The sequence below is a fragment of the Microbulbifer maximicatervae (SeqCode) genome (assembly GCF_052466985.1).
On the sequence record NZ_CP174298.1, the window covers coordinates 4,686,888 to 4,744,558 of the forward strand.

Annotated in this window: 48 protein-coding genes and 2 pseudogenes (1 of these 50 only partly in view); 17 read left to right on the top strand and 33 right to left on the bottom strand. The window is 51.4% G+C overall.

Annotation, left to right across the window (positions count from 1 at the left end):
- Positions 1 to 442: the 5' portion of a 1-acyl-sn-glycerol-3-phosphate acyltransferase gene (locus ACJJI3_RS20640; protein ID WP_413663277.1), read on the bottom strand. It extends 158 nt beyond the left edge of the window; 442 of the gene's 600 nt are visible here — the first part of the coding sequence; the start codon lies at positions 440 to 442; its stop codon lies off the left edge, out of view.
- 281 nt (positions 443 to 723) lie between these two features.
- Positions 724 to 2,391, bottom strand: coding sequence for a DNA repair protein RecN (gene recN, locus ACJJI3_RS20645; protein WP_444896132.1), 1,668 nt, complete (start codon positions 2,389 to 2,391; stop codon positions 724 to 726).
- Between the two features lie 228 nt (positions 2,392 to 2,619).
- Here recN and grpE point away from each other — a divergent pair, with 228 nt between their 5' ends.
- The 3 genes and pseudogenes from grpE (at position 2,620) to dnaJ (ending at position 6,663) form a co-directional block, all read left to right on the top strand.
- The gene (gene grpE / locus ACJJI3_RS20650; RefSeq protein WP_444940790.1) at positions 2,620 to 3,240 is read left to right on the top strand and encodes a nucleotide exchange factor GrpE; all 621 of its coding nucleotides are present in this window, start codon (positions 2,620 to 2,622) and stop codon (positions 3,238 to 3,240) included.
- A gap of 108 nt (positions 3,241 to 3,348) precedes the next feature.
- Positions 3,349 to 5,310: pseudogene (gene dnaK, locus ACJJI3_RS20655) on the top strand (molecular chaperone DnaK); the annotation flags it as partial.
- A 228-nt stretch (positions 5,311 to 5,538) separates the two neighbouring features.
- Positions 5,539 to 6,663 carry a molecular chaperone DnaJ gene (dnaJ, locus tag ACJJI3_RS20660; RefSeq protein ID WP_282931314.1) on the top strand — a complete coding sequence of 375 codons (1,125 nt, stop codon included), beginning with the start codon at positions 5,539 to 5,541 and terminating at the stop codon, positions 6,661 to 6,663.
- A gap of 125 nt (positions 6,664 to 6,788) precedes the next feature.
- Here dnaJ and ACJJI3_RS20665 read toward each other — a convergent pair whose 3' ends face one another.
- Positions 6,789 to 7,238, bottom strand: coding sequence for a hypothetical protein (locus ACJJI3_RS20665; protein WP_444940791.1), 450 nt, complete (start codon positions 7,236 to 7,238; stop codon positions 6,789 to 6,791).
- A gap of 232 nt (positions 7,239 to 7,470) precedes the next feature.
- Between ACJJI3_RS20665 and dapB the strand changes: the two genes are divergently transcribed.
- From dapB to greA, 7 genes and pseudogenes are all read left to right on the top strand, one after another.
- Complete coding sequence (dapB, locus tag ACJJI3_RS20670; RefSeq protein ID WP_444940792.1) at positions 7,471 to 8,286, top strand: 4-hydroxy-tetrahydrodipicolinate reductase; 816 nt, start codon at positions 7,471 to 7,473, stop codon at positions 8,284 to 8,286.
- Between the two features lie 224 nt (positions 8,287 to 8,510).
- Positions 8,511 to 8,795 (top strand): annotated as a pseudogene (locus ACJJI3_RS20675) (ATP-dependent zinc protease family protein); the annotation flags it as partial.
- Between the two features lie 129 nt (positions 8,796 to 8,924).
- Positions 8,925 to 9,833, top strand: a complete 909-nt coding sequence (gene rimK / locus ACJJI3_RS20680) for a 30S ribosomal protein S6--L-glutamate ligase (RefSeq protein WP_413665891.1) — start codon at positions 8,925 to 8,927, stop codon at positions 9,831 to 9,833.
- A 168-nt stretch (positions 9,834 to 10,001) separates the two neighbouring features.
- The gene (locus ACJJI3_RS20685; RefSeq protein WP_444940793.1) at positions 10,002 to 10,577 is read left to right on the top strand and encodes a YfiR family protein; all 576 of its coding nucleotides are present in this window, start codon (positions 10,002 to 10,004) and stop codon (positions 10,575 to 10,577) included.
- 330 nt (positions 10,578 to 10,907) lie between these two features.
- A complete protein-coding gene (carA, locus tag ACJJI3_RS20690) occupies positions 10,908 to 12,056 on the top strand; it encodes a glutamine-hydrolyzing carbamoyl-phosphate synthase small subunit (protein ID WP_282931318.1) in 1,149 nt (382 codons plus the stop codon).
- Positions 12,057 to 12,168: 112 nt separating this feature from the next.
- Positions 12,169 to 15,396 (top strand): carbamoyl-phosphate synthase large subunit, encoded by a 3,228-nt coding sequence (gene carB / locus ACJJI3_RS20695; RefSeq protein ID WP_444891977.1) that lies wholly within the window; start codon positions 12,169 to 12,171, stop codon positions 15,394 to 15,396.
- A gap of 87 nt (positions 15,397 to 15,483) precedes the next feature.
- The gene (gene greA, locus ACJJI3_RS20700; protein ID WP_413663270.1) at positions 15,484 to 15,960 is read left to right on the top strand and encodes a transcription elongation factor GreA; all 477 of its coding nucleotides are present in this window, start codon (positions 15,484 to 15,486) and stop codon (positions 15,958 to 15,960) included.
- Between the two features lie 57 nt (positions 15,961 to 16,017).
- Here the strand turns inward: greA and ACJJI3_RS20705 are convergent, their stop codons facing one another.
- The 13 genes from ACJJI3_RS20705 to ACJJI3_RS20765 form a co-directional block, all read right to left on the bottom strand.
- Positions 16,018 to 16,893: a hypothetical protein gene (locus tag ACJJI3_RS20705; protein ID WP_444911506.1), complete on the bottom strand. Its 876-nt coding sequence runs from the start codon at positions 16,891 to 16,893 to the stop codon at positions 16,018 to 16,020.
- Positions 16,894 to 17,433: 540 nt separating this feature from the next.
- Positions 17,434 to 18,309, bottom strand: a complete 876-nt coding sequence (locus ACJJI3_RS20710; RefSeq protein ID WP_413663268.1) for a hypothetical protein — start codon at positions 18,307 to 18,309, stop codon at positions 17,434 to 17,436.
- 447 nt (positions 18,310 to 18,756) lie between these two features.
- Positions 18,757 to 19,638: a hypothetical protein gene (locus ACJJI3_RS20715; RefSeq protein ID WP_444940794.1), complete on the bottom strand. Its 882-nt coding sequence runs from the start codon at positions 19,636 to 19,638 to the stop codon at positions 18,757 to 18,759.
- Positions 19,639 to 19,933: 295 nt separating this feature from the next.
- On the bottom strand, positions 19,934 to 20,824 hold the full coding sequence (locus tag ACJJI3_RS20720; RefSeq protein WP_444940795.1) for a hypothetical protein: 891 nt from the start codon (positions 20,822 to 20,824) through the stop codon (positions 19,934 to 19,936).
- 306 nt (positions 20,825 to 21,130) lie between these two features.
- Positions 21,131 to 22,015 carry a hypothetical protein gene (locus ACJJI3_RS20725; protein WP_444940796.1) on the bottom strand — a complete coding sequence of 295 codons (885 nt, stop codon included), beginning with the start codon at positions 22,013 to 22,015 and terminating at the stop codon, positions 21,131 to 21,133.
- Positions 22,016 to 22,426: 411 nt separating this feature from the next.
- Positions 22,427 to 23,308 (bottom strand): hypothetical protein, encoded by an 882-nt coding sequence (locus tag ACJJI3_RS20730; RefSeq protein ID WP_444940797.1) that lies wholly within the window; start codon positions 23,306 to 23,308, stop codon positions 22,427 to 22,429.
- A 243-nt stretch (positions 23,309 to 23,551) separates the two neighbouring features.
- Positions 23,552 to 24,571 (bottom strand): hypothetical protein, encoded by a 1,020-nt coding sequence (locus ACJJI3_RS20735; RefSeq protein WP_444925857.1) that lies wholly within the window; start codon positions 24,569 to 24,571, stop codon positions 23,552 to 23,554.
- 449 nt (positions 24,572 to 25,020) lie between these two features.
- A complete protein-coding gene (locus ACJJI3_RS20740) occupies positions 25,021 to 26,043 on the bottom strand; it encodes a hypothetical protein (RefSeq protein ID WP_444940798.1) in 1,023 nt (340 codons plus the stop codon).
- Between the two features lie 467 nt (positions 26,044 to 26,510).
- Positions 26,511 to 27,053, bottom strand: a complete 543-nt coding sequence (locus ACJJI3_RS20745) for a hypothetical protein (RefSeq protein ID WP_444940799.1) — start codon at positions 27,051 to 27,053, stop codon at positions 26,511 to 26,513.
- A gap of 59 nt (positions 27,054 to 27,112) precedes the next feature.
- Complete coding sequence (locus ACJJI3_RS20750; RefSeq protein ID WP_413663259.1) at positions 27,113 to 27,985, bottom strand: CsgG/HfaB family protein; 873 nt, start codon at positions 27,983 to 27,985, stop codon at positions 27,113 to 27,115.
- Positions 27,986 to 28,017: 32 nt separating this feature from the next.
- On the bottom strand, positions 28,018 to 28,437 hold the full coding sequence (locus ACJJI3_RS20755) for a curli assembly protein CsgF (protein ID WP_413663258.1): 420 nt from the start codon (positions 28,435 to 28,437) through the stop codon (positions 28,018 to 28,020).
- Complete coding sequence (locus ACJJI3_RS20760; RefSeq protein WP_413663257.1) at positions 28,437 to 28,865, bottom strand: CsgE family curli-type amyloid fiber assembly protein; 429 nt, start codon at positions 28,863 to 28,865, stop codon at positions 28,437 to 28,439. The genes ACJJI3_RS20755 and ACJJI3_RS20760 overlap by 1 nt, the downstream gene beginning before the upstream one ends.
- Entirely contained in the window at positions 28,862 to 29,293 is a 432-nt protein-coding gene (locus tag ACJJI3_RS20765; RefSeq protein WP_282931332.1) for a response regulator transcription factor, read from the bottom strand. Before ACJJI3_RS20765 ends, ACJJI3_RS20760 begins: the two co-directional genes overlap by 4 nt.
- A gap of 868 nt (positions 29,294 to 30,161) precedes the next feature.
- On the opposite strand from ACJJI3_RS20765, the gene ACJJI3_RS20770 reads away from it, so the two are divergent.
- The 3 genes from ACJJI3_RS20770 (at position 30,162) to ACJJI3_RS20780 (ending at position 33,512) form a co-directional block, all read left to right on the top strand.
- Positions 30,162 to 31,598 carry a hypothetical protein gene (locus ACJJI3_RS20770; protein ID WP_444940800.1) on the top strand — a complete coding sequence of 479 codons (1,437 nt, stop codon included), beginning with the start codon at positions 30,162 to 30,164 and terminating at the stop codon, positions 31,596 to 31,598.
- A gap of 162 nt (positions 31,599 to 31,760) precedes the next feature.
- Positions 31,761 to 32,552 carry a glycerophosphodiester phosphodiesterase family protein gene (locus ACJJI3_RS20775; protein ID WP_444940801.1) on the top strand — a complete coding sequence of 264 codons (792 nt, stop codon included), beginning with the start codon at positions 31,761 to 31,763 and terminating at the stop codon, positions 32,550 to 32,552.
- A 57-nt stretch (positions 32,553 to 32,609) separates the two neighbouring features.
- Positions 32,610 to 33,512 carry an MBL fold metallo-hydrolase gene (locus ACJJI3_RS20780; RefSeq protein WP_444907323.1) on the top strand — a complete coding sequence of 301 codons (903 nt, stop codon included), beginning with the start codon at positions 32,610 to 32,612 and terminating at the stop codon, positions 33,510 to 33,512.
- A gap of 64 nt (positions 33,513 to 33,576) precedes the next feature.
- Here the strand turns inward: ACJJI3_RS20780 and ACJJI3_RS20785 are convergent, their stop codons facing one another.
- Both ACJJI3_RS20785 and ACJJI3_RS20790 read right to left on the bottom strand, forming a co-directional pair.
- Positions 33,577 to 36,696, bottom strand: a complete 3,120-nt coding sequence (locus tag ACJJI3_RS20785) for an efflux RND transporter permease subunit (RefSeq protein WP_444940802.1) — start codon at positions 36,694 to 36,696, stop codon at positions 33,577 to 33,579.
- Between the two features lie 120 nt (positions 36,697 to 36,816).
- On the bottom strand, positions 36,817 to 37,935 hold the full coding sequence (locus ACJJI3_RS20790) for an efflux RND transporter periplasmic adaptor subunit (RefSeq protein ID WP_444940803.1): 1,119 nt from the start codon (positions 37,933 to 37,935) through the stop codon (positions 36,817 to 36,819).
- A 134-nt stretch (positions 37,936 to 38,069) separates the two neighbouring features.
- Between ACJJI3_RS20790 and ACJJI3_RS20795 the strand changes: the two genes are divergently transcribed.
- Positions 38,070 to 38,702 carry a TetR/AcrR family transcriptional regulator gene (locus ACJJI3_RS20795; RefSeq protein WP_444940804.1) on the top strand — a complete coding sequence of 211 codons (633 nt, stop codon included), beginning with the start codon at positions 38,070 to 38,072 and terminating at the stop codon, positions 38,700 to 38,702.
- Here ACJJI3_RS20795 and ACJJI3_RS20800 read toward each other — a convergent pair.
- The 5 genes from ACJJI3_RS20800 to ACJJI3_RS20820 all read right to left on the bottom strand — a co-directional run bounded on the left by ACJJI3_RS20800 (position 38,683) and on the right by ACJJI3_RS20820 (position 42,419).
- Positions 38,683 to 39,147 carry a GFA family protein gene (locus ACJJI3_RS20800; protein ID WP_444940805.1) on the bottom strand — a complete coding sequence of 155 codons (465 nt, stop codon included), beginning with the start codon at positions 39,145 to 39,147 and terminating at the stop codon, positions 38,683 to 38,685. The genes ACJJI3_RS20795 and ACJJI3_RS20800 overlap by 20 nt on opposite strands.
- Positions 39,148 to 39,205: 58 nt before the next feature.
- Positions 39,206 to 39,967 (bottom strand): ABC transporter permease, encoded by a 762-nt coding sequence (locus tag ACJJI3_RS20805; protein ID WP_413663248.1) that lies wholly within the window; start codon positions 39,965 to 39,967, stop codon positions 39,206 to 39,208.
- Complete coding sequence (locus tag ACJJI3_RS20810) at positions 39,964 to 40,929, bottom strand: ABC transporter ATP-binding protein (RefSeq protein WP_413663247.1); 966 nt, start codon at positions 40,927 to 40,929, stop codon at positions 39,964 to 39,966. Before ACJJI3_RS20810 ends, ACJJI3_RS20805 begins: the two co-directional genes overlap by 4 nt.
- Positions 40,930 to 41,021: 92 nt before the next feature.
- Entirely contained in the window at positions 41,022 to 42,245 is a 1,224-nt protein-coding gene (locus ACJJI3_RS20815) for an MFS transporter (RefSeq protein WP_444940806.1), read from the bottom strand.
- A gap of 18 nt (positions 42,246 to 42,263) precedes the next feature.
- Entirely contained in the window at positions 42,264 to 42,419 is a 156-nt protein-coding gene (locus ACJJI3_RS20820) for a hypothetical protein (RefSeq protein WP_444915586.1), read from the bottom strand.
- Between the two features lie 84 nt (positions 42,420 to 42,503).
- On the opposite strand from ACJJI3_RS20820, the gene soxR reads away from it, so the two are divergent.
- On the top strand, positions 42,504 to 42,992 hold the full coding sequence (gene soxR, locus ACJJI3_RS20825) for a redox-sensitive transcriptional activator SoxR (protein ID WP_444940807.1): 489 nt from the start codon (positions 42,504 to 42,506) through the stop codon (positions 42,990 to 42,992).
- A gap of 93 nt (positions 42,993 to 43,085) precedes the next feature.
- Here soxR and ACJJI3_RS20830 read toward each other — a convergent pair whose 3' ends face one another.
- The 3 genes from ACJJI3_RS20830 to ACJJI3_RS20840 form a co-directional block, all read right to left on the bottom strand.
- Positions 43,086 to 43,811 (bottom strand): dienelactone hydrolase family protein, encoded by a 726-nt coding sequence (locus tag ACJJI3_RS20830; protein WP_444940808.1) that lies wholly within the window; start codon positions 43,809 to 43,811, stop codon positions 43,086 to 43,088.
- Positions 43,812 to 43,891: 80 nt separating this feature from the next.
- The gene (locus ACJJI3_RS20835; protein WP_444940809.1) at positions 43,892 to 44,305 is read right to left on the bottom strand and encodes a VOC family protein; all 414 of its coding nucleotides are present in this window, start codon (positions 44,303 to 44,305) and stop codon (positions 43,892 to 43,894) included.
- 82 nt (positions 44,306 to 44,387) lie between these two features.
- The gene (locus ACJJI3_RS20840) at positions 44,388 to 44,990 is read right to left on the bottom strand and encodes a LysE family translocator (protein ID WP_444940810.1); all 603 of its coding nucleotides are present in this window, start codon (positions 44,988 to 44,990) and stop codon (positions 44,388 to 44,390) included.
- 402 nt (positions 44,991 to 45,392) lie between these two features.
- Here ACJJI3_RS20840 and ACJJI3_RS20845 point away from each other — a divergent pair, with 402 nt between their 5' ends.
- A complete protein-coding gene (locus tag ACJJI3_RS20845; protein ID WP_444942578.1) occupies positions 45,393 to 45,674 on the top strand; it encodes a helix-turn-helix domain-containing protein in 282 nt (93 codons plus the stop codon).
- Entirely contained in the window at positions 45,584 to 46,297 is a 714-nt protein-coding gene (locus ACJJI3_RS20850; RefSeq protein ID WP_444940811.1) for a substrate binding domain-containing protein, read from the top strand. Before ACJJI3_RS20845 ends, ACJJI3_RS20850 begins: the two co-directional genes overlap by 91 nt.
- 99 nt (positions 46,298 to 46,396) lie before the next feature.
- Here the strand turns inward: ACJJI3_RS20850 and ACJJI3_RS20855 are convergent, their stop codons facing one another.
- The 7 genes from ACJJI3_RS20855 to ACJJI3_RS20885 form a co-directional block, all read right to left on the bottom strand.
- Positions 46,397 to 49,159, bottom strand: coding sequence for a nitrate reductase (locus tag ACJJI3_RS20855; protein WP_444940812.1), 2,763 nt, complete (start codon positions 49,157 to 49,159; stop codon positions 46,397 to 46,399).
- The gene (gene nirD, locus ACJJI3_RS20860) at positions 49,159 to 49,605 is read right to left on the bottom strand and encodes a nitrite reductase small subunit NirD (RefSeq protein WP_444940813.1); all 447 of its coding nucleotides are present in this window, start codon (positions 49,603 to 49,605) and stop codon (positions 49,159 to 49,161) included. The genes ACJJI3_RS20855 and nirD overlap by 1 nt, the downstream gene beginning before the upstream one ends.
- 87 nt (positions 49,606 to 49,692) lie before the next feature.
- Positions 49,693 to 52,230, bottom strand: coding sequence for a nitrite reductase large subunit NirB (gene nirB / locus ACJJI3_RS20865; protein WP_444940814.1), 2,538 nt, complete (start codon positions 52,228 to 52,230; stop codon positions 49,693 to 49,695).
- A 271-nt stretch (positions 52,231 to 52,501) separates the two neighbouring features.
- Positions 52,502 to 54,283 carry a bifunctional protein-serine/threonine kinase/phosphatase gene (locus tag ACJJI3_RS20870; protein ID WP_444940815.1) on the bottom strand — a complete coding sequence of 594 codons (1,782 nt, stop codon included), beginning with the start codon at positions 54,281 to 54,283 and terminating at the stop codon, positions 52,502 to 52,504.
- Positions 54,273 to 55,736, bottom strand: a complete 1,464-nt coding sequence (locus ACJJI3_RS20875; protein ID WP_444940816.1) for a NarK family nitrate/nitrite MFS transporter — start codon at positions 55,734 to 55,736, stop codon at positions 54,273 to 54,275. The genes ACJJI3_RS20870 and ACJJI3_RS20875 overlap by 11 nt, the downstream gene beginning before the upstream one ends.
- 180 nt (positions 55,737 to 55,916) lie before the next feature.
- Positions 55,917 to 56,981, bottom strand: a complete 1,065-nt coding sequence (locus ACJJI3_RS20880) for a CmpA/NrtA family ABC transporter substrate-binding protein (RefSeq protein WP_444940817.1) — start codon at positions 56,979 to 56,981, stop codon at positions 55,917 to 55,919.
- A gap of 7 nt (positions 56,982 to 56,988) precedes the next feature.
- Entirely contained in the window at positions 56,989 to 57,576 is a 588-nt protein-coding gene (locus ACJJI3_RS20885; RefSeq protein ID WP_282931354.1) for an ANTAR domain-containing response regulator, read from the bottom strand.
- Positions 57,577 to 57,671 lie beyond the last annotated feature (95 nt).

Sequence of the window (57,671 nt, forward strand, 5' to 3'; positions counted from 1 at the left end):
CCACCGGAACCCTGGCGTTGCGGGCGATATGGTAAAAGCCGGTCTTCCAGCGTTCCGCCAAACCGCGAGTGCCCTCGGGGGGAATAGCGATAACCAGTTCTTTGCGCAGTTTGAACTGCCTGGCAGTGGCATCCACCAGGTTGTTGGCTTTGCTGCGGTCTACGGCGATACCGCCGAACCAGCGCATGGGGCCACCCAGGGGGAAGGTAAATAGCTTGTCTTTGCCCATCCACTGCGGGGTCATCTTCAGTTTGAGTGCGGCGAGAATAAAGTAATAGCCATCCCAGTTAGTGGTATGGGGGGCGCCGATCAATACGTACTGCTTTAGTTTGAGAGACTGCTCGTCAGCTTTGACACGCCAGCCGTGCAACTTCAGTAGCACCCGTGCAACCAAGCGGAGGATTGGGGTGACAATAGGGGTGTTGAAAATCGTTCTCTGCATAACCTCGGCCGGGACTACTCATACATCGAAAAATAAGCCGCCAAGTATATGGTGACTTTAGCCGCCGCTCCCAGTCATATTTGTGCGTTTGTCCTAAATCGGCACATATATCCGACGAAAGGGGTGGTATACCGGATTGTGTGGCGGTCATTTATTGATCTACGGTGTAAGATTGCTTACCAAAATGCACCATTTTTGCCCTATGGTGACATTTGGCGCCGGAATCGTATGAAGGAGGTAGGGCTGACTCCATAGCCAGCCCGAGAGAAGGGTTTGGGGGATTAAATTCTCTCCAGCATTTCCTCAGCATGAGCCAGGGATTGGGCGGTGGGGGCGCCGCCGAGCATGCGCGCCACTTCTTCGCGGCGCTCGCCGTTGGTGAGTTCGCGCAGTGCCACAAAAACACTTTCGCCATCGCTGTGCTTCTCCACCAGGTATTGGCGGTGGGCTCGCGCCGCTACCTGGGCCAAGTGGGTCACACAGATCACCTGGCCGCTGCGACCATTGCGGGTTTCTCCCAGTTGACGCAGCAGGCGGCCCACCACATCACCGGTGGCGCCGCCGATACCCACATCCACCTCGTCGAATACCAGGGTGGGGGTGCGGGAGGTTTGCGCAGTTACCACCTGGATTGCGAGGCTGACCCTGGAGAGTTCACCGCCGGAGGCAATCTTGCCCAGGGGGCGAGGCGGTTGGCCCGGGTTGGTGGAAATTAAAATTTCTGCTTCTTCAAGTCCCTGGCTATTGGGCGTATCCAGCTCTTGTAGTGATAGCTCTACTCGAGCGTGAGGCATGGCCAGGTCGGCCAGCTGGCCGTTCACGGCCTCCGCCAGCGAAGCTGCCGCTTTACTGCGCAGCTTGCTGAGTTTGCCGGCAACTTTTCTGTATTGCTTCTCCAGTTGTTCACAATCTGCGGCAAGGCGCTCCAGGGCATCTGGGCTGCCGATATCGTCCAGTTCTGCCTGTAACTGCTGCTGTAGTGCCGGCAGCTCCTGCGGTTGGACTCGGTGTTTACGCGCCGCCTGGTAGATGGCGCTGAGCCTGTCTTCAACTTCGGAGAGTCGCTCCGGGTCCATCTCGAAGCGGTCGATATGTCGGGAGAGGGTGGCTGCGGCCTCATCCACCTGGATGCGCGCACTGTCGAGCATCTGCGCCACTTCCACTAAGGCTGGAGCCTGCCCGGGCATGGAGGACAGCAGTTGCAGGGCGCGGTGCAGCTGTTCGGCGATATCGCCTTCACCGCCGGACAAGAAAGCGGCCAGCTGGTAGCTGCCACTGAGGATTTCTCCGGCATTGGCCAGCTGTTGCTGTTCGCTCTCGAGGGACTCTATTTCCCCTTCGCTCAAGCCAAGTTGATCCAGTTCCTTAAGCTGGTATTCCAGCAAGTGGCGGCGGGCTTCGGCTTCCTCGGCGCTGTCGGCCAGTGTGCGATAGCGGCGATAGTGATCCCGCCAGGTTTTGAAGCGGCTGCGGGTCTCTGCGGCGAGTTCCTGGGCCTGGGCGTATTCATCCAGCAGGCGCAGGTGTGTTTCTTTCTTCAGCAGGGATTGGTGTTCGTGCTGGCTGTGGATATCGATTAGCTGCTCGCCCAGGGCGCGTAGCTGCAACAGAGTGACCGGTTGGCCGTTGATATAGGCGCGGGAGCGGCCGTCGGCGCCGATAGTGCGGCGCAGAATGACCTCCTGCCCGGCGTCCAGCTCCTGGGACTCGAGCCAGCTGGCAGCGCTGGGGTGCTCGGCGATATCAAATGTGGCGCTGATATCGGCGCGATTGGCGCCGGTGCGCACAAGCTCAGCGCTGCCGCGACCGCCCAGCGCCAGGCCGAGGGCATCCAAGGTGATTGACTTACCCGCGCCGGTCTCGCCGGTCAGGGTACTGGTACCGGGACCAAACTCCAACTCCAGTTGGTCCACCAGGGTGAATTGGCTGATAGACAGATGCAGCAGCATAGAGATCGCTTGTGTCCTTGCTAATCGGCGGGCGCCCGGCCCAATTAGTGGTTATTTATACAGTATTCGTTCCCGGTTAGCTATAGGGGCGGGGCCACATTACTCTGAGGATGTGCGCTAGCGCGAAAAACCACTTGAACTGTGCGGGGATGTCCCCATATAGGCTCCAGTGCCCGAGAGACGGGCTCAACTCACATTACTGACAGAGTCGACGCGACGGAGAAAGCAGTGGCCAGAGAGCGCAGCGAAGAAGATCAGATTAAAGAGGGGGCGGAGCACGCACCAGCTACAGACGAGGGCGTTTCAGCAGAGATTGAAGACCCTTCCTCTATAGAAAGCGAACTTGCCGAGGAAGCCCTGCGGGAAGAGGCCGAAGGTGCCGATGCCCTGCACGAGGAAATTATCAAGTTGCAGGAGCAGCTGGCAGCGCACAAGGATATGGCCCTGCGCGCCCAGGCGGAAGAGCAGAATGCCCGCCGCCGCGCGCAACAGGATATCGAGCGCGCGCGCAAATTTGCGGTAGAGAAGTTGCTACAGGACTTGCTGCCTGTAGTGGACAACCTCGAGCGCGCACTGGCGACGATCGATACGGCCGACGAAGCCAACAAGGCCTTGGTAGAAGGTATCGAGCTGACCCACAAATCTTTCGTTGAAACCCTGACGAAAAATGCTGTGGAAGTTGTCGATCCGGCCGGTGAGCCCTTCGACCCAGAGCTGCACCAGGCTATGACCCAGGTGTCCAACGGCGAGGTGGAGCCGAACACGGTTCTGGACGTGTTTCAAAAAGGTTATCGCCTCAATGGCCGCCTGGTTCGCCCGGCCATGGTGGTGGTCAGCAAAGCGCCGTAAAGGCAGAAGTGTAAAGCGGCCTTGAAATTTAGCGGCCGGCACCAATATAGCTGACATCAAGAATTATTCGCGCGGTGTAAACAGAACAGAGCTGGCAGCGCGCATCAAAAGAGGATTTTACAGATGGGAAAAATTATCGGCATCGACCTGGGTACCACTAACAGCTGTGTAGCGGTACTGGATGGTGACAAAGCGCGTGTAATCGAAAACGCCGAAGGCGATCGCACTACACCTTCTATTGTTGCCTTCACTGACGACAACGAAATCCTGGTAGGTCAGTCTGCCAAGCGTCAGGCGGTGACCAATCCCCAAAATACTCTGTTTGCGGTTAAGCGTTTGATCGGCCGTAAATTCAAAGACGACGTTGTCCAGAAAGATATCAAGATGGTTCCTTACACCATCACTGAAGCTGACAACGGCGACGCTTGGGTAGAAGTGAAAGGCGATAAAAAAGCTCCGCCGCAGATCTCTGCCGAAGTCCTGAAGAAAATGAAAAAGACTGCGGAAGACTTCCTCGGCGAGAAAGTTGAAGCTGCAGTAATTACCGTACCGGCTTACTTCAACGACTCCCAGCGTCAGGCCACCAAAGACGCCGGCCGCATTGCGGGTCTGGACGTTAAGCGTATTATCAACGAGCCGACTGCCGCTGCACTGGCTTATGGCCTGGATAAGCAGGGCGGTGACCGCACTGTAGCGGTATACGACCTGGGTGGTGGTACCTTCGATATCTCCATCATCGAAATTGCCGACGTAGACGGCGAGAAGCAGTTCGAAGTACTGTCCACCAACGGTGACACTTTCCTCGGTGGTGAAGACTTCGACCTGCGCCTGATCGAATACCTCGCAGACGAGTTCAAGAAAGACCAGGGTATCGACCTGAAAGGTGACCCCCTGGCAATGCAGCGCCTGAAAGAAGCTGCAGAAAAAGCCAAGATCGAGCTGTCCTCCAGCCAGCAGACCGAAGTCAACCTGCCGTACATCACTGCAGACGCCACTGGTCCCAAGCACTTGGTGGTTAAACTGACCCGCGCCAAGCTGGAAAGCCTGGTAGAAGAGCTGGTTACCCGCTCCCTGGAGCCGGTAAAAATCGCTCTGCAAGATGCCGACCTGTCCGCTTCCGGTGTAGACGAAGTGATCCTGGTAGGCGGTCAGACCCGTATGCCAATGGTTCAGCAGAAAGTAACCGAATTCTTCGGCAAAGAGCCGCGCAAAGACGTTAACCCCGACGAAGCTGTTGCCATGGGTGCTGCTATCCAGGGTGCCGTACTGTCCGGTGACGTTAAAGACGTACTGCTGCTGGACGTAACTCCGCTGACCCTGGGTATCGAAACCATGGGTGGCGTTGCGACTCCGCTGATCGACAAGAACACCACTATCCCCACCAAGAAGTCCCAGGTTTTCTCCACTGCGGATGACAACCAGACTGCGGTAACCATTCACGTGGTTCAGGGTGAGCGCAAGCAGGCTGCACAGAACAAATCCCTGGGTCGTTTCGACCTGGCCGATATCCCACCGGCACCGCGCGGCATGCCACAGATCGAAGTAACCTTCGACATCGATGCCAACGGTATCCTGCACGTACACGCGAAGGACAAGGCCACTGGCAAAGAGCAGTCCATCGTGATTCAGGCTTCCTCCGGCCTGTCCGAGGACGAGATCGATAAGATGGTTCAGGACGCTGAGGCCAATGCCGAAGCGGACAAGCAGTTCGAAGAGCTGGTGCAGACTCGCAACACGCTCGACGGCCTGATTTCTGCGACCAAGAAAACTCTGGAAGAAGCTGGCGACAAAGCCACCGCTGAAGAGAAGGCAGCTATTGAAGCGGCTGTTACCGAAGCGGAAGAAGCCGTTAAAGGCAATGACAAGGCCGCTATGGAAGCTGCGACTACCAAGCTGACTGAAGCTTCCGGTCCAGTTGCCCAGAAGATGTACGCCGAGCAGGCTCAAGCCGCTGGTGCTGAAGGTGCCGCTGGCGCTGGTGCTCAGGGCGAGCAGCAGTCCTCCGCTGGCGACGACGCGGTAGACGCAGAGTTCGAAGAAGTTAAGGACGACAAAAAAGAAGGTAAGTAAGCGTTCGCTTGCAATTCCGGTGGCAGCTTTTAAAGTGGCCGCCGGAGAACTTCAGGGGCGCGGCGCCTTACTTTCAGAGGCCCGCGCCCTGTGTTGTTTCAGGTATCTGCCAATATTTGCCGAGTTTTCGCAGTTTTGGTGGTGCTCCGTTCGCGGGGCTTAGTTAGAAACCGAGAAGTAGAAAGAGAGTTTGGCCGTTCTTGATGCCGGACCAGAGAACATAGTTTTATGTCGAAACGCGATTATTACGAAGTCCTCGGCGTCGAGCGCGGCGCTTCGGATGCAGAGCTGAAAAAAGCTTACCGCCGGGTGGCAATGAAGTTTCACCCGGACCGTAACCCCGATGACAAGGAATCTGAGAACAAATTCAAGGAGGCCAATGAGGCCTACGAGGTTTTGTCGGATTCCGAGAAGCGCGCAGCTTATGACCAGTTTGGCCACGCCGGTGTGGAAGGCCAGATGGGCGGTGGCGGCGCCGGTGGATTCGGTGGCTTCTCCGATATTTTCGGCGATGTGTTCGGCGATATCTTCGGTGGTGGCGGCGGTGGCCGTCGCGGCGGCCCTGCTCGCGGTTCCGATCTGCGCTATGACCTGGAATTGGACCTGGAAGACGCGGTGCGCGGCACCACGGTCAAGATTCGCGTTCCGACTCTGGCAGCCTGTGGAACCTGTAGCGGTTCCGGTGCCAAGCCCGGTTCCTCTCCGCAAACCTGTGGCACCTGTGGTGGTGCTGGCCAGGTGCGTATGCAGCAGGGTTTCTTCTCTGTTCAGCAAACCTGCCCCAACTGCCGCGGTCGCGGTACCACTATCTCCGATCCCTGTGGCAGCTGTCACGGTCGCGGTCGTGTAGAGGAAACCAAAACCCTGTCCGTTAAGGTGCCGCCCGGTGTGGATACCGGCGATCGCATTCGTCTGTCCGGTGAAGGTGAAGCCGGGCCCGACGGCGGCCCCGCTGGTGACCTCTATGTTCAGGTAGTGGTGAAAGAGCACGATCTGTTCCAGCGCGATGGCAAGAACCTCTACTGCGAAGTGCCGATCAGCTTTGTTTCCGCTGCCCTCGGTGGCGAGCTGGAAGTGCCGACTCTCGACGGTAAAGTGAAGCTGAAGATTCCTGCGGAAAGCCAAACCGGCAAACTGTTCCGCCTGCGCGGTAAAGGTGTTTCCCCGGTTCGCGGTGGTGCAACCGGCGACCTGCTGTGTCGCGTTGTGGTAGAAACTCCAGTGAACCTGTCCGGCAAGCAAAAAGACTTGCTGCAAGAGTTCTCTAATACCCTCAGCGAAAAGAAAAATTCACCGCGTCAGACCGGTTGGTTTGAAGGGGTGAAAAACTTCTTTGGTGATATGAAGCTTTAATCGCTGTTAGCACCGGCAAAACCTTAAATTGTTTTGCGGGTTGCCTATTTGAAAAGGCTCGAGAGCATTAGCTTTCGAGCCTTTTTTATTTCCAGGCGAGTTTTATTCCTTCAATAGAACGCCTTCTATTGGGAAGTTTTGGTTCTCAAACGAGCTGCGAATTCACTCAGGAATTCCTGTTGGATTTTTTGCGCTTTGCGCAGTTGCTCCTTATTTAAAATACCTTCCAGTTCTTTGTGTGTTTCCAGGCTGATAGCTGCGAATTGAGCGCCAATTTCGCCGCGTTGCTTGGGGGTTAGGGCGACCTTTTCACCACTGAGTAATCCGTATTTTTCCAGCACCGCTTTTTTCTCTGCGAAGCTTTTTTGCATAATGGGTAATACGGTTTTTTCCTGTCCCGGGGTGAGCTGCAAACGCAGCGTCACCCAATCGGTAATATCATCATACTTCTCCCAAAAGTCTGGATTGGCATTTTGCTGCTGGGCAGATGCCGGCGTGCTGCCAAAAGCCAGGCTCAGAGAGATCACTACCGCCATGATGTGTGGTAGATGGTTGGACAGGATCATCAGTCGCATATTGGCGCTCCATTTACCCCTCACAGTAAAGCGTAGCAGTGGCCGCTGATATCGCGTTTTGCGCAAGTATCCTCTTGGCAATTTAAAAATATGTGGATATTTCTTTTTGTTTTACTTTTGCGGAGTGACTAGCGATTTTTAGACACGCTAATAGTGGCTTATTGGTATCTATGCGCTCTACCGGGTGCGTTGTAGAATCCAGAACCTTATTGATTTGGACTGGAGTGCTGTGATGGCGGTAAAAGTGGCGGTGACGGGATTTGGTGGTCGAATGGGGCGAGCGTTGGCGGAGGCTTTGTCCCTGTCTGATAAAGCCGAACTGTCAGCGGCTATAGTGCGGCCTGGCTCCAGCTTGGTCGGCGCTGATGCCGGCGAAGTTGCCGGTCTGGGCCGCAGCGGCCTCGCTATTGTGGACAGCCTCGATAAGGCAGACTTTGACGTACTTATTGATTTCACTGCCCCTAAAGCGACTGTGGAAAATACTGCCTATTGCGCGGAGAAAAATCTCCCTATTGTAATCGGCACCACGGGCTTTGATAGCGAGCAAAAAAATAAAGTATTGGCTTATGCGGATCAGGTGCCGCTGTGCCTCGCCAGTAATTTTTCCACCGGGGTAAACCTGTGCTTTAAATTGTTGGAAACTGCTGCGCGGGTAATGGCTGAAGAGGCCGATATTGAGATTGTCGAAGCCCATCATCGCCACAAAGTGGATGCACCTTCCGGCACGGCACTGAGTATGGGAGAAGTGATTGCGGAAACTCTGGGGCGCGACCTGGATAAAGTGGCAGTTTACGGCCGCGAAGGTCAAACCGGTGCCCGCGATCGGGACACTATCGGTTTTGCGACAGTGCGCGGTGGTGATGTGGTAGGTGAACACTCGGTGATGTTCCTGGCGGAAGGTGAGCGGGTCGAAATTAGCCACCGCGCCAGCAGCAGGCTCTCTTTTGCTCGCGGTGCTGTGCGCGCGGCACTGTGGATGATGGGAGGGGAGGGGAGTGCGCGGGCGCCGGGGCACTACGATATGCGCGATGTACTCGGCCTTAACTAATCTTACTTAGAGTAAATAAATTCAGCGCCTGCAGGGGCGCTGTGAAAGAAATTTCCGATTTTCATTTGCCCGCCATTTTTGCGGGTAAAACTAAAAGACCGACGACATTCGTTCGACCGGTCACCCTGTAACCTTCCTTTGAGGAATCTCGATTGGAAAGAAAGCTGATTGTCGGCAGCGAAGAGTGGTGCGGGCTTCCCGCACTCGGCGTCCCGGCGATTAAGGTGCGTGTGGACTCCGGGGCTAAAACTTCCTGTTTGCACGCTTACAACATCCATACCTTCAAGCGCGATGGCGAACCCTGGGTGAGTTTTGAGGCGCATCCACTGCAGCACCAGCGCCGCCCTTCAGTGCGTTGTGAGGCGCGGCTTTTGGATAAAAGGCTGGTGCGCAGCTCCTCCGGAGAAAGCGAAAAACGCCCGGTAATTCGTACCTCTATTTCCATTGGTGGCAGTGTCTGGGATATTGAACTGACCCTGACCAATCGGGACAGCATGGGCTATCGCATGTTGTTGGGGCGCGAAGCCATGATTGGGCGAATGCTAGTAGATCCGGCTGAGAGCTTCTGTATTGGCGATATCCCGAAAAGCCAGTTGGATGAATATTATCGGGATGAGCACCATATTGCCGGTACCGGCCTGCGCATCGGGCTGCTGGCATCGAACCCGGATCTCTATAGCAACCGGCGCATTATGGAAGCGGGGGCCGAGCGCGGACATCGCATGAGTTTTCTCGATATCCGCCAGTGCTATATGAAGCTCGACCCTGATGAGCCGGAAGTGCACTACCGGGATGGTCGCATACTCAATAGCCTGGATGCGGTGATTCCCCGCATTCGCCCCAGCCAGACTTTTTACGGTTGTGCGCTGACGCGGCACTTTGAGAGCCTGGATATTTTTGCCCTGAACGGCTCCGCCGCTATCAGCCAGTCGCGGGATAAATTATTTTCCCTGCAGTTGCTGCAACAAAGTGGATTAAATATCCCCACCTCCGGGTTTGCCAATTCCCCAGTGGATACCAATGAGCTGATCGAAATGGTGGGCGGTGCGCCACTGGTGGTGAAGTTGCTGGAGGGAACCCAGGGGCGCGGTGTCGTTCTGGCGGAAACCCGTAAGGCCGGGGAATCGGTGATTAATGCGTTTAAGTCCCTCAAGGCCAATCTTCTGGTGCAGGAGTTTATTCGCGAGGCGGAGGGAAAGGATCTTCGCCTGTTTGTTATCGACGGTCGTGTGGTGGCCTCGATCCAGCGCGAGGCGGCACCGGGGGAGTTTCGTGCCAATATTCACCAGGGCGGTACGGCTTCAGTAGTTAAGGTCACCGCAGAGGAGAAGCGCCTGGCGGTCAAGGCTGCCAAGGTGTTGGGGCTCAAGGTGGCGGGTGTGGATATTATTCGCTCCCGCAAGGGGCCGCTGTTATTGGAGGTCAATTCCTCGCCGGGACTTGAAGGCATCGAGAGCGCTACGCGCAAGGATGTGGCTGGAGCCATGATCATATCTATCGAAAAGGCGTTGAAGTGGCGCCCGATATTGCCGGGGGAGGATCTTTAGGCGCTGTAACTCTGGTCCCGGCGGGGGCCTTTGCGTTGGGCTAACCTGAGTAGGTGGCCGGGCTTTTCGCTGGCGCGCAAATAGAGCCGCAGCGAGCTTTGGCTGCTGCGGGTAACAGCCCACCGCAGCTTCCTTTCGGGAGATGCAAACCGCAGGGTTTGAGCTTCTATGACGATATCCAGCCCAGGTTCACTTCGCACTATTCCCGCCCTGATACTTTTCCTGACAGTACTTTTCAGCGGTGTGGGTGCCCAGGCTGCGGTGCAGCTCTCCGATACCCCTTTGGGGCGGCGGGTAATGGTGGATTACATAGTGCACTTCGCCTACCACCTACAGTGGCCGGTCAATGCCTTTGCCAATAGCAGTGCCCCGTTCAAGGTGTGCCTGATGGGTGGGGACTCTCTCGGTGAGCCACTGGCGGCCCGGTTCAAGAATCAGCGTATTGATGGGCGCGATGTGGAGCTTGAGAAGATCGAGGTCAAGGAGATGCTGCGGGCGCGCAAGTGCCAAATTGTGGTGCTGAGTACCCTGGATCGCCCCACACTGCTCAAGGCGCTGGTGGCACTGGAGTTTTTCCCGGTTCTGACGGTGAGCGATGCTGAGCGCTTTGCCGCCACTGGCGGTATGATCGAGTTTGCCGACAGCGGTCGGGAGGTGGCCCTGCGGATGAATAAGACCATGCTGGAGAAGGCGGAGCTGAAAATGGGCAGTAGTCTTTTCCGGTTGGGACGCAAGCCGGAGTGAGATTTTCAGGGAAAGTAGCCTGGCGTATTTTTGCACTAGCGTCCAGAGGTGAATTCGCGTAGAATCTGCGCCCGATTTGGGCCGGTGCCGCGAAGCTGAATCGCGCAGCGTGAGCCTACTAAAAAGCTGGCGGCAACCGTCGGCCACTTTGTGAGAATCACGCGTGAACAGATTTTTAAAGCGAGATGAAGCTGCGATGTTTCATCTCGCTTTTTTATGCGCGCACCAGTCAGGAGCCCGCGTGCTCCGAAGCCCGCAAACCCCGCCCGGAAGCAGTTCTGAAGATTGGAGTTCAATTTGACTAAAGCTGTCCCTACGTCGGAGGCTTTCATGCCCCACAACTTTATGCAGAGTACAACTCCCGCGCTGCTGGTGCTCGCAGATGGTAGTGTCTTTGAAGGACGCGCAATCGGTGCCCATGGCAGTTCTGTTGGCGAGGTCGTGTTCAACACATCCATGACCGGCTACCAGGAGATCCTCACCGATCCCTCCTACGCCCGCCAGATTGTGACTCTGACCTACCCGCACATCGGCAACACTGGCACCAACCAGGAAGACGAAGAGTGCGCTGATATCTGGGCCGCCGGCCTGGTAATCCGCGACCTGCCGCTGCTGGCCAGCAGCTTCCGCAACGAGCAGTCCCTGGAGGACTACCTGCGCGAGCGCAATATCGTTGGTATCGCCGATATCGACACTCGTCGCCTGACCCGCCTGCTGCGCGACAAGGGTGCACAGAGCGGTTGCATCGTTGCCGGTGACAATATCGACCGCGAAGAAGCCCTGGCCAAGGCCAAGGAATTTGCCGGTCTGAAAGGGATGGACCTGGCCAAGGTGGTGAGCACCAAGGAAGCCTACCCCTTTAGCGAAGGTACCTGGGAACTGGGCGAAGGCCATAAGGCCGCGCCGGAACAGCCCTTCAAAGTGGTAGCTTACGACTTCGGTGTGAAGCGCAATATCCTGCGCATGTTGGTGGATCGCGGCTGTGACATCACCGTAGTACCGGCGGAGACTCCGGCTTCCGAAGTACTGGCGATGAATCCCAACGGTGTATTCCTCTCCAATGGCCCCGGCGACCCCGAGCCCTGTGAATACGCGATCACCGCTATTCGCGAAATCCTGGACGCTGGCATCCCCACCTACGGCATCTGCCTGGGCCACCAGTTGTTGGGCCTGGCGGTGGGCGGTAAAACTGCCAAGATGAAGTTCGGTCACCACGGTGGTAACCACCCGGTACAAGACCTGAACAGCACCAAGGTGATGATCACCGCGCAGAACCACGGTTTCGAAGTGGACGCCGACAGCCTGCCGGACAATGTGGAAGTTACCCACAAGTCCCTGTTCGACGGTACCTTGCAGGGTATTCACCTGAAGGACAAGCCGGCTTTCAGCTTCCAGGGGCACCCGGAAGCGAGCCCGGGCCCACACGATGTGGCGCCGTTGTTCGACCACTTTATCGATTTGATGAAAGAGCGCGCCTAAGGGCGTAGCCGCCCAGGGTAGGGCAATTAACCGCCGCTTTTGCGGCGGTTTTAACAAGAAACGAATGAAATTTAGCGCAGCCGGCCTTTGCCGGTAGTAGAACGGAAGAAAGATGCCAAAACGCACAGATATCCAAAGCATTCTGATTATCGGCGCAGGCCCCATCGTGATCGGCCAGGCGTGCGAATTTGACTACTCCGGCGCCCAGGCCTGTAAGGCGCTGCGCGAAGAGGGTTACCGGGTGATCCTGGTGAACTCCAACCCGGCCACTATCATGACCGACCCGGCCATGGCCGATGCCACCTACATCGAGCCGGTGGAGTGGCGCACCGTTGCCAAGATTATTGAGCAGGAGCGCCCCGACGCTATCCTGCCCACCATGGGTGGCCAGACAGCACTGAACTGCGCCCTGGACCTGGATAAGCACGGTGTCCTGAAGGAGTTCAATGTCGAGCTGATCGGTGCGGACAAAGACGCTATCGAGAAAGCGGAAGACCGCGACCTGTTCGATAAGGCGATGAAGGCCATTGGCCTGGAAACTCCGCGCGCCAAGATCGTCCACTCCATGGAAGAGGCGAAGAAAGTACCGGAAGAGTTCGGCTTCCCGGTAATTATCCGCCCGTCCTTCACCATGGGTGGTTCCGGTGGTGGTGTGGCCTATAACTGGCCGGAGTTTGAAGAGATCTGTAAGCGCGGTCTCGACCTCTCCCCCACCAACGAATTGCTGATCGACGAATCCCTGCTCGGCTGGAAAGAGTACGAGATGGAAGTGGTTCGAGATAAGAACGACAACTGCATCATCGTATGTTCCATCGAGAACTTCGACCCGATGGGCGTACACACCGGTGACTCCATCACCGTTGCCCCGGCGCAGACGCTGACCGACAAGGAATACCAGCTGATGCGCAACGCCTCTATCGCGGTACTGCGCGAGATCGGCGTTGAGACCGGCGGCTCCAACGTACAGTTCGGCGTTTGCCCGAAGACTGGCCGCGTAGTTGTGATCGAGATGAACCCCCGCGTATCCCGCTCCTCCGCACTGGCCTCCAAGGCCACCGGTTTCCCGATCGCCAAGGTCGCGGCCAAGCTGGCAGTGGGTTACACCCTGGATGAGTTGCAAAACGATATCACCGGCGGTGCCACCCCGGCGTCCTTCGAGCCGTCCATCGATTACGTTGTCACCAAGATTCCGCGCTTCACCTTTGAGAAATTCGGTGAAGCCGATGCGCGCCTGACTACCCAGATGAAGTCTGTGGGTGAAGTGATGGCGATCGGCCGTACCTTCCAGGAGTCCATGCAGAAAGCCCTGCGCGGTCTGGAAGTGGGCAGCTTCGGCCTGGAAAGCAAGATTGACCCGAGCAAAGACGGCGCTGAGACCCGCCTGCGCAGCGAACTCTCCGTTCCGGGGGCCGAGCGCATCTGGTACGTGGGCGACGCCTTCCGTATGGGCATGAGCGTCGGCGAAGTTTACGACCTGTCCGGTATCGATCCCTGGTTCCTGGTACAGATCGAAGAGCTGATCAAAATCGAAGAGCCGCTCAAGTCACTGCCTACCTCGGCGCTGACCACTGAGCAAATGCGCTTCCTCAAGCGCAAAGGCTTCTCCGATCGCCGCCTGGCGGACCTGCTGGGGGTGAGCCAGAAGACTGTGCGCGAATTCCGTCACAAGCTGGGTGTATTCCCGTCTTACAAGCGCGTGGACACCTGTGCTGCTGAGTTCAGCACCTCTACTGCTTACATGTACTCCACCTACGATGAGGAGTGCGAAGCGCAGCCGTCCGACAAGAAGAAAATCATGGTACTCGGCGGTGGCCCCAACCGTATCGGCCAGGGCATCGAGTTCGACTACTGCTGTGTACACGCCGCACTGGCGATGCGCGAAGACGGTTACGAGACCATCATGGTCAACTGTAACCCGGAGACTGTTTCCACCGACTACGACACTTCCGACCGCCTCTACTTCGAGCCGGTAACCCTGGAAGACGTGCTGGAAATTGTTGCCAAAGAGAAGCCGGAAGGCGTGATCGTACAGTTCGGCGGCCAGACTCCGCTGAACCTGGCGCGCTACCTGGCCAACGAAGGTGTGCCGATTATCGGTACCACCCCAGAGCAGATCGACCGCGCCGAAGACCGCGAGCGCTTCCAGCAGATGATTATGCGTCTCGGCCTCAAGCAGCCGAAGAACGCCATCGTGCGCTCTGTCTCCGAAGCCATCCAGGCGGCGAAAGACGTGGGCTACCCGCTGGTTGTGCGCCCGTCTTACGTACTGGGCGGCCGCGCCATGGAGATCGTCTACAAAGAAGACGAACTGCTCACTTATATGAAAGAAGCGGTACAGGTTTCCGACGAAGCGCCGGTACTGCTGGACCACTTCCTCAACGCCGCTATTGAGGTGGATATCGATGCGGTGTCCGATGGCAAGGACGTTGTGATCGGCGCCATCATGCAGCACATTGAACAGTGTGGTGTTCACTCCGGTGACTCCGCCTGCTCCCTGCCGCCTTATAGCCTGCCGGCGGATGTGCAGGACCGTATGCGCGAAGAAGTGAAAGCCATGGCTCGCGAGCTGGGCGTAGTCGGCCTGATGAACACCCAGCTGGCCTACCAGGACGGCGAGATCTACGTGATCGAGGTGAACCCGCGCGCTTCCCGAACTGTACCTTTCGTCTCCAAGTGCATCGGCACTTCACTGGCGAAAGTGGCTGCGCGCTGTCAGGCGGGTATCAGCCTGCAGGAGCAGGGCTTTACCGAAGAGATCGTACCGGACTACTACTCCGTTAAAGAGTCTGTATTCCCGTTCAACAAGTTCCCGAAAGTGGACCCGATTCTCGGCCCCGAGATGAAATCCACCGGCGAAGTAATGGGCGTAGGCGCTACCTTCGCAGAAGCCTTCGACAAGGGCCTGGTTGCCGCTGGCGACCGCCTGCCGGAGTCCGGACGCGCATTTATCTCTGTGCGTGACTTCGACAAGGCCGACGCAGTGGGCGTAGCTCGCGATCTGGTGGAGCTTGGCTTCGAAGTAATTGCCAGCCGCGGCACCGCCAAGGTCTTGCAAGAAAACAATATTCCCGTTACAACCGTCAACAAGATGAGTGAAGGTCGCCCGCATATCGTCGATATGATTAAGAACGACGAGATTGCACTGGTAGTGAACACTACCGAAGGGCGTCAGGCGATCCGCGACTCTGCGGATATCCGTCGCAGTGCCGAGAACCACCAGGTGTGTTACACCACCACCCTGGCAGCGGCCCAGGCCATGGCGATGGCCATGCGTCAGGAGCAGCCGCTACAGGTTCGCCGCCTGCAAGACCTTCACCAGCGAGTCGTAAAGCTGTCTTAATAGCTTTAAAACCAACTTGTGAAATCCAACCGGGCCCCGTGATCTCACTGGGCCCGGTTTCGTCGTAACAATAATGGAGGTCCCACATTGAACCGGGTACCAATGACCGTTGAAGGCGCAGAAGCGCTGCGCTCAGAGCTGGACAATCTGAAAAAAGTTGAACGCCCTACCGTTGTACAGGCGATTGCTGAAGCGCGCGAACACGGTGATTTGAAGGAAAATGCCGAATACCACGCGGCGCGGGAAAAGCAGGGCTTTATCGAAGGCCGTATCCAGGAAATCGAAAGCAAGCTTTCCCACTCTCTGGTCATTGATGTGAAAAGCATCGAGCCCAGTGACAAGGTAATTTTCGGTACTACGGTAACGATTATTCACCTGGATGACGATAAGGAAGTCACATACAAAATTGTGGGTGACGACGAGGCCGATGTTAAAAAGCACAAGATCTCGGTGAACTCTCCGATTGCCCGCGCGCTGATTGGAAAGGAAGTGGGTGATGTGGTGGTAGTCCAAACACCTTCCGGTGCGGTGGAGTACGAAATCGATGCGGTTGAGCACCTGTAAATTACAGGTGATAAAAAAAGGGCGGCCATGGGCCGCCCTTTTTTGTTGTTGCCAGCTCTACTGAGAAATGTAGCTCTGGTTAGCATGGCCAGATTGCATTACTGTAGCAGTTTCATATTGGCCGAACTGACTTACAAGACTGTTGTTATTGTGTCCGGATTGGCGTGCCATAGCCACATGCCCTTCACCAATCTGCCCCAGGTACACATCATTGTGGTGGCCTCTTTGTCTGGATCTTGCGTTATTGCCGAATCCAGCCTGAGAGATATCTGCCTCGTGATTGTGGCCCCGCTGGCGCATACGGGCATAGTGGCCTTCACCAATCTGGCGGATATCACCGTCGTTAGATTCTCCAGATTGGCGCATACCGGCATCGTGGCTGGCACCGGTTTGGAATGTGTCTCCATTGTTTAGCTCACCCCGCTGCCTTAATGCCGACTGGGAACCAAAGCTTAAAACCTGAGTGACAGTTGCGGTGTTGTGGCTGTCGTGCTGGGTAATCTCAGCCATATTACCTGCCCCTTCCAGCTGAAAGGTCAGGGCAAAGTGATTGCTGCCGGACTGCTGATGCATGGAATAGCTGCCGGTCTGCGAGACCTGAATAGTCTCTGAAACATTGTAGGTTCCCGACTGCAGGCTGAATGCCTCGTTCTCAAGTCCACCAGTTTGCAGTATTTCGGCTGTGTGGTGATCACCTTCCTGGTACTGGCTCGCATAGCTACTTTGTTCACCAGAATGAACTATATCTGCGCTGTTGTGGTCCCCATTCTGCTCCTGCATGGCTGAGTTGTGTGAGGTGTTTGGACCTACCTGGGTGATAGTTCCGAGGTTGTGGCCTCCATCCTGATCTTGGGTGGCGGTGTTAAAGTCGGCATAAGCGGTTCCGCTTACAGCCAAAGTTAAGGCTATGGCGATTGGTGTCAAGGTTTTCATGAATGTCTCCATTACTGCAAACTTCAATGCGCATTACATGGTGGAATAGCAGCCAAAAAGGCTGAAGAATCTGGCAAGTGATCCTGTGCCAAGGGTTTTACAGCAGGTATACCTCACTGGAGGAAAAGGTATCTCTGTAAATAGGTAGGACAGCGCTGCTACATAGGCATGGTCGCCAGTGCAAGAGCAGAGGAAGAGAGTAGGGATGATGCATTTTGGTGGCTTCCCTGATACTGCTTAGGAGTCCAAAATTTTGTTCCGCCTTCATCAGTTTTGCTGAAATCGGAGTGAGTCGCTATAGGAAAGAAGTTGTAAATTCCTGAGAAGAAAGTTCTATTTTCTGATCTTGCCCCCCCTTTTCTTAGTATTGCTTTTAACTCTCTAATCCTGGAAGAGAGGAGAACTCATGTTGGGCAGAAATGCATAAAAAATCCGGAATCCTTGCTAGGAGTTCCGGATTTTTCTAGCTTAATCAGAAAGCAGAAGTGCTTAATTGACTAGCGCTGAGCTATTGGTTGCCCTTTTTAATTGCAGCCAGGGCTACTGCCAAACGTAACTTTGGTTAGCGTGGCCAGACTGCATTACCGTAGCAGTTTCATAGAGGCCGAACTGTCCCACCAGGCTATTGTTGTTGTGCCCTGATTGGCGTGCCGAAGCGGTGTGTCCGGAACCAATCTGCCCCAGGTACACATCATTGTGGTGGCCTCTCTGGCGTGCGCGTGCGCTGTGGTCATACCCAGCCTGAGAAATATCCGCTTCCTGGTTGTGGCCACGCTGACGCATACGGGCGTAGTGATCACCACCTACCTGACGAATATCACCATCATTGGATTCACCGGACTGGCGCATGCTGGCATCGTGACCAAAGCCGCTCTGGAAGGTATCTGCGTTGTGCAGTTCTCCTCTCTGACGGATAACGGTTTCAGAACCAACGCTCAGAACCTGGGTGGCGGTTGCGGTGTTGTGACTGTCCATCTGGCTAATCATCACCATGTTGCCAGCACCTGCAAATTGATAGGTGAGAGCGTAGTGGTTATCGCCAGATTGCTGATGGGCGGAGTAGCTGCCCAGCTGTCCAATCTGGTAGGTCTCAGACACGTTGGTGCTGCCGGACTGGAAGCTGAATGACTCGTTGCCGGCACCGCCGCTTTGAAGCAACTCTGCCGAGTGGTGATCACCTTCCTGGTACTGATAGCCATAGCTGCCGAGTTCAATGCTATGAGTGATCTCTGCATCATTGCTATGGCCATGCTGTTCCTGCATAGCGTTGTTATCCCAGGTCAGCGGCCCGGTCTGATCGATAGTGGCATTGTTGTGGCCGCCATTCTGGTCCTGAGTGGCAGTGTTGCCGCCCGCATAAGCGGTTCCACTGATGGCCAGGGTTAGGGCTACAGCGATAGGGGTCAAAGTCTTCATGAGTGTCTCCATTACTACAAACTTCAATGAGCATCACATGGTGAAATACCAGCCTAAATGGCTGAAAGGGGGTGGCACGTCATCCTGCGCCGAGGGTTTTACAGTAGGTGCACCTAGCCTGGGGGGTAGGTATCACTGTAAAGAGGGGGAGCAGCGTTGCCGCAAAGGCATTGCCGCCAGTCAAACAGGTAAGTGGGAGAGTAGGACTGATACATTTTGATGGCTTCCCTGATACTGCTTAGGAGTCCAAAATTTCGTTCCGTCCTCAATATTCTTGCTGGGAATTGAGGCAGTCGCTATAGGAGAGAAGTTGTAAATCCTTGAGAAGAAAGTTCTATTGCAGAGTTCTAATTTCACTTTTCTCTCTCTATAGCTTTTGCCTGTTGCTATGAATAGTGCGGGGATTTAAGTCGGATTTTTTGATTGGCAATTTTGCTGCGAGCCTATTTACTGGGAAATATGGCTGCTGTTGGAAATGCCGATCTGTAGGGTGTTGCTGGATGCTCCCGCTCTTATCTGGCTGGCTTGGACTTGGTTAAATAGGCCAATCTGGGTGCTACTGGCCATTTGATTCAGACCTAGTTGAGAAAATGAAACGTTATTTTCCAGCCCAATTTGGTTTGATTGGTTGGTATTGCCAATACCAGCTTGCAAAGAATTTGCTGAATTTAACAACCCTTCCTGTGAAGCTGACGATGAATTCCCCGTACCCAGCTGCTCCATTTCGGAAAAGTTAAGTGCGCCAGTCTGGGTAATTGAAGATTCATTAGCGATGCCGGTTTGCTCACTGACACCTAAATTAAGTAAACCCGCCTGTGAGATTGAGGCATTACCGGTAAAATTGAATACTTGTGCCACGGCGGCGACATTGGCTCTATCTGTCTGCTCAATATTGACGCTGTTATTGGCCCCGGAAATTTGTACCGTAGTGGCAACCTGTCCCTGGCCATCCTGAGTATGCAGGGAGAAACCGTTTATTTGGTTAACTTGCCGGGTGAGTGATCTGCTATTAGAGCCAATCTGTACGCTCTGTCCCGCATTGTCGCTCCCTGAAGATTGGGAGACTCTGGAAAAATGATTACGGCCAGTTTGAAATTGGGAAACTGTGCTGTTGATTTCTATGGATTGAATGCCGGTGGCGTCATTAAAAAAGCCAATTTGCTCTTGCAGGATTAAGTTGCCCTCATTAAGTGGAAACCTCTGGTTGGCAACGGCATTGTTGCCAATACCAATTTGTATCTGCTCTACGGTTTGGTCATTTCCAAAAGCGGAATTGGCAGAAAGAAATGCGATAAATGTGACTACCGGCGAATAAATAACTTTTTTCACGAATACCTCCACGACTACATAACAAGGAGCATGAAAATTACGGCTTTTAAGTGCGGTGTCGGCAGGCAAATATAGGGAAATTACTACAGGAAATTAAATTCCAGACAGTAATTATTAAGAGCGCTAAAAGCGAATTGACCCAACTACCGCTATTTTCATTGTTGATGGCAGTATAGTAAGTTTCTATAGGGCTTTATTCTCAATTTAATGAGAAATAAGTATCAAGAAATGAGTGCTTTTACCTCAGGAATCCAGTCGGAATAAGTTGACCTTACTCCGACTGGTAATAACTCCGTTACTGTAAAACCACTGCCGTATTACCGTTACCGGTTTGGGTAATATTGGCGGATTGGGAGAAACCACTTTGAATCACAGTTGCGTCATTCATACTGCCAGATTGATTGACGATCACCATATGGCCACCGCCTAGTCCACCGTTACCGGATTGCATAATGTTGGCGGAATTCAAGAAACCATCTTGAGTGACAAAGGCACTGTTATACCAGGATACTTGCACGATGGTGGCCATGTTGCCCTCGCCATCCTGATAGAGGTCCAGTTCGTTGTACATGTCGGACTGGGCAACATCTGCGCTGTTGGCGGCGCCGATCTGTTGGATACTGGCATAGTGCCCGGTGCCTTCCTGGCTGATTATGGCTTCATGACTTGAACCTTGCTGGAAAATCATCGCATCGGAATTAAAGCTTGCATATTGTCCAATTAATGCGCCGTGGAGTTCGCCCATTTGCTCAATAACAGAGACATTATCGCTACCGAGGTGTTGTTGGATCTCTGCCTCGTTACCGGACCCCACTTGGCGTATTGTCGATTGCCCATGCTGTGTGGCTAATTGATAGCTACTGGCACGATTATTAGAGCCCGACTGGAATATTTCTACGCTATTTGCGATCCCATCCATTTGCAGGCTATAGGCGTCGTTGAGACTGCCTTCTTGTATTTGGATAATTGAGCTTTCAATTTCGTTTTGCTGTATGGCCTCTGCAATATGAGCAGAACCGTCCTGACTGATCTCCAGGTGATTATCGATAGCGCTTGGATCAGTTTGATCCGCTACAGCTGAGTTACTGGAGCCACTTTGGGTGATTAATGTAGTATTTTCTGCAGCATAACCCAAGCTGGTGGCAGATATCGCCAATACCAGTGGAATTACGGTAATCTTCTGCACGGCTAACTCCTGTGTATTACCGTCTATTGGTAAATCCGGTCGTTAAAACTTTTGCCTGTGTTACCTGTGAAGTGAGTAACGTCAAAATTTGAGAAATCGTTTACATGGAAAACTGTAGACGAAGAATTTTGAAACCACTGCTAAGTAAGAAAATATTGATGCAGTATTTTTATCAGGTAAGGAAAGAATGCCATTCTTTGGGTAGCTCTGTGAGTGACTCATAAATTAAAGCCGGCATTGAAAAGTGCATTCTTTCCTCTATCTATATTGAGAATATAACAACCTTCAGCTGGAACGAATATGCCGCTACTGTATGATAAATCCTTGGTTTAACACACCATTCTGAATGCCAACGGCCGTTTGATTGTCGACGCTTTGCGTAATAGTGTGAAGGTTAGTTGTGCCGATCTGGGTACTGCTTGCAGATTGCATTGCTCCAATTTGATCCACGATGGACATATTGCCAGTACCATTTTGTAGCGTAGAAACCAACAAAATATCTCCTGTTTGGGTCTGGGTACTAATGTTACCATCTCCTATCTGGGTACTTGTTGCTACTAGATTGTCACCCGTTTGTATAGAAAAGTAAGTATTCAGGTTGCCCGTTTGTGAGGAGGTCAACAGATTATCAAACCCTGTTTGTTCGGCATCTGCGCTATTTTGATCACCCGTTTGAGACACATTTAGGCTGTTAAACGTGGTGGTAGTTTGAGTCACTAACATCTGGTTATCAAAGCCAGACTGAAAGAGATTGACTGTATCGAAACTACTGTCCGTTTGGGAAAAAATGATGTCATTTGCATTGTCGAACTGAGAAATGTCAACAAGGCTGGAAGAAGTACTGTCTTGTAAAGTAGAGGCGAAATTTCCAGCGCCCTCCTGATAAATATTTACCTCTGCATCATCTGAGAAATTAGTTTGAGTCGAGTCAGCTTCATTCCCCAATGTTACTTGCTCATGTCTGATAATACTCAGGTTGGTTGAAGTGTCTTGCAGGCTATTGCTAACCTGTGCTTCATCTGCCTGAATAACCTCAATAAGGTTGTTTGTTGCTGTTGGGTCTACTTGGTTTGCCGTCACCTGGTGATTGTTACCCGTTTGTTCCACGGTAGTTGTATTTCCATCCGCATAAGCAATTGACCCGACAAGGCACAGACTGATGCCCACGGAAATTGGTGTCTGGATTCGCATCGATATCTCCGATTGAAGGTAAGGTGGATTTTTCTTATCCCCATGATTTCAGTTGCGGTGAAGCATCAAGCCTAGGAAGGACAAAAGACTCCATAGATAGGGTGTGGCATTTATTGCGCAAGGAGTTTGGCACACCTTGTTTTATTGCTATCCCTAATAGGTGTTATCACTGGAGTACCTGATAATACCCTGATGCTGGTTTGAGTTTTATCGTAAGCCTCAAATATTGCTATGGGAAGTTAGTGCCTAAAAAATAGGAAAAACTTCTTTGTTGTTGTTTTCCGCGTTAACTGGATATGCTTGTAAAGGGATACGATAAACGGATTTAAGCGAAAGGTTTGTAGAGTTATAGAGAGGTTCAGATTGGGCTACCTGTTAGAGTAGCCCGTTAATAAATAACTAAACGTGATGTTATTGAAAAATAAAGCCCATATTATTGCTGCCATTTTGAGTGGTATTGGCTGTTTGGCTGATGCCATTCTGGCCGGTCTGGTGCGTGTTGTTTGTTCCTATTTGCAAGGTGGTTGCCAAGTTATTACTACCGCCTTGATTCATATTAATCATATTCATAGAGCCTATCTGAGTCGATGATCCGGTTGCAAATGTCCCGAACTGTCCATGAAAAGAGGTGTTATTATCACCATCCTGCATGATGGTGATTGAGCCCTGCTGACTACTTTGTACAGCACTGATTGTATTGGAGGTACCAATCTGAGTGGCATCAATCAAGTGGGCCAGACCTGTCTGCGTATATCCAGCACCATTTGAATCTCCAGATTGTGAGGATATGGTGGTACTTGAGTCGCTATTTGCTTGGGTAACTGTAGCTAGGTTTTGAGTGCCAAATTGCTCAAAGTCGGCATTGTCAGAAACGCTATTGACCTGGCTGATAGTGGCAGACTGAAGGGTTCCGAATTGCTCAACACTACCGCTGCTGGTTGTTGTATTAGTCTGGCTTGTAGTTACGCTGTGACTAACGCCGTCCTGGTAGACAGTCGCTGTTGTATTAGTAGCTGCCGTTTGAGTTGAAAAAATGGAGTTGCTGTCTCCGAGTTGTTCCTGATCAATTTCATTAGAGGTGCTGTTTGTTATCTGCGTAGCATTAGCAGTATTTAGATTCCCGGTCTGAATTTGAGTAACTAAATTTCCAATAGCAGTAGGATCACCCTGATCCACAGTGGCGCTATTGGTTAATCCGCTTTGTAAAACCGTAGCGGTATTATTGGATGCGACAGCATTGTAGCTTGGGATACACAGGAAGAGTCCGATGGCTAACGTTTGGTAACGTATCATTTTATCTCCGTGGAATTTTAATTTTGAATATAAAATATTTTGAACAGTTTGAATTAAACGAAGAAGCTGATTATCTGGTAGATATAGTGATTTTTACTTCTTAAACACTATATATGCAGAACTATTGTAGAGTGTTCTCTTATGGTGGCTATGAGAACTTAGTATGGATAAATTGAGATTAAAGTTTGTGAGATAATTTTTTCGTTAAAAAAGGCCGACTTTAACAGTCGGCCTTTATCTTGATTACTGAATAATTACTGCCACATTGCCATCGCCCACTTGGGCGGGTGCGGCTGCGTTGAAGTCACCTACTTGGGTCACAGTTATGGTGTTGAAGTTGCCAACTTGTGATGATGTAGCGCTATTGAAATCGCCAGGTTGTGTCACGGTCAGGTTATTGAAAGTACCATCCTGAGCCGCCTGGGAGAAGTTATCGAAGCCACTTTGGGTAACGACAGCAACATTAGTGAGTCCCACTTGTTCTGTGTATGCCCAGTGGTCACCGCCACTTTGATTGTGGACCAAAGTCTGGGTAGTACCGTCTTGGAAACCTTCACTGTAGTTTCCGTCATCAGTCTGGCTGAAGAAGATGGTGTTGAAAGAACCATCCTGGAAGGAGAAGGTTGAGCTGTTGCTCGCAGATATTTGCTGGTGAGCGACAGTGTTAGTATCACCCGCCTGGATCATATTCATGGTGTTCTGCGTGCTATTACTTTGCGTTGCAGAAGCGGTACCATTGGTGCCGGTTTGAGTAATAATTGCGCTATTCAATGAGGTCAGGGTTTGAATGGCAACTGCCACATTACCGTCACCGGATTGATTAACTACAGCGGTATCATTTGCGCTGGTAGTCTGGGCAATAGTTGCATCTTGTGGGCCACCGCTTTGATTTATCACGGCAACACTGGTATCTACAAAGCTCTGAGTAGTCGATGCAAACTGGCCGTCATTTATCTGGGTGATAGTAGCGACTGGCACATTGGAATCGTTCTGGAATGATTCCGCGTAATTCATATCTCCTACTTGAGTTTGAGTAATTACTCCCGAATCGTTATTGCTGGATTGCTCAGCATAAACTTCATTCGTATCACCAGTTTGAGTCTGGGTGATAACATTGTTGGTTACCGTTGGATCACTCTGATCAGCGGTTGCCATGTTACCAGTACCGTTCTGATTGAGAATGGCGGTATTGTTCGTGGCGAGGGCTCCGGTGCTGGCGATCGCCAGAAGAACACTGGCGGCAATAGGTGTGTACTTGGTCATCTGTAACTCCATATAGATGTCAAATATCGCTGTACAGCTTTTACAAACAAAAGGAAAACAGCATCATTTGATATTGGAAGAGTCTCATCCTCAGGCATATTACAACTGTGTCTGAAGTATGTGAGGAAACTGGGATGAACCCGACTGCTTAATAACCTTCACATTCCTTGTGAAAACCTAGCAATATCATTTAAACAGCAACTTGATGCTGATTAGAGTTTTGTCGTCTTCTGGGGTTACAGCCATAGGACGGAAGTGCCGAAACCTTAGGAATAAAGTTCTTTTTTGAACTAGCTATGGCAAATAATGTCAGCTGATTTGGAGGGTGGCATTAAATACATGAAATGGTTGTTTCATGAGAATTTAGGGCTAGTAATAATAATTGAAGCTTGCACTTAGCCCACCAAGTTGAAAATAGGCCGGCATGTTAAGCCGGCCTATTCCCTTAATTACTGAATAATAATTGCATTGTTGAAATCACCTACTTGAGTAGGTGTGGCCGTATTGAGATCGGTTGATTGGGTTACGGCAATAACGTTGTTATTACCGGTCTGTGAGGCGACAGTGGTATTGAAATCTCCAGGCTGGGTAACGGTCAAGCTATTGAATGTCCCAACCTGGTAGCCTTCAGAATAGTTATCAAAGCCTGTCTGGGAGATCACGCCAATATTGGTGGTGCCCACTTGCTCAGTATAAGCCCAGTGATCATCTCCAACTTGAATGTGGGTCAAGCCCTGAGTAGTACCATTTTGGAAGCCCTCGCTGTAGTTCCCATCACCTGCTGTCTGTGATGTAGTGAACGTGTTGGAAGTGCCATCCTGGAAGGAAACAGAGGTACTGTTGGTGGCCAGAGTTTGAATGTGTATTACAGAGTTTGTGGTACCTGCCTGGATAGCGTTAACAGTGCTCGAGGTACTGGAAGTTTGAGTAGAAGTTGCAGTATTGGTGGTTCCTGTTTGGGTTAAGATTGCGGTGTTAAATGAACCGTTAGTTTGGATAACATTACCTACGTTGCCGTCGCCGGACTGAGTCACTACAGCATTATCATTTGTACTGGAAACTTGGGTTACTGCTGCTACTTGCGGACTACCACTTTGGGTGACAGTTGCAACGCTGGTATCTACAAAACTTTGAGTAGTTGTTGCAAAGTGACCGTCGTTGATTTGGGTGATAGTAACAATCGCAGTGCTGGAATCATTCTGGAAGGACTCTGCGTCATTCATATCCCCGACTTGAGTCTGGGTAATTACACCGGAATCATTAAAACTGGTTTGCTCTGCATAAACTACGTTGTTGTCACCGGTTTGGGTTTGTGTGATCAGGTTGTTGGATACAGTGGCATCACTCTGATCAGCCGTGGCCATGTTGCCAGTGCCATTTTGGTTGAGAATGGCAGTGTTGTTGGTAGCTAAGGCTCCGGTACTGGCGATCGCCAGAAGAACACTGGCGGCAATAGGTGTGTACTTAGTCATCAGTAACTCCATAGGGATGTCAAATATAGCTGTACAGCTTTTTACAAATAAAAAGAATTCAGCACCATTAGATATTGGGAGTGTTTTGTCTCAGGACACGATACGGCTGTGCCAGGCGTATGTGAGTTATCTGGAGTGAAACCGACTGCTTCTAACCTTCACATTCCTTGTGAAACATCTAGCAATATCATTTTTAACAGCAGCTTGATGCTGAATAGAGTTTTGTCGTCTTTGGGTGTTGTGGCTATAGGGCAGAAGTCTCGAAACTTTAGGAAGAAAGTTCTTTTTTTAGGTGGGATGATAAAGCTTGTCAGAAAATTCTTTTATACGGCGCGAGGTACAAACAATCACATTTCTGATGAATTTTCTAAGTTGCTGTAATCATTATTGTCACTTAATAAGCTTACATGAATTGAAATAAAGAAGTCTAATCAGATGAAGGGAAATCAGAGAAGTATTATTAGTTATTAGTCATATTGGCTAATATACGTTGTTGTAGCGGTTCCGGTGACAGTGACCGAGGTGTGAAGGCCATTTCCACTTTGGTAAATATTGACGTTATGAAAACTGCCAATCTCTTCCACATGGGCACTATTTTGTATTCCAAATTGGGATATGCCCGCGGTATTGCCAACTCCATACTGGTCGATATCTATAAAATTCTCAAAACCTATTTGTATCAATATTGAATAGTTGTAATCCCCGACCTGGCTCGATGTGACAATATTGTCTTCACCAGATTGGGTGACGGATAAACTGTTTCTATTGCCGTCCTGGTGAGCAGAAGTGTAGTTGTTACTGCCTGATTGGCGGGTACGTACGTTATTGTTTCCACCTTCCTGGTTGATTACGGTTAAATTTGTGACGGAGTAAAGATTGGCTGCGCTTAATTCGCTCGCAACAGCCAATTCACTGCTGGAATCCAAGTCTGAGCAATGACCTAAACCCGGAAGATTAACAACAACCATTGCTAGGGTGGCAGAAAAAATAGTTCTGAATTTATGGTACATCTTTCCAAGTATCCCAATTTTAAGCCGGGCTTAAAAATATAATTTGTCAGTCATTGATTCTACATAATGACAGTGCTGTCATTGAGGTAGTACTGCAATATCGGATTTTCGATCTCATCCGGATTGGCAAGTGCCCAGGAATTGTGCACGATGCCTTCACTGATCAAATGAATCACAGCGGATTCCATCGCTGAAAGCATAGCAAGCTGTGCGGGTTCGTTATAAGTAGTACCAGCTTCCAATTCCAACAGGCGCCGATATTTTACGTAGCGAAATACATCGGCACTGATTGCCTTGGAGTAGACGGTTTTAGATGTCAATACAGAGTGGAGTACCCGCCCGGAACGAATGTCTATTGCCCGCAAGTTTACTGTTACCTGATCCACGCGATACTGCTCGTCTGCGCCAATACCAAAATAGCGAGCACCTGCGCCACCGGTTTGAATATTTTGGTCGTAGGCAACAATGCCGCCTTCTAATAGGACATTCGCAGCTACGAGTGTGGGAAGTGGCACGCTGTTATTGACGGGAATGTCCGGCTTGGTTAATCCTGCACGGATAATCTTCCGCTCTGTCAGCAGATTTTGCAGCCCTTCACGTTCCAACGGGATAAACCAGCCGGACTCATTGAGTACGTCCATGAGCATGGCCGCGCCACCTTGGGTGACTGCGGTAGAGAAACTGCTGTTTGGTGCGGGCTTGTACTGGCCGGTTTGATCGCGGAAACCGTATACCGCCACCAATATTTTACCCTTCGGTTGCGGAAGGTTGATCAGGTCCCGATAGGTGTTTTTCCTCGGGGTGAGCATTGCATCTGTGATGCCCGGACCAAAAAGTGCATCGCCCACATCTTTGACAGCAGAACAACTACTTAGCGTCATTAATGTCGCTACGATGGGCAAAGCTATCACTTTTTTTATTGCATTACGCATTGCCAAAGAATCCTTTGAAATTTAAACGTTCGTTAGTTTGTCGGGTTTAGCCCGCTTACAACGATTTCGCTTTTATCTCCGGTACTGCGGTCGGTGATAAGTACTGTCAGGACACCATCGTTATCAACGATTTGTACGATAAAGTCGTCTGTAATCAGTTCTCCACTATTTCCATCACCAACATCGGTTAGAAGTTGGTTTAGCAGGCGGGTTTCCAGCGAGTCGCTGAACCTATCCAGAGCACTGGGTTGTTCATAGAGGCTGTCTGGTTTATCCGGATCTTCGTGAGTGTCTTGTGACTGCGCATTTTGCAGAAGGTAAGTACCATTGAGTGGGTTGCCACCAAAATTGGGGTTTACCGGTTCATAGATTAATTCGGTGGCCGAGACGTGATGATATGAGAACGCCGCCAGAGAAAAAAAAGCGGTACCCAGTAATGATTTGATCTTCATTAGAATTCATCCTTACCCAAATCAAAGGTGTCTGTGAGTGAGCTGCGAACACGCGCTTGCAGTACTTCCTGGTGAATATATTGCGCGGCCTCATCGGCCAAGCGATGAATATTATTGGTGCTTGGACTGATAAAACGCCTGAAAACAATTTTGTCGTTATAGGTAACCCAGATGAGATTTCCCCAGCGTGCTGAGGGTCTTTCGTAAATAGTTAAGTTGTAAGTGGCATCTGGATAATTAAGGTTTCTGTATTCACTCATGTAGCGGGCAAAATCGTGCCCGGTACGGGTTATTGTTCGATCAATATTGAATCCACTGATTTCGTCTTCGAGTTTTCCAGAATCGGTATCTGCTGGAGGGACCTCTGTGTCATCCTGGCCAAAGGCCAGGGATGCACACAGTGTCAACATCAACAGGGTTAATCTCATATCCTCTCTTCCTGGAGATTGAGCTTGGCCCAATTACTGGCCTGCAGCCGGTTTTTAACTCCAATTTTTCGGAAAATGTTATACATGTGATTTTTCACAGTGTGTTCGCTAAGGTGCAATTTTGTTGCGATCACACTGTTGGGTTCACCGGTAGTGAGTTGTCCGAGTATTTCCTGTTCCCTGCGGGTAAGAGGGAGGGAGTTTTGTGGGCTGATATGTTGTCGCCCCTCGGCACTGTGAATCGCGGTATCCAATTTATGAATAAGGTTTTCCTGACTGGTATTGCTGTCACAAAGTAGGTGAAAACCTTTCTGACGTAACTTTTCCGATATATGAATGGGTAGGTTGGCTGGGAGATTAATCAGTAAAGCTTTTGCATGACTAATCTTCTTTAGATCTGAAAGAAACTGCTTTGAGTCAGAGCTCACACCAATTTGCCAGCAATCTATCACGATAGCCTGATAATGCTGCAGGCAGTTTTTTTGTTTTCCAATGCTAGATTTTTCCCAGGGTATGGGAATAGCTTGTGAAAACAGTGAAAATAATAGATCGCCTTGAAGGCCGGAGTTGCTAAAAAAAAGAACCGGCATATACCTCGTACCTCTCCTTGATACAGATAGATCTCTCTTAAAATAAGAGTTTGACCTTCCATCGACTCCTGTCGTTTAGGTTCCCAAAATTACCCCACGTTATCTACCATGACGACGTGGGAGTCAGCGTAAAATTGTTTCTGCCGTGTTAGGGAAAAACACTCACTCAATGAGAATTTAGTTTGGAGTGTAGACGTAGGAGGGGTAAGGCTTAGGAAAAAATGTGCCTTATTTATGGGGTTTGAATATTTTTGGTTTGGTTTGGTTGTGGTTTTTAAGTTTGGAAATGTATTGTTTTTCTCAGTCAAAGTTTTGAAAGGTATGCGTGCAATTTATTTTTTTGGCATTTTGTGTCTCGCAAATGGTGCTGTTTTTTTTCTTTGGCAACTATTGTGCTTTATTGTTGATTTTCTCTACTCGATGTAGACGTTTATTTTTTTAAATTCTAACGGGATAAACTTAAATTGATGTAAAAGAACAACTGTTTTTAGGTAACTTAATGATGTCACCTGTATGGTTCCGTATTGTTGGGTCGCCTTAACGGCCCTGCGTCTATATCAGCTTTCCCTGTGTTTCCCATATTAGGGCCTGATCCCAGTGGCAAAGCTGTCGTCATACTCCTGTACAAATTGTGAACTTTTGGGCGAATGTGCTGTCCCCAGCTGTTAGGATAGAGGCCAATTGGGCTGATAGTGAGGGGGAAGAAATGAGTCAACTAATGCAAAGTTTACCACTTTGGCTTTGGGGCATCCTGGGATTGATTGTTTTGTTCCTGGCCCGTGAGCCTGTGCATCGCGCCGTATATGCAATAGCGCGTCTGGGCCATCGGGCGTTGCGCTTTGTGGCGAGTAATATTGATTCCGCAGAACAAAGACTGGTAGAGCGCAATCGAGAGGTACTTTTTGCCGAAGGCCGGGACACGGCAGAGCGCCAGATTGAAAGAGAATTTGAACGTATTGAGCAAACCGTACAGCGGGATTTGGCACTGTATCCAACCTTACATAGAAAGCTCTGTGAACAACTCAGCAGCTTGGATGAAGACTATGTACGCAGTGCTGAAATAGCACCGGAACCGTCAAACTGGGCCAGGGCTATTCGAGCTGTTTCGGAAATTCCTGGCAAAGAGGACCCTGTGGTAGCAGATGTTCTCGATACTATTAATCAGTCTATGCGCAAGGCCGAGTCCAAAGCTCTGGAGTCCTATCGTGAGTCCACCCGGGAGAGGCATCAATTACTAAAACGTATGCTGCCCAGTTGGCGTGCAATGCTTTCGACATTGGGACGTATTAACAAAAATGTAGAATCGGTTATTCGGCGGGCCAAAGCGCTGGATGGCCATATGGAGCGCTACGAAGAGATTTTGCAGGAAACGGATAAAAGTCTTCACTTGCTGTCTTCATCCTCTTTCAGCCGCTTTCTGACAGCTTCTCTGGTATTAGTGGTTGCTTTAGCTGGCGCTATGGTGAATTTCCAGTTACTGGCACAGCCTATGGCGGCAGTACTGGGCGCTGAAGCTTCACTTGGCAGTTATAGCCTCGCCAGTATTTCAGCCGCAGTGGTTATCTTTTTGCAGATTACTGTCGGATTGTTGATTATGGAATGCTTGCAGGTTACTCGAATGTTTCCTGCGGTAGGTTCCCTCGGTGAGAGTACGCGCAGGTTATTGCTGGGAGTGGCTTTGGCACTCTTATTGGTTTTGGCTGTAGTCGGTGGAAACCTGGCTTTCTCCCGTGAGTTGATTCTGCAACAGCAGTTATTAGGTTCTGAGCAGCTTTGGCCAATTCCTCTGGCACAGATGGGACTTGGGTTTGTGCTTCCCTTGATTCTGGCTTTTCTGGCAATTCCTTTGGAGCAGTTTATCCGTTCAGCGCGAACAGTGATTGGTATTGGGGTGGGCTTATCCCTGCGGGGAATGACCTTAATACTGCGATTTTTGGCGATGGCTTCACTGCACTTAGGTGTTTTGGTTAATCGTTTTTACGACATCGTTATTTTTGCTCCCCTCTGGTTACAGGCTTTATATGTGCGTCAGAAACAAGGAACTGACAGTGAGGCTAAAGAACCTGCGGGGAAAGGAGAGTCCAAAAAGAATACCGTGCTTGCTGACACTGATTCTGTTGCCAAATTAGTGGAAGAGGCGTAATCGAAGCTAACACTATCCAGCTTGAAAACTGACAAAATAATAAGTGTGGTGAGCATGTTTTGGTTGTCGTTCTTTTTAATTGCCCTAGTCGTCCTTTTTCTTTATGCCCGGTCTGCACCGGGCAAACCTTGCCCCCTGTGGTTTCCTCAGGGGGAGGGGCCGATGGTGATCGCACATGGTAATGACTGCGGCAACGGCCTCTACCCAGGAAACACGGCGATTTACCTTGAAAAAATGGTGCAACTGGGCGTGGATGCTATTGAAGTGGATCTGTGGCTCACTGCCGATGGCCATTTAGTGTTGATTCACGACAGGGAGCTGGAAATGTTCTCTGATGGTGCGGGGTTTGTAGAGGATAAAACCTTAGAGCAGCTGCGTCAGTTAAATGTTGCCTATCTCTGGACTCGGGATGGAGAGCATTACCCCTTTAGAGAAAAGCCCCTGCGAGTGTTGACTCTGGAAGAGGCGCTGGCAATGGTGGGGGATATGCTAATGATACTGGAGATCAAAAGCCGTCAGTATCGCGCTGCAAAAGTGTTGAAGGATGTGCTGGCAAAGTGTGGAAAAGGCGAGCAGGTCGTTGTTTCCTCTTTTCACCAAGGGGTGATTAATGAGTTTCGTCGACTCTGTCCGCAAGTGGCGACGGGCACGCCTACCGTAGAGGCGGTAGTATTTTATATTGCACAGTTACTCCGAGCAGAGAAACTGCTGCGTCCAAGCTATAGCGCGATGCAGCTACCGATGGAACAAAAAGGTATTCCCGTAGTTACTGAAAGTATGGTGCGCGCTGCTAATAAAAAGAAAGTCCACTTGGCGGTATGGACCGTGAATGGCACGGAAAACTACCGGCGCTATATTGATCTGGGCGTACACGGCATTGTGACTGACCGACCGGATCTGCTGTTGGAGATGTTGGCGCAGCAGCGAGAAACTTTAGTGAAGCAGGCAGCCTGAGCTAAATAATCAGTTGCCGAAGATATTGGAAAGAAATAATAACAACTGGGAGTTTTTATGAAGAACGTAGTAGGTTCCGTCGCCCTGGCGGTTTCTGTATTGGCTGCATCTTTTACCTCTGCGCAGGATCGGTTTGCCAATGTGGAAATTAGTAGTGAAGCTGTGTCTGGCAATGTTTATATGCTCAAAGGGGCTGGGGGCAATATTGCGGTACTGGTGGGAGAGGACGGCACCTTTATGGTGGATGACCAATACGCGCCTTTGACCGCAAAAATTCAACAGGCAGTAGCTGAGTTAGCCAAGCAACCTTTGCGTTTTGTCATTAATACCCACTGGCATGGAGATCATACCGGCGGTAATGAAAACCTGGGTAAAAGCGGCGCCCTGATTGTGGCTCACGAGAATGTGCGCAAACGGGTAAGTACCGAGCAGTTTATTGAGGCGTTTAAGCGCAAGGTTGAGCCGTCTCCTCCAGAAGCATTACCGGTGATTACCTTTACCGATGCCACTACCTTTTACTGGAATGGCGATAGGGTAAAGGTCCAGCATGTGGGGCCCGCCCACACGGATGGTGACTCCATCGTGCATTTTGCCGAAGCCGATGTGATTCATATGGGGGATATTTATTTTAACGGCAACTATCCCTTTATCGATCTCTCTTCCGGCGGCTCGGTGGATGGCATGATCGCAGCTATGGACACCGCTTTGGCGATGGCGGGGGAAGATACCAAAATTATTCCCGGTCACGGTCCTCTCAGTAATCGGGCAGAACTGCAACAGCAGCGCAATATACTGGCAGGGCTTAGGGACAAAGTAAAAGCGATGGTGGATGAGGGTAAAACCCGGCAGGAAGTGATTTCTGCAAAACCGACTGCGGAATTTGATGCGCAGTATGGCCAGGGTTTTATGACACCGGATATTTGGACCGGGATTGTTTACGACTCCCTGACACAATCTTAGGAAATAAAAAAAGGCGGCGCAGTGAAAGCCTGCGCCGCCTTTTTTGTTGGATTACCCGGTGATTTTAATCTGTAGTGGCATTTGGGGTCATGGGCCCGCCAATTTCAGGGCTATTTTCCACCGCCTCTTCATTGTGTTCTTCCCGCACTCGGAACCAAGCGGCATAGAGTGCTGGCAGGAACAGTAGGGTGAGTCCGGTTGCGACAATCAATCCGCCCATAATGGCGACCGCCATAGGGCCAAAGAAGTCACTGCGGGACAGTGGAATCATCGCCAATACCGCAGTCAGCGCTGTCAAAACAATCGGCCTGAAGCGTCTTACCGTCGACTCGACAATTGCATCCCAGGGGCTGAGGCCCTGGCTGATATCCTGCTGTATCTGGTCCACCAAAATCACCGAGTTACGCATAATCATTCCCGCCAGGGCGATGGTGCCCAGCATGGCGACAAAACCAAAGGGCTTGCCAAACAACAGCAGGAACAGGGTAACGCCGATCAGGCCCAGGGGAGCCGTGAGGAATACCATGGTGGATAGGGACATACTGCGCAATTGCAGCATTAGTAGGGTAAAGACCACCAGCACAAATAGCGGCATACCGGCATTGACCGATTTTTGCCCCCGTGCAGATTCTTCCACGGTACCACCCACTTCCAGCAAGTAGCCCGGCGGTAATTTATCGCGAATGGATTGAAGCTGAGGCCACACGGCATTGACGACGGTCGCCGGTAACTCTTCCCCATAAATATCAGCGCGCACGGTAACGGTGGGTAGGCGGTCCCGGTGCCAGATAATACCTTCCTCAAAACCGTATTCCAGGGTGGCAATCTGGTTCAACGGTACACTGCGGCCGCTGTCGGTTTGTACCGCGAGGTTACCCAACTGGCGCAGGGCATAGCGATCGTCTTCATTACCGCGCACACGCACGTCGATCAGCTCGTTATCCTCCCGGTATTGGCTCACAGTGATACCCGTTAAGGAGCTTTGCAGAGCCTGGGACAAGGTTGCACTGTTGACGCCCATAGCGCGAGCGCGGTCCTGGTCGATATTGAGGTTGATAGATTTACTGGGTTCTTCCCAATCCAGGTGCACGTTGGTCACTTGTGGATTGTCCCGCAGGCGCTCGGCCACTTCCCGGGCCAATCCGCGCACTTCGCGAATATGTTCGCCGGACAAGCGGAATTGCACCGGGTAACCCACGGGCGGGCCGTTCTCGAGGCGGGACACACGGCTGCGCAGGGTGGGGAACTCCTCATTCATCGTATTGATCAACCAGCTGCGCACTTGCTCGCGTTCTTCGACACTGCGGGTCATCACAACAAACTGGGCGAAACTGGCAGCGGGCAGCTGCTGGTCCAAAGGCAGGTAGAAGCGCGGGGAGCCGGTGCCCACATAGGCCACGTAATTTTCTACCTGATCGTTTTGCGCCAGCAGGGTTTCCAACCTTTTGGCCTGGTGCTCGGTGGATTTCAGCGAGGCACCTTCGGCCAGCTTCAGGTCCACCATCAATTCGAGGCGTCCGGAAGAGGGGAAGAACTGTTGCGGAACCAGTTTGAACAGAGCGAGCGAGCCGACAAAAATTGCCAGGGTGGCCGCGATCACTGTTTTGCGATTGCGCAGGCACCAGGTAATAAAGCGGCGGAAGCGCTGGTAAAAGGGTTTCTGGTAGGGGTCTTTGACTTCACCGCCGTGGCCGTGTCGCGCCAGGTTTGGCAGCAGGTAGTGGCCCAGATAGGGTACAAAGACCACGGCGGCAATCCAGGAAACGATTAGCGACAGGGTGACCACCTGGAAAATAGATCGGGTGTATTCACCGGTACCGGACTGGGCGGTGGCAATCGGTAAAAAACCGGCGGCGGTAATCAATGTACCGGTGAGCATGGGAAAGGCGGTGCTGGTCCAGGCGAAGCCGGCGGCTTTTAGCCGGCTGAGCCCCTGCTCCATTTTTATCGCCATCATCTCCACCGCGATAATGGCGTCGTCCACCATCAAGCCCAGGGCGAGTACCAGTGCCCCCAGCGAGATTTTGTGCAGGCCGATATTGAAGTAGTGCATCAGCGCGAAGGTCATCGCCAATACCAATGGGATCGACAGCGCCACAATTAATCCCGGGCGGCTGCCGAGGGAGAAAAAACTCACCAGCAGTACGATACCCAGAGCTTCAGCCAGCACTTGCAGGAATTCGCCAACGCCGCGTTTTACTGCTGCCGGTTGGTCGGAGACCTTGCGCAGTTCCATACCTATGGGCAGATCTTCCTGTAGTCGGGCAAAGGTTTCGTCGAGGGCTTTACCCAACTTTAAAATATCTCCCCCTTCCTTCATGGACACGGCGAGGCCGATGGCATCCTCTCCCATAAAGCGCATGCGGGGCTGGGCCGGATCGCTAAAGCCGCGGTGGACCTGGGCGATATCTCCCAGGCGCTGGGTGCGGCCATCTGCGGTAATAGGAAACTGGCGTATTTCATTGACGGAGGTGAACTGTCCGCTCACACGAATGCGCACCCGGTCGCTGACGGTATCCACAAAGCCGCCATCGGTGACCTGGTTTTGCGCTTGCAGGGCGTTTTGAACCGCAGACAGTGGAATGCCCATGGAAGCTAATTTGGTATTGGATATCTCCACCCAAATTTTTTCGTCCTGCAATCCCAGTAACTCGACCTTGCCTACATCCTTAACTCGCTGAAGGGCCAGTTGCAGTCGCTCAGCGTAGTCCTTCATCAGTGCGTAATCGAAGCCACTGCCGGTGAGGGCATAAATATTGCCGAAGGTGGTGCCAAACTCGTCGTTAAAAAATGGGCCCTGGATATCCGGCGGCAGGGTGTGGCGAATATCCCCCACCTTTTTGCGCACTTCATACCAGAGATCGGGAATGTCACGGGAGTGCATATCGTCCCGGGCAACAAACAATACTTGGGATTGCCCCGGACGCGAAAAAGAGGAGATACGCTGGTAATCGCCGGTCTCCAGTAATTTCTTTTCTACCCGTTCGGTAATCTGGCGGGACACATCTTCGGCACTGGCGCCGGGCCAGACGGTGTTGATCACCATCACCTTAAAGGTAAAGGGTGGATCTTCACTTTGCCCCAATTGGGTATAGGAAAAGGTTCCCAGCAGTCCCAGGACGATCATTGCGTAAAGCACCAGCGGGCGGTTTTTTAAGGCCCACTCGGAGAGGTTAAAACCCATGGCAGTTTCTCTGTTTCAAGGGCGGCTCTGCTTTTCGCGGCCGCACTTTGGAAATTGTTATCGAGGCTTTATTGGGAATTAATTTTCGCGGGCAGGCGTTATTGTTCCCGCGTCTTTAATTTATTCCTGATGGGCGAGAGACGGCCCCTGTTCGATGGGGCGGTTCATACGGTCCACAGGGCGCACCACCATACCTTCCTGCAACAAATGGGTACCTGCGGCCACGACCCAGTCATTGCGTTCCAACCCGGAAAATACCGCGACAAATTCCTCACCGTAGGGGCCCAGGCTGACCGGGGTTTTATGTAGTGTTTTTGTCTCTGGATTTAATACCCATACAAATGCGGCGCCATCGTCGGCACTGACTGCTGACATCGGAACTTGCAGTACATCAGTTTTTTCCGCCCTGGGGACAAATGCCCGTGCACTCTGGCCGATTTCTACACCGCTCACTTTATTTTCGAAAGCGACCCTGGCTTCAAAGGTGCGGGATATGGGATCGGCTGCCGGCGATAGTTCGCGGATGCGTGCGGGGAAAGATTGGCCCGGTTGGGACCAGAGTTCGACAGTTAGCAGTTGGCCCACTTTAAAGCGGCTGATGGATTGTTCCGGCAGGTCGATACGCACTTCCCGTTCACCATCGGCTGCCAGCTCAAAAATGCCTTGTCCTGCGGCAACGACCTGGCCGGCCTCGGCCATGCGGCGGGCGATCACGCCACTTTCCGGCGCCTTGAGTACGGCGTAGGCAGCCTGGTTGCGGGCAACATCCAGCTGTGCCTTGGCCTGCTGTAGTCGCGCTTCGCTGGCTTCGAATTGGGTTTCTACGGTATCGAATTGGGAGAGGCTCACCAGCTGCTTTTCCAATAGCTTGCGGTGGCGCGAGAGTTCACTGCTAGCCAGGCGCTGGTCTGCCTCGGCGGAAGTATGGCTGGCGCGGGCTGAATCCAGTTGTAGCAGCAGGTCTTCAGTATCCAGTTCCGCCAGGGGCTGGCCCTGTTCCACACGGTCGCCGACATTTACCAGGCGCCGCTGGATTTTCCCGCCGATACGGAAGGCCAGAGCCGGCTCGAAGCGGGCTCTTACCTCACCGGGATAAACATCGGTTTGGGCGCTGGCCAGGGTGGGGCGCACCATAACGGCGGGGCGCGGTTTGGTTTCTTGTTCCTGGGATTCAGAGGGGGCACAAGCGCTCAACAAAAGGCTGAGTGAGAGCGCAGCGAGGATTAGCATTCGGTACATATTGGCTTCCTTCCCCGGCGCTGGCGCGTCGAGGCAGATCCGTGACTGGGTCAAGCATGGCCGGGCGGCCATCAATGTTATACTGGCGAGTATAGTATATTTAATGAACTAACGAGTCTAGTATATGGAGAGCTATGTCTGAGCAGACCCAGACGGCCGCCCAGCGCGGTCGCCCCAAGGATCCGGTGAAACGCCAAGCCATTCTGGATGCAGCTAAGGACCTGTTTTTATCCCACGGTTTTGCAGCCACTAGCGTGGATGCGGTGGCCTCGGCTGCGGGAGTATCCAAACTTACGGTCTACAGCCACTTCTCCGATAAGGAGACGCTCTTTAGCGCCGCTATTGCCTCTCGCTGCGAAATGATGATGCCCCTGCCCATCTTTGCTTTAGAAGAGGGGGAATCGGTAGAGCAGGTCCTGGAGCGTATTGGCGACGCTTTTATGGGGATGGTGGAGAGCGAGGATAGCGTGCGTCTGTTACGCCTTTTGTGTGCTCTGGCATCCCAGGAGTCGGAAATGGCCCAGCTATTTTTTGACGCAGGTCCTCAGCGGATTTTGGGGGAGATAGAGCAGCTATTGCGCAGAGCCAATCAGTTACAGATGTTGAAGGTGGATAATCCCGCCGTAGCGGCGGAAGATTTTATCGGCTTGTTGCTGGGTTGCCACCATATGCAGGTCTTAATCGGCTGCCGACAAATGTCGACACAGGAAGAGCGCCGTGAGCGCGTACAAAAAGCGGTGAGAACCTTTATGTGTGCCCACCACTAGCGCCGGAATTATTGCCTGTATTCTTGGGCTGCTCCGCCATCGAGGGGCATAGGATAATATCACTGGCTATCTGGAGCCACTCCGGTTTGTTGCGGCTGTAAACATAGCGCTCGGGATAAATAAATTCCGGCGCATCAAAGGCGCCGCCGCCAAAGCCCCGATATTCGGGCAGGAACTCCAGTGTCCAGGTGAGCGTGCTGCCGCAATCCGGGCAGAACTGGCTCTTTATCCAGCGACCGGCATCGGAGTAAAGAGTGTGGGTTTGCAAATGGCCCTGAAGAAAGGCTATTTGTTTCTTTTTGAAGTAGACCGATAAGCCGATGGGACTACCGCTGCGCTTTCTACACCACTGACAAGAGCACAGGCTGACCCGGCGAGGGGAGCCGAGGGCGCGAAAGCGCAGTTGCCCGCAAACGCAGCCCCCTTCGTGATATTCCTCCACCATGCTAAGTCCACCGCTGTACCGCCTTTACTAAGGTTGGCACAGCGGCGTGGGGGAGGAATCAGGTTTTGATGCGGTATCCGGTGCGGAAAATCCACCAGACGGTGGTGAGACACAGCACCAGAAAGAGCAAAGTCATGCCGATACTCAGCCCCAGGTTAACATCGGCTACGCCGTAAAAAGCCCAGCGGAAGCCGCTGATCAAATAAACTACTGGGTTGAACAAGGTAATTTTTTGCCACATTTCCGGCAGCATACTGATCGAATAAAATGCACCGCCGAGAAAAGTGAGCGGCGTAATAATCATCAGCGGAATAACTTGCAGCTTCTGAAAGTCATCGGCCCAAACTCCGATAATAAATCCGAACAGGCTAAAAGTGACGGCAGTCAGCGCGAGGAATGTCAGCATCCACCAGGGGTGTACAATTTCGTAATCCACAAAAAAGCGAGCGGTCAGCAATATCAACAGCCCCAATAAAATGGACTTTGTCGCTGCGGCACCCACATATCCGGTGACGATTTCGAAGGAGGATATGGGAGCGGACAGTACTTCATAAATGGTGCCGGAGAATTTAGGGAAAAATATTCCGAAAGAGGCGTTGGAAATACTCTCGCTGAGCAGCGCCAGCATTACCAATCCTGGAATAATAAAGGCCCCATAACTGACCCCGTCGATATCCCCCATACGCGATCCAATCGCCGCACCAAACACAATAAAATAGAGAGATGTGGAGAGCACCGGTGAGGCGATGCTCTGCATCAGGGTGCGCCAGGTGCGGGCCATCTCAAACTTATAGATGGCGCCAATTCCATACCAATTCATGCCTGTGCCTCCTTACTGAGCTGCTCTTCCCGTTCAAGGCGGGCACCGTGAACCAAGTTGACGAAAATTTCCTCCAGGGAGCTTTCCCGGGTGTGTAAATCGCGGAATTCAATATTGGCGGCATTTAAACGGCGCAGAAATTCCGCAAGACCAGTGTCTTCGCTTTTGATATCAAAGCGATAAACCAGCTGGCTGCCATCGCTGCTGAGACTGAGTGGCAGGTCAGCGAGACTCTCTGGAATTTGTTGCAGTGGTGTGGGCAGTTGCAGGCTGAGTTCTTTCTCCCCCATTTTCTTCATCAGTGCATTTTTCTCCTCAACCAGAACCAGTTGGCCGTGATTGATAACACCGACACGATCGGCCATTTCCTCGGCCTCTTCGATATAGTGGGTGGTGAGGATAACGGTTACCCCCGACTCTTTCAGTTCGCGCACCATTTGCCACATATCCTGGCGTAGCTCCACATCGACCCCGGCAGTGGGTTCGTCGAGGAAGAGCACATTGGGCTCGTGGGATAGCGCCTTGGCGATCATCAGGCGGCGCTTCATTCCTCCTGAAAGCGTAATAATTTTGTTATCTTTTTTTTCCCACAGGGATAGCTGCCGTAGAATTTTCTCCAGGTAGGCGGGATTGGGAGCCTTGCCGAATAGACCGCGGCTGAATTTCACTGCCGCCCAAACGGTTTCAAAGGCATCGGTGGATATCTCCTGGGGCACCAGACCAATCTCATTGCGGGCATTGCGATAGTCCCGCTGAATATTGTAACCATTGACGGTGACCTCACCGCAGCTTGGATTTACGATGCCGCAGATAATGCTGATCATGGTTGTCTTGCCCGCACCATTGGGGCCGAGCAAGGCAAAGAGTTCTCCCCGCTGAATTTCCAGGTCGATATTCTTCAGGGCGGTAAACCCCTCGGCATAGGTTTTTCCCAAGCCTTTGATGGAAATAATCGATTCCACTTTTTCTCCTTGCCAAAATTACCGTACGGCTTTGGCTGTGTGTTGTCAGGTGGATTTATCGGGCAGAAAGGAGGAATACCTTTCCCGTCGGATCAGTTTCCCGATCCCAGCCCGGAAGTATATGCCAATGAGAATTCTTTTTTAATTTTAATGATGTATATCAAAGCTGCGCTGGAGGCGGCGAACATCAAAATTAAAGCCATGGATGAGAATGCACTGGAATATCCCATTTTATCAATCCAGGGCTGGCTGATGAAAGGCGAAATAAATTGCCCAAGAAAAATTCCAGTCGTCAGAAATCCTGCAGTTTTCCCTCTTTTTGACTCTGGAGCAGATTCGAGAGCCGTAGAAAAGATATGTGGTATCAGGGTACCCATTCCAAGTCCGTAGAGGGCAATAAAAGCAACTATTTCCGTCAGGTTTTGAGCACCGGCGAGCAGCCCAAAGCTGGCGGCCATAATAGTAAAGCTTGCGATAAAAACGCCGAGCACTCCCAGTTGATTCCGGGCTCGCCGGTAAATCAGTAATGAGGCGATGGCTCCCATAACATTGCTGGAGGCGATAGCCATAGCAATAAGGCTGGGTGAGGAGATTTCTATCTCACGCAAGTAAAACGGGATCTGAGTTGGAATCAGGGTAAAAGCCAGGCTATTTAAAGTTGCCGCCGCCAGTAGTGCATAAAATGCAAGCGGGTTAGCCTGCTTTTCTTTTTTTGGGTCTCTGTGCTTGAAAGGCCTTATTCGCACGGGCTCCCAAAGGAAAATTTTAACTGCTGGAACTAGTAGTAAGGCCAACAAGTAAATTGCGAAGGGGGCGCGCCAATGTAAGCTGGCCAGTAGTCCGCCCAGGGTTAGAAATACGACCCCACCGATACTGATAAAAGTACTCTGCTGGCTCAAATAAGTTAGGCGTTGCTCCCGGCTGAAATAATCCCCCACCAGGGCTGTTACCGAGGTCATTGTTCCGGCCACGGCAACTCCCAATAGTAGGCGGCTAGTCAGGATACCTGCGAGATTATCCTGAAATAGGGCTAGTAGACCGGATAGTCCATAGAGTACCAGGGCTGCTTTCAATAATTGCAGGCGGCCATGGCGATCAGCAATCCAGCCTGCTAATGGAGCGCAGAGGGCGATGCTCAAAGCGGGCAAGGTCACTACCAGTCGGCTCCACAAATCACTATTGGGTGTCCCTGAGAAATACTGCTGCAGTGCAGGTAGTGACGGGGCTACAGTGGCCCCCGACATGATAGTGAGTACTGCCAGGCACAGTAATGTGATACGGCTCTGAGACGGTATCCCGCTGGTCGTGTGCTTCATGATTATTAGTCGCTGCTTCTAGGTCCCAGGGTTTCTCTTCGCGGTATGTCCAGACTCGCGTATCTCAGTAGCAAATTTGGGGTTCAGGCTTGCAGCTGCCACTAGTAGTAAGAACAGGTTGGGGTTGGCTTGACCGGCTGGTTGCGCAACGCCGTTTGCTTGGTGCTTTTCCATCACTTTTCTCCCTCGCTTGCATTAGGTTGCGCAGCAGTGTAAAACCTCAACCAATGTTTAGGTCAATGTTTGGTGGGCGTTTTTATGGCAGCTGAAGAATCGGCCGAAAAAGGAGCGGTTAAGTCAAAGCAAATCAAGCGGGAGCTGACTGTTGGCGAAGTGGCCGAGCGCAGCGGCGTGGCAGTCAGCGCCCTGCATTTCTATGAAAGCAAAGGCCTGATTGCCAGCTGGCGGACCTCGGGAAATCAAAGGCGTTACTCGCGGGATGTGTTGCGCCGAGTGGCCATTATCAAGGTGGCACAGAGCACCGGTATTCCCCTGTCAGAAATAAGCGAGGCCTTCGGGGAACTTCCTAATAAGCGCACTCCCAATGCGGGGGATTGGTCATCACTCTCTTCTCACTGGCGTGAAGAGTTGGATCAGCGTATCCAGCAGTTAACCAAGTTGCGCGATGACCTTGAGGGATGTATTGGCTGTGGTTGTTTGTCTATGCAGAAATGCCCTTTACGGAATCCCGGGGATGAAGCTGCGGAGCAGGGAGGGGGAGCTCGCTATTTGGATTTGACCGAATAGGAAAGTGGTAGCAATACACGAGTACTGCTACCAACCCCCAAGGCGTACTTTTATCATTGCTAAAAGGCTGATAGCGGTTTTCCGGCGCTCACTTCAGGAGAAAATCTTCTCGTAAAACGCCAGTGTTCCCCGCCAGGCGTCCTCAGCGGCTTCACGGTTATAGGCCAGCGGCAGGCCGAACTTTTCTCCCCGGTCTGTTGCACAGGGGTTGGTAAATCCGTGTAGGACCCCCGGGTAACTGACCAGAGTTAATTTGGCTTCGGATTCCTGCATCTCAGTAACAAACTGGCCGACCTGGTCCGGTGGAACCATCACATCGGCGCCGCCGGTGTAGACCTGTATTTCAGCATTAATAGGTTTGTTTTGTGCGGGGGTACTTCTTGCCAGTGCCCCGTGGTAACTGACTACGCCGCGCAAGTCCACGCCGACTCGAGCCATAGCGAGTACGACTCCGCCGCCAAAACAATAGCCCTGTGCTGCGACCTGGTCCGGGTCTGCTTGGGGCCGCTGCTGGAGCAGTGATAATGCTGTGCGGAAGCGCGCTTCAAGGGCCACCGGGTCCTTCAGGGCTTCATCCCTGAACTGTTGTGCCTCTTGTGGATCATCGGTCTGTTTGCCTGCGCCAAACATATCCACTGCAAAAGCGAGGTAGCCGCAGTTGGCCAGTTTCTCCGCCTGCTCGCGAACAAAGGCATTGTGCCCCCACCATTCGTGTACCAGTAAAACCCCCGGCCGTTTTTCACTGATATTTTCATCCCATGCGAGATATCCGCAAAAAGTATCTCCGTTTACGGTGTAGTCAATTACTTCCGCTTCCATAGTGAGTCGCCTGGCTGATCGAGAAAGAGTCGTTGGGAAACCGGTAAGGGCCCGGCTACTCCGCAAGCGTGGCACAAACTTCAGTTGTTGCCAGTGGGTGGTCCTTTCAGCTCAATCACATTGTCTTCGGGATCCGAGATGTAAATTGACAGGCCAATTCCATCGGTACCAAAGCGCTCTTCTGCTGGCGAAAACTTTACCTGTTCCTGCGCTAAAAAGGCCTGAATACTCTCCGGATTAAAGGGTTCAACCCGGAAGCAAAAATGATCCAGGTTCCGCCCTTCCTTTCCTGGTGCTGCTCCCCCTCTCTGGCCTATAGGTTTATCAACTGGCACTAAATCTATCATGCAAGTGCCTGCGCGGAGTTGGTAGAGGCCAATATCGTCCCGTTGGCGCACAATGCTGCATCCAAGAATATTTTGGTAAAAGTCGAGCATGGGTTTTAGAGATTGGACACGCAATACAATATGGTCAATATGGTGGAGCTTAATCATAGGCGGCCCAAGCTTAGTTTTTACTAAGACTAGGTGGACCCTAAGGTAGTTGTCGAGTGAATTAAATGTTAGAAATTTTAAGTTAATCTGTAAAAGCCTGGCTATAGAGAAGGTAGGTAGCGCAAATAATCAGAAGGCTCCCCATGGATCTGTTAAATACTTTGCGCCGGTATTGACTCCCTAATAGTAAGCTAGCTCGATCCCCGGCAATAGCCCAAATACTTAATGATATGTAGCAAACCAGAAAGTAAATCAGGGTAAATGTGAGTAAATTGCTGTGGTTATCGCTGCTGGAGAAAATAGCCACTCCAGAAAGGCAGGCGATCCAGGCCTTTGGGTTAAGCCATTGCAATAAAACCCCCTGGTAAAATCGTGGCTCCTGAATCCGCTCAATACCCGCATGATCAGTAGGTGCAACCGCTGTTTGGTAGCCGATATAGGCCACATAAATTGATCCTGTTATCGCAACATATCGTAGTAACTGGGGATAAATTTCTATTACCTGATAGAGCCCAAGGCCTATAGCTGCAAGTAACAGTGTAAAGCCTATTGTGGCTCCTGATACAAAGGGCAAAGTGCGGATAAATCCATAATTCACCCCGGAGGAAATGATAACCATATTCACCGGCCCCGGTGTAATGGACATAGCCAGGGAAAACCCAAACATAGCAAGAAGTAGTGACATTCTCTGCTCCTGGCAGTTATCAATTGTTTGGAGACTTTAATGGCCTGGTAGGAAAATGATTAGATACTTAAAACTAAAATATATTGTTTATAAAAATTTACTTACTAAAAAGGGAGAAGGAAAGAATACACTGTACTCGGGACTCTATGAGGCATGGATGCCGATTAGGAGCTTACAGGAATGTATTCGCTGCGTGTCTCGAGTGCTGTGTATTCTTTCCCTCCACCCCAGTAGTAAGTATGGACGAGTGTGCTGCATAAAACTGGATGCAGATAAGGCGCTAACAGCAATATATCCACAGATCTTTGCGAGAGCGGTGTATCCTTTCCTGTTGACCCAGAAGTACCTTTAGAGAATTCATAGGGAGTTGCTATTGTGCTAAAGGATATTCGCTATTTACTGGTGTTTGCCAAGGTTGTGGAAAGCGGCTCTTTTAGAGGCGCTTCTTCGGAACTGGATATTTCTATCGCCAGCGTCAGTTCCTATGTGGCGAGGTTGGAGGAAAGTCTTGGCGTTGCGCTCTTGTATCGCAATACCCGCAAGTTGTCCCTGACCAAGATGGGGAAAAGATTTATAAAACGGCACAGAATATATTGGATTTGTATGCCGATGGTCTCGGAGAATACAAAGCGCGAGAGGAACGCAGTATCAGTCGGCTTAAAATTGCAATCCCCGCCGTTTTGATCCACAGCCGCTTGCTGAGCAAAATAGTGGACTTTGTCCGGCGGGATCTGGGTATTCATTTACAACTTCAATGCAGCGATCAGCACGAGGATGTAATTGGCGGTGGTTTTGACTTGGCAATTCGCCTGGGTAATATGCCTGACAGCAATTTGAAAGCGCGTAAGATATTTGAATTAGAGCGGGTGTTAATTGCCAGTGGCGATATGCTGGATCGCTATGGTTTTCCGGGTCATCCTCGCGACCTTGCAGTCTGGCCCTGGACTGGGCTGACCATGCGGCCCAATCACCGGCAATTTCTGCATCGGCAGCAGGACGAATATGAAGTTAGCTACACCCCGGTAGCGGCTGTCGACAGCGTTGAAGCGGCTTATCGATTGACGAGCTGTGGCCTGGGACTATCGGCGTCACCTCGATTTTTAATAAGCGCACAGGATGATGTACAAGAGTTATTGCCAGACTGGCAGCTTCCGAGTTTACCCGCCTATGCAGTTAGACCTTCAAACGGAGTCTCCGAAGGTCCTATACAGAAACTGATTGATTATTTGGCCGATAGTGATACCCAGCTGGCCGCCTGCCATCCTCGCGATTTAACGCAAAAGCTAGCTGCAGAAGCGGTTGATTGATTGTCCCGGAAGGTTCTCAATAGCTCGGTAGAGGCCTCTGCCGTCAAGGTTGGTCACTTGCGGGCAGAGGTTCTTTTATTCATGGGGGAATTTAAAATCTTACTGCGGAATAAACTCCTGAACCATATTTATTTGGGCATTACTGCTTATTTCTACCGGATCTTGCTTTACCGGAGTTGACTCCATGGATGTGTCTTCAGAGGCGTTAACTGTGCGAATAATACTGGAAATTTCTGGTTTGCAGGAACCGCAGCTGGTACCGCAGCCAAGAGTTTTTCCCAGTGCTTCGACAGTGTTAATGCCTTGGGCGATGGCCTCCTCTATCTGTGGCCGGGAAACCTGGAGGCAGGTACAAATCATCTTCACACCGGGCTTTATGGGATGAAGCAATTGCCCCGGTGATTCCGGCAGGGGAGTGGCCAGGTAATTTTCCAGGTGCTGTCGGCTGGGTAATTGGTGCCAGTCTCTGCCAGAGAAAATCAGCAGTTTTAAGCCATCGTCGTAGGCGATCCAGCGCTGACTTTTAGGGGTAACCAATTCCTGCCAGAACAATTGGGGCTGCTCGTCCATTATCTTGGATGCCAGTTCCCGCCCGTGGATAAGTTGGTTCGCGGCAATTTCATAGCGAAAGCCATTTTCCAAGGGGACTCGATACCAGTGCAGGATACTGCTGTCGTTGGCCTGCTGTAACCAATCCCATACTCTATCGGCAGTCTCTTCGGCACAGATCATTGTGGCAAAGTATTCAGCTGCCAGGGGACTGACATTAACGGGAACCTGTTTGAATTCAGGTTGGCCGGAGTAGGGGTCAATACTGGAGTCCGCCAGGGCACTGGGCTTGGAATCCTGTGAGAAGGTTTCACTCCAGTGAATAGGGGCAAAGATTTCCCCTCTTTTTTGCCCGACGTTGAGAGCGGCGCGGCCGACCATTTTAGATGAGGCGCTGTTTAACCGAACTAATTCCCCATCGTTAATCTGGAAGCGAGCGGCATCCTTGGGGTTTATTTGTATTTCCGGCAGTTCGCTGTGATCGAGTAATTTTCTTACCCGCCCGGTTCGGGTCATGGTATGCCACTGGTCGCGCATACGGCCGGTATTGAGCCATATAGGATAGTCGTCACTAATCTGTTGTTCCGGAGGCTGCGGCGCTATGGGGATAAAGCGAGCACGCTTGTCCGGGGTAAAAAACTGTCCACTGGTGAATAAGCGTTTGCACCCGGCCGGATGCTCCTGATTGACCGGCCACTGTACCGGGGCCAGTGCATCGTATTCACTGCGATTGATATTGGCGAGTGCGGAGATATCGAAAGCCCTGGAGCCGTGGTTTTCGAAGCCGGAAAGCTGGGCGTGCTCACGAAAAATATCGGCGGGGTGTGAATAATTAAACTGATCTCCATAACCCAGTTGCTGGGCCAGTCCGCACAGGGCTTGCCAGTCGTGGCGAGCTTCTCCCGCTGGGGATAAAAATCCACGTTGCCGAGAGATACGTCGTTCTGCATTGGTGACAGTGCCGTTTTTTTCTCCCCAGCCCGTTGCGGGAAGTAGCAAATCGGCACAGCGAGCGGTATCGGTATTGGCAATGCAGTCGGAGACAATAACCAGCGGGCATTTCTGTAGCGCAGCTTTGACTCTATCGGCTTCGGGCATACTGACAGCGGGGTTGGTAGCCATAATCCAAATAGCTTTAATTTTTCCGCTTTCTACCGCGCGGAACATATCCACAGCCTTCATCCCTGGCTTGGTAGCAATTTGATCGGAATTCCAGAATCGTGATACCCGGTCAATATCCTGCTCGTTAAACTCCATATGTGCGGCGAGGGTATTGGCAAGTCCGCCCACCTCGCGTCCACCCATCGCGTTGGGTTGGCCGGTAATAGAAAATGGTCCTGCACCAATTTTGCCCACGCGTCCGGTGGCTAAATGGCAGTTTATGATTGCGTTATTTTTATCAGTGCCGCTGCTGGACTGATTGATTCCCATGGAATAAAAACTAATGGTCTTTTCTGTTGCTGCAAATGCCTGAAAAAATTCCAATAGTTTTTCGATAGATATGCCACAGGTGGCTGCAGTTAATTCTGGTGACCAGTCTTGAGCCGCAGCTAAGGTATCGGCAAATCCCTGTGTATGATTTCTTATGTAGTCGGTATCTAGATAATAGTGCCGGCTGAGAAAACGCAGTAGTCCATTGAATAGTGCCGCATCAGTGCCGGGTTTAATTGCTAGGTGCAGATCTGCCATTTCACTGGTAGCGCTGCCACGGGGGTCGATAACGATAAGCTTTGCAGCACCTGCCTGCATTCGCTGGAACAAGATCGGGTGTGTCCAGGCTGCATTGGAACCGATAAGCACGATAAGTTCAGCCTGTTCCAGATCCTCATAGGAACAGGGTACCGCATCGGCACCAAATGCACGTTTATATCCCACCACTGCAGAGGCCATACAAAGTCGGGAATTGGTATCAATATTGGCAGAGCCAATAAATCCCTTCATTAACTTGTTGGCCACATAGTAGTCTTCGGTGAGAAGCTGACCGGACAGATAAAAAGCTACAGAGTCAGGGCCATGGTCGCGAATTGTCTGTTTAAAGGCATCGGCCATATAAGAGAGCGCAGTATCCCAGTCACAATCTTTTCCGTGCAGGCGAGGGTGCAGGAGACGGCCGTGTTCGCCCAGCGTTTCGCCGAGCGCAGAACCTTTAACGCACAATTTGCCGAAATTTGAAGGGTGCTGGGAGTCGCCACTAACAGTAATCGCTGTAGTATTTGCGCGCTCTTCCCTGTTAACCGAAACCCCACAACCGACACCACAATAGGGGCAGGTAGTGCAGGAGCGGTGCGCGCTCAGAAATTCCTGTACTGCCATTACTGTAGCTTATTGTTGCCGATGTAAACCGTGTCCCCACTAAATGCCAGCGGGTAGGTGGCAAGCTTGATATCGCTGTCTTCCATGCAGACTCCATCGCTAAGGCGGAAATGGTTTTTATACATTGGGGAAGCAATGGTTAATTCCCCTTCCAATTCCGCAATAATTCCTCTTGCAATCACACCAGCTTGTGCGATTGGGTCCCAGTTGTCAACGGCATAAAGCTGTTGTTCCTGGTCGGGTAAAAAAAACAGGGCGATGCTTCTTTGATAGACAGTTTTAGTCACTGTATTCAAAGCCTTCGTTGGGTATACGGAGGTATCGCCCCAAAGCGCACATACCCCAGAGTTGGTGACCAAATCTGATCGCTGACAGATTGGAGACCATTGGGGGTGGGTTATGGCAACTGAATTTGAGGGAGTTTCTTGCAGGGCAGCCAGGCTCATAATAATTTCCTCACAATGGATGGAAAGGATTCAAAAGCAATTTATTAATAAAGGTATAACTGGCGGCTTGCGCCGCCGGGTGAAGCGTTAGGCGGATTCGGCTGTTTCCACTAGCTCGTCAGTGGTCGCCGGACGCGGTTGTCCGCGCTCTTTAACGAAAACAATCTTTTCGTCGGTTTCGTTGCTGTTAACGAATTGACGGAAGCGCTTGAGTTTTTCCGGATCGTTAATGGCTGTTTTCCATTCGCACTGGTAGGTGTCTACTACTCGGGCCATCTGGGCTTCCAGCTCAGCACAAACCCCCAGCTTGTCATCGATAATGACTTCGCGCAGGTAATCCAGGCCGCCGTCAAGATTTTCCAGCCACACAGATGTGCGTTGTAATTTATCGGCGGTGCGCACATAGAACATCAGGAAACGGTCGATATAGCGGATAAGGGTTTCGTCATCCAGGTCGGTGGCGAACAAATCTGCATGGCGGGGGCGCATACCGCCGTTGCCACAAACAAATAGATTCCAACCTTTTTCAGTGGCGATAACCCCGACATCTTTGCTTTGAGCCTCAGCGCATTCACGGGTACAGCCGGAAACAGCCATTTTTATTTTGTGTGGAGAGCGCAGTCCCTTGTAACGGTTTTCTACTTGAAGGGCCATTGAAACGCTGTCCTGAACCCCAAAGCGGCACCAGGTGCTGCCGACACAAGACTTAACCGTGCGCAGGGATTTACCGTAGGCATGGCCGGTTTCAAATCCGGCATCAATCAGCTCTCGCCAAATTTCCGGTAGCTGCTCCAGGCGCGCGCCAAACAAGTCGATACGCTGGCCACCGGTAATTTTGGTATAGAGGTTGTAGCGTTTGGCCACTTCACCGATCACTATTAATTTTTCCGGTGTGATCTCGCCGCCGGGAATACGCGGAACTACAGAATAGCTGCCGTTTTTCTGCATATTCGCCATAAAAGTATCGTTGGTGTCCTGTAAGCCGACGTGAGTCTGCTCCAGAATATGTTCATTCCACAGGGAGGCAAATATGGATGCGGCCGCAGGTTTACAAATTTCACAGCCGCGCCCTGAACCGTGTTTGCTTAATAATTCACTAAAGGTTTTTATTTCTTCCACCTGGATAATGTGGAATAACTCCTGGCGGGAAAAGGGGAAGTGCACGCATAAGTGATTGTTCACTTCCATGCCGAGCGCCGCTAGCTCTTCATCGACAATATTTTTTAGTAGCCCAGCGCAACCACCGCAACCTGTAGATGCTTTTGTTGCATCCTTAACATCAGCAAGTGAGTGGCAGCCTCCGGCAACGGCGTCGATAATTTGGCCTTTGCTTACATTGTGGCAGGAACACACGGTAGCCGAAGCGGGAAGTGCAGCAGCACCCAGCCCGGGAGCGGCGCCATCGGTTGCCGGTAAAATTAATTGTTCCGGGTGTTCGGGCAGATCAATATCGTTGAGGTGATATTGCAGCAGGGTATCGTAGTCATCCGTATCTCCTACCATTACCGCGCCCAGGAGCTTTTTTCCCTCGCTATCGGTGATCATACGTTTGTAAACGCCGCTCTGCTCGTCTACAAAAGTAATAGCGGCAGCGCCGTCGGTGCGACCATGGGCGTCGCCAATAGAACCGACCTGTACGCCCAGGAGTTTCAGTTTGGTGCTCATGTCAGCACCGTTAAAGCTTTCCTCTCCACCGGTCAGTTGAGCGACAGCAGTACGCGCCATGCTGTAACCGGGAGCGACCAGGCCAAAAATTTTCTGATCGTAAAGCGCGCATTCGCCGATAGCAAAAATATTCGGGTCTGAAGTACGGCAGTTGCTGTCAATTACGATCCCGCCGCGTTCGCCAACTTCCAGCCCGCTGGATTTTGCCAGTTCATCCTGGGGGCGAATGCCTGCGGAGAAAACAATCATATCGGTAAGCAGTTCTTTATCTCCCTTGAACTGCATACGCAGGCGGCCGTCTACTTCTTCAATCAATTCCGTGGCGGTACTGGTGTGTACCTGAACCCCGAGTGCTTCAATTTTTGTTCTTAATAGGGCTGAACCACCTTCATCCAGTTGAGTGGCCATAAGGCCTGGGGCGAACTCGACAACGTGGGCTTCAAGTCCCAGTGCTTTCAGGGCATTGGCAGCTTCCAGGCCCAGTAGGCCACCGCCGACAACTACACCACTTTTTGCACTGGCGGCAATCGAGCGAATGGAATCGAGATCTTCCAGGGTTCGATATACAAAGCAGCGCTGGTGTTGATGACCGGGTATTGGCGGAACAAAAGGGTAGGAGCCGGTGGCAAGTATTAATTGGTCGTAAGAGTGGCTGGCTCCACTTGCCGCAGTAATTGTTTTATTGTCCCGATCAATTTGCACCACCTTGTCGTTGAGCAGGATATTAAAACCCCACTGCTGATACTGCTCCAAGTTTCCCATGGACAGGTCTTCAGCTGTGCGTCCGGCAAAGTATTCGGAAAGGTGGACCCGGTCATAAGCGGGACGGGGCTCTGCACAGAATATGGTGATATCAAACTGGTTGGCGTATTGATGGTTGGCGAGCTGTTCCAGGAAATGGTGCCCGACCATACCGTTGCCAATCACAACCAGCTTTTGAGGTTTAACATTTGCCTTCATTTACAATCCTGCCGTCTCAATTCGTTTTATTCGGCAGGAAGAGGGCCCGTCTGAAATGGCAAGGGCATCTCCTCTTCTGCCGAAGAGTACAGGCGCCGTTGCCTCGTAATGGGGGAATAATTTGTTGGTAATTAAATACATTCAATCTCTATGCCAATTTTATTTTTAGTAATAAAAGGGGGTTTGGCCTGATTGTCCACAATTTTTGCGACAAAGTGGTGCATTTAATTAATTTTCTGCGCTGTAAATGTGCTTATTCAAATCTTATGTATTAGCGCCAAAAGAAGTAGAGCAGATGAGAGAGCAGTAGAATTAAAGTTAGTAGCTGCCAGACAAGAACCGGATTTCTTTCTAGCAGGGGGCGGCTTTGGGGGGCTTTAAAATCTGGGCTGGGAGATTGCAGATCCTGGATAAATTCTGACAATGCGTTGTAGCGCTTTTTAGGATCAGGAGCACAAGCCTTTTGTAGAGCGCTATCAATCCAGTAGGGAATATCTTTGCGGTGTGCGGATGCGCGAGTAAAGCGCATTTGGTTATAGCTCTTTAAACGGTAGTGGTAGCTACCAAAGCGCTCGGGATAGGGATATTTGCCCGTGAGCAATTCATAAGCAATGATTCCCAGGGAAAAGATGTCTGATCGATGGCTGGCGCTATCCCCAAAAAAGAATTCCGGAGCTGCATAATTCTTACTGCCGGGTGCTGTTTCACCAGATAGATGTAATTGCTCTCTGAGCCCTGGGCCATCGGCACCACCGAGATCAATGATTACCAGGCGCCCGTCGTTGCGCATCATAATATTCTCTGGCTTGAGATCGCCGTGAACGATCTCCAACCGCTGTAAACTTCGCAACGCACTAACCAGTTGTGCCATTAGCTCCCGCACTTGGGGAATTTGAGGTTGTGGATTTAATTGCATCCACTGACGCAAAGTCTGTCCTTCGATATATTCGAGAATATGATAGAGACAGTGTCTTTCAGAAGTGGGAGCAAAAACTTTAATAATTCCTGGGTGGGAGATTCGTCGCCCGGTCCACTCCTCAGCAATAAATCGCTCGATGTAGTGGGGGTCATCACAGAAATTAACTGAGGGAGTTTTTATCACCCGCAATACTTCGGTATTGAGGTCTCGGGCCAGATAGAGATGGCTGCGGCTGCTGGCATGTAATTCCTGTAAAACAAGGAAGTTGTCGAGCTTTTGGCCTGGGCGCAGGTCAGGTGCGAACGGGAGTTCGCGATTGCGCATAGCCAATTCATCGCACTGGGGCAGCCCTACATAATTTATCCGGCAAGTGACAGCAGTCAGGTTATCGGTGGAGCCCGCTTTCAGAGCAGCATCAATAAGCCCTTGAGGGGTTGAGCTGGAAAAATTAAGCAATAGCTCAATTAACTCTGTTTCAGGCAGAAAATCGTGAATACCATCGCTACTCACCAGGAAAATATCCCCGGGTTGCAGTTCCTCACAGCGGTAGTCCACTTCAATATGGGCATCCATTCCCAGGGCGCGGCTCAAAAAGGTGCGTCCAGGTCCGAGGCTGTGGCTGTGATCGCTACTCAAGCACTCTAATTTTCTGTTGCGTAGTCGGTAGATCCGGGAGTCGCCGATGTGAACCAGGTGTGCGCTGGTGCCTTTGAAAATAACGGCAGAAAAAGTGGTCAACCAACCTCGTTTAATTTCGGCACTGCCGCCACTCTGTCGAAACAGCCAGCTATTGAGCGAGTGCAAAACCCGCGCAACAGAGTGCTTTGTCGACCAGGTTTGCGGGGTGCTGTAATAATCGGAAAAGAATCCATTGATGGCAGCGCGGGCTGCTTCACCGCCGGCTTCTGCATTGGCAACACCGTCGGCTACTGCCGCAAGGCTGCCGTGGCGCTGTAATTCAGCGCCTTCGGGAAGCCTCACTGCGCAGGCGTCGTCATTGTGTTGGCGAAGTCCGGCGCAGGAGGCAGTGAACAGTTGCAGGGCATCTTCTTTATCGCCCTGCGAACTGTCACTGGCAGCGAGCCCGGATTCTTCTGTGCTCGCTGCAGTGGGTAGATCGTTATTAGGCAACATCGATCATGGATACGCTGCCATCGGGGTGTACTTCTGCCATTTGTCCCTCCGGTTCTTCCAGTAGAAGCAGGGCGGCAAAGCCGAGCAATGCGGTAGCGCAGATTACCAGGAAAAAGGTCTGGTAAGACACCATGCTGAGAACGGTGAGATAGAAAACGGCTCCGACATTGCCGTAGGCGCCAGTCATGCCGGCAATCTGCCCGGTAAGGCGGCGCTTGATCAAGGGCACCACTGCGAATACCGCGCCCTCACCAGCTTGCACAAAGAAGGAGCAGGCCATGGCAGCGGCGACCGCCAGGTACAGGGGCCACTCGGCATCAATCATGCTCATAGTGAAGTAACCCAGAGCCAGGCCAGCGGTGAGGATCAGCAGGGTAGATTTGCGGCCCCAGCGGTCACTAATCAATCCGCCGGCAGGGCGTGACATGAGGTTCATAAAGGCATAGGCGGAGGCCAGCAAGCCAGCTTTTACCGGGTCCAGTGTAAAGGTCTCGGAGAAGAATAAGGGCAGCATGGAAACCACAGCCAATTCGGAACCGAAAGTCGCGAAGTAGAGCAGATTCAAAACTGCTACTTGCTTAAACTTATAGCGGTGTACCGGTGCTGGTGGGTTGCTGAGTACTTCACGGTTAATACTGTAGGTTTTATACGCGTCCAGAAGATACAGTAATACCAGGCCTGCATAGATCAGGTTGGCGGTAAGGTTGGATATTAATGCAACGCCGCTGGATAATTTCCAGGTTAGCAGAGCCAGCGCCGCATACATGGGCACTTTCATCACCAGAAGCAGGATAAAATCCCCGGGACTGGTGACTTCCATAGCACCAATTTTTTTGGGCTTGAAATAGGTTGACCCCTTGGGCGTATCAGTCACAGAGAAGTAATAAACTACGCTGTAAACCAGTGCGATTGCGCCGGTGAGGCCAATGGCATAGCGCCAGCCGTCGTCACCGCCAAAAAACAGGGCGATGGTGGGCAGGGACATGGCCGCTGCGGCTGAGCCAAAATTTCCCCATCCCCCGTAAATACCCTCTGCGGTACCCAGCTGTCGAGCCGGGAACCACTCGGACACCATTCGGATACCTACAACAAAACCTGCACCAATAAAGCCTAATAGGAATCGGCCAATGGCTGCCTGCACAAAATTGTCTGCCAGGGCAAAAATAAAGCAAGGCACACTGCCGATTGCCAGTAATAGCGAATAGGTGAGTCTAGGGCCATATTTATCAGTGAGCATCCCGATTACAATGCGCGCGGGAATTGTCAGGGCCACGTTTAAAATAAGTAGGGTTTTGACCTGGTCTGGAGTTAATGAAAGGCTTTTCGCAATTGCCATTAACAGTGGTGCGTGGTTAAACCAGGCAAAGAAAGTGATAAAGAAGGCCACCCAGGTTAGGTGGAGCACTTTTATCTTCCCGCGGAACGAGAATAGATTAAGTGAGTCACTGGACATGCGCATTTCCTTTGTTTGCTAATTCCGCAGGCACAAAAAAAGCCCACAGCTGCAGCCGCTTGACTGCAGACGATGGACTTCGTTGCCCGTTATATTCGGCGAACAACCGCTTCACCGCGCTGATGCGACTGAGGGAAGGCAATTGCATCATCGAATTATTTCCATTCAATTAATGTGCCACTATTTTTTTGCGAGCAGGAAAACCACTGTCTGCCGATAGAGGTCTGGACGATAGGCTTCTGCTGCACGGAGTGTCGAACTCCCCAGGTCTGAATACATCTCCAGCAGCTGCCGTGCTTTTTCCTGAGTTGGACGCCCACAGTCGTTATCAATATGGGCAAAGAGGTGCCAGCCGGGATTGGCGAGAATTTCCCGGTCCCGGTGGTAGAGAATCTGGTCATTGAGGGAGCGTTGAATCAGCTCCTCAGGCAGGTTGAGGTATTGCCCCAGGGATAAAAGCTTGGCAGCTTCGGCTCTGTTTGTGCGTGCGGCAAGCCAAGAGCAGGCCTTGAGAAGAGCGGCCCTTAGGGCCAAGTGGGTCGCAGGGTTGGCTTGGTGCCAGCTCTCAGTGACGGTCAGCACTTTTTCCGGCATAGCTGGCAGCAGTGTATTACAAGCCGCAATGACTACGCCGGACCCTTTGTGGGCGGCCAGGGAGTTCCAGGGTTCGCCTACACAATAGCCATCGATAACGCCACTGTGGAGGTTTTCCAGCATTTGTTCAGGCGGTAATACCACCAGTTTTATATCCCGGTCCGGATCGATATCGGCAGAGCGCAACCAGTATCTTAATTGCAAGCTATGACTGGAGAAGGGATAAACTGTAGCGAGTCTGACAGTAGGTGAGTATTTATTGTCGTGCAGGTAGCGCTTTAGCGCCAAGGCGATATCACTTTGTGAGTCACCTTCACAGTAATTTTGCAAACGTTCGAATAATTCTGCGGAAAGGGTAATAGCGTTACCGTTGCAGCTAAGAATTAATCCACTTAACAAGCGTTCGTGGCAATTGGGTAACGCTTGTTCAAGTGTCAGGGGCATAGGAGCGAGCATTGCTGCAGCATCTGCTTTGCGCGCAATTAACTTGTCTCGCAGGGTGGCCCAGCTTGTTTCTTTTTGCAGCTGTACCTTTAATCCATATTCTTGGAAGTAGCCTAGCTCCTTGGCGACAATCAGCGGTGCGCTGTCGGTCAGGCGTAGGTAAAGCAGTTTGATGGTCTTTTTTTCCGGGCACAGAAGGGCTGACATCGGTACTCTAATGCTCTTTCTGAAAATATTGGATTACTTGCTCGGCAACTGTATGGATGGTCGAGTTGCTGTTCATTGCGAGATTGCGCAAGGTCTTATGGGCATCCTCTTCACTGAGGTTCTTCTTGGCCATTAATAGCCCTTTGGCCCGCTCGATTGCTTTTCGCTCTGTGAGTTGCTGCTGGGTGCGCTCGAGAGACTGACGCAATTGCTGGAAATGTTTAAATTGTGCCATAGCGATTTCTATCGCCGGTGCCACGCGCTCAGGAGTCATTCCCTCGGCCATATAAGCGCTTACCCCGGAGTCGACCGCGCGACTAATAAAGTCTGCGTTTCCGCTACCTGAAAACATAGCCACTGGGGTTGGCGCCTCACGATTGACTATGGCCAGGCTTTCCAGGATATCCCTGTCCGGGGATTCGATGTCTATCAGCACAATATCTGGGCGGTATTTTTCCACCTGGAAGAGGAGCCCCTCGGCACTATTGATCTGGGCGAGAATACTGTAGCCAGCAGCACGTAATCGCTCACAAACCAAGTGGGCTCGCTCGGGATTGTCATCGACCAGCATGATTCCAGGGCTTGGATTAGTCACAATTTACTGCGGCACTCATCTAATATTTTTTATTGGGCTTTACCAACTTTTAATCAATAGTTGTGCCAAATACGCAGAGGTGGGGGAGTGGATGT

Coding starts and splice junctions, on each gene's coding strand:
- recN (WP_444896132.1), bottom strand. CDS start 2,391: ATGCTGCTGCATCTGTCTATCAGCCAATTCACCCTGGTGGACCAACTG.
- dnaJ (WP_282931314.1), top strand. CDS start 5,539: ATGTCGAAACGCGATTATTACGAAGTCCTCGGCGTCGAGCGCGGCGCT.
- ACJJI3_RS20665 (WP_444940791.1), bottom strand. CDS start 7,238: ATGCGACTGATGATCCTGTCCAACCATCTACCACACATCATGGCGGTA.
- dapB (WP_444940792.1), top strand. CDS start 7,471: ATGGCGGTAAAAGTGGCGGTGACGGGATTTGGTGGTCGAATGGGGCGA.
- ACJJI3_RS20685 (WP_444940793.1), top strand. CDS start 10,002: ATGACGATATCCAGCCCAGGTTCACTTCGCACTATTCCCGCCCTGATA.
- carA (WP_282931318.1), top strand. CDS start 10,908: ATGCCCCACAACTTTATGCAGAGTACAACTCCCGCGCTGCTGGTGCTC.
- carB (WP_444891977.1), top strand. CDS start 12,169: ATGCCAAAACGCACAGATATCCAAAGCATTCTGATTATCGGCGCAGGC.
- ACJJI3_RS20705 (WP_444911506.1), bottom strand. CDS start 16,893: ATGAAAACCTTGACACCAATCGCCATAGCCTTAACTTTGGCTGTAAGC.
- ACJJI3_RS20710 (WP_413663268.1), bottom strand. CDS start 18,309: ATGAAGACTTTGACCCCTATCGCTGTAGCCCTAACCCTGGCCATCAGT.
- ACJJI3_RS20725 (WP_444940796.1), bottom strand. CDS start 22,015: ATGCGAATCCAGACACCAATTTCCGTGGGCATCAGTCTGTGCCTTGTC.
- ACJJI3_RS20730 (WP_444940797.1), bottom strand. CDS start 23,308: ATGATACGTTACCAAACGTTAGCCATCGGACTCTTCCTGTGTATCCCA.
- ACJJI3_RS20735 (WP_444925857.1), bottom strand. CDS start 24,571: ATGACCAAGTACACACCTATTGCCGCCAGTGTTCTTCTGGCGATCGCC.
- ACJJI3_RS20740 (WP_444940798.1), bottom strand. CDS start 26,043: ATGACTAAGTACACACCTATTGCCGCCAGTGTTCTTCTGGCGATCGCC.
- ACJJI3_RS20745 (WP_444940799.1), bottom strand. CDS start 27,053: ATGTACCATAAATTCAGAACTATTTTTTCTGCCACCCTAGCAATGGTT.
- ACJJI3_RS20750 (WP_413663259.1), bottom strand. CDS start 27,985: ATGCGTAATGCAATAAAAAAAGTGATAGCTTTGCCCATCGTAGCGACA.
- ACJJI3_RS20755 (WP_413663258.1), bottom strand. CDS start 28,437: ATGAAGATCAAATCATTACTGGGTACCGCTTTTTTTTCTCTGGCGGCG.
- ACJJI3_RS20760 (WP_413663257.1), bottom strand. CDS start 28,865: ATGAGATTAACCCTGTTGATGTTGACACTGTGTGCATCCCTGGCCTTT.
- ACJJI3_RS20770 (WP_444940800.1), top strand. CDS start 30,162: ATGAGTCAACTAATGCAAAGTTTACCACTTTGGCTTTGGGGCATCCTG.
- ACJJI3_RS20775 (WP_444940801.1), top strand. CDS start 31,761: ATGGTGATCGCACATGGTAATGACTGCGGCAACGGCCTCTACCCAGGA.
- ACJJI3_RS20780 (WP_444907323.1), top strand. CDS start 32,610: ATGAAGAACGTAGTAGGTTCCGTCGCCCTGGCGGTTTCTGTATTGGCT.
- ACJJI3_RS20785 (WP_444940802.1), bottom strand. CDS start 36,696: ATGGGTTTTAACCTCTCCGAGTGGGCCTTAAAAAACCGCCCGCTGGTG.
- ACJJI3_RS20790 (WP_444940803.1), bottom strand. CDS start 37,935: ATGTACCGAATGCTAATCCTCGCTGCGCTCTCACTCAGCCTTTTGTTG.
- ACJJI3_RS20795 (WP_444940804.1), top strand. CDS start 38,070: ATGTCTGAGCAGACCCAGACGGCCGCCCAGCGCGGTCGCCCCAAGGAT.
- ACJJI3_RS20800 (WP_444940805.1), bottom strand. CDS start 39,147: ATGGTGGAGGAATATCACGAAGGGGGCTGCGTTTGCGGGCAACTGCGC.
- ACJJI3_RS20805 (WP_413663248.1), bottom strand. CDS start 39,967: ATGAATTGGTATGGAATTGGCGCCATCTATAAGTTTGAGATGGCCCGC.
- ACJJI3_RS20815 (WP_444940806.1), bottom strand. CDS start 42,245: ATGAAGCACACGACCAGCGGGATACCGTCTCAGAGCCGTATCACATTA.
- ACJJI3_RS20820 (WP_444915586.1), bottom strand. CDS start 42,419: ATGGAAAAGCACCAAGCAAACGGCGTTGCGCAACCAGCCGGTCAAGCC.
- soxR (WP_444940807.1), top strand. CDS start 42,504: ATGGCAGCTGAAGAATCGGCCGAAAAAGGAGCGGTTAAGTCAAAGCAA.
- ACJJI3_RS20830 (WP_444940808.1), bottom strand. CDS start 43,811: ATGGAAGCGGAAGTAATTGACTACACCGTAAACGGAGATACTTTTTGC.
- ACJJI3_RS20835 (WP_444940809.1), bottom strand. CDS start 44,305: ATGATTAAGCTCCACCATATTGACCATATTGTATTGCGTGTCCAATCT.
- ACJJI3_RS20840 (WP_444940810.1), bottom strand. CDS start 44,990: ATGTCACTACTTCTTGCTATGTTTGGGTTTTCCCTGGCTATGTCCATT.
- ACJJI3_RS20855 (WP_444940812.1), bottom strand. CDS start 49,159: ATGGCAGTACAGGAATTTCTGAGCGCGCACCGCTCCTGCACTACCTGC.
- nirD (WP_444940813.1), bottom strand. CDS start 49,605: ATGAGCCTGGCTGCCCTGCAAGAAACTCCCTCAAATTCAGTTGCCATA.
- nirB (WP_444940814.1), bottom strand. CDS start 52,230: ATGAAGGCAAATGTTAAACCTCAAAAGCTGGTTGTGATTGGCAACGGT.
- ACJJI3_RS20870 (WP_444940815.1), bottom strand. CDS start 54,283: ATGTTGCCTAATAACGATCTACCCACTGCAGCGAGCACAGAAGAATCC.
- ACJJI3_RS20875 (WP_444940816.1), bottom strand. CDS start 55,736: ATGTCCAGTGACTCACTTAATCTATTCTCGTTCCGCGGGAAGATAAAA.
- ACJJI3_RS20880 (WP_444940817.1), bottom strand. CDS start 56,981: ATGTCAGCCCTTCTGTGCCCGGAAAAAAAGACCATCAAACTGCTTTAC.